The sequence below is a fragment of the Devosia sp. Root105 genome (genome assembly GCF_001424865.1).
In the GTDB taxonomy this organism is placed as follows: Bacteria; Pseudomonadota; Alphaproteobacteria; order Rhizobiales; family Devosiaceae; genus Devosia_A.
Genome location: NZ_LMCR01000016.1, coordinates 55712 through 113382, shown reverse-complemented (window position 1 = coordinate 113382; position 57671 = coordinate 55712). Strand labels below are relative to the sequence as shown.

Annotated in this window: 51 protein-coding genes (2 of these 51 running past the window's edge); 24 read left to right on the top strand and 27 right to left on the bottom strand. The window is 66.6% G+C overall.

The genetic code is table 11. The features are described 5' to 3' along the window. Together lpxI and ASC68_RS16525 are read left to right on the top strand one after the other, a co-directional pair. Positions 1-706: the 3' portion of a UDP-2,3-diacylglucosamine diphosphatase LpxI gene (gene lpxI, locus ASC68_RS16530; protein ID WP_082528227.1), read on the top strand. The gene continues 116 nt to the left of window position 1, outside the view; only the last 706 of its 822 coding nucleotides appear in the window; its start codon lies off the left edge, out of view; the stop codon is at positions 704-706. Further along, a complete protein-coding gene (locus tag ASC68_RS16525; protein WP_055881555.1) occupies positions 699-1844 on the top strand; it encodes a hypothetical protein in 1146 nt (381 codons plus the stop codon). The genes lpxI and ASC68_RS16525 overlap by 8 nt, the downstream gene beginning before the upstream one ends. On the opposite strand, the gene ASC68_RS16520 is transcribed toward ASC68_RS16525, so the two are convergent. Continuing rightward, positions 1820-3112 carry a citrate synthase gene (locus ASC68_RS16520; RefSeq protein ID WP_055881552.1) on the bottom strand — a complete coding sequence of 431 codons (1293 nt, stop codon included), beginning with the start codon at positions 3110-3112 and terminating at the stop codon, positions 1820-1822. The genes ASC68_RS16525 and ASC68_RS16520 overlap by 25 nt on opposite strands. Before the next feature lie 157 nt (positions 3113-3269). Continuing rightward, on the bottom strand, positions 3270-4685 hold the full coding sequence (gltX, locus tag ASC68_RS16515; RefSeq protein ID WP_055881550.1) for a glutamate--tRNA ligase: 1416 nt from the start codon (positions 4683-4685) through the stop codon (positions 3270-3272). A 140-nt stretch (positions 4686-4825) separates the two neighbouring features. On the opposite strand from gltX, the gene ASC68_RS16510 reads away from it, so the two are divergent. Continuing rightward, a complete protein-coding gene (locus tag ASC68_RS16510) occupies positions 4826-6961 on the top strand; it encodes a ComEC/Rec2 family competence protein (protein WP_055881548.1) in 2136 nt (711 codons plus the stop codon). Here ASC68_RS16510 and ASC68_RS16505 read toward each other — a convergent pair. From ASC68_RS16505 to ASC68_RS16475, 7 genes are all read right to left on the bottom strand, one after another. Then, positions 6930-8888 (bottom strand): beta-galactosidase, encoded by a 1959-nt coding sequence (locus ASC68_RS16505; RefSeq protein WP_055881545.1) that lies wholly within the window; start codon positions 8886-8888, stop codon positions 6930-6932. The two genes, ASC68_RS16510 and ASC68_RS16505, sit on opposite strands and share 32 nt — an antisense overlap. 7 nt (positions 8889-8895) lie before the next feature. Further along, entirely contained in the window at positions 8896-9768 is an 873-nt protein-coding gene (locus ASC68_RS16500; RefSeq protein ID WP_055881544.1) for an SMP-30/gluconolactonase/LRE family protein, read from the bottom strand. Further along, entirely contained in the window at positions 9765-10376 is a 612-nt protein-coding gene (locus ASC68_RS16495; RefSeq protein WP_055881541.1) for a 2-dehydro-3-deoxy-6-phosphogalactonate aldolase, read from the bottom strand. Before ASC68_RS16495 ends, ASC68_RS16500 begins: the two co-directional genes overlap by 4 nt. A gap of 3 nt (positions 10377-10379) precedes the next feature. Then, a complete protein-coding gene (locus tag ASC68_RS16490) occupies positions 10380-11285 on the bottom strand; it encodes a 2-dehydro-3-deoxygalactonokinase (protein ID WP_055881538.1) in 906 nt (301 codons plus the stop codon). A gap of 270 nt (positions 11286-11555) precedes the next feature. Continuing rightward, on the bottom strand, positions 11556-12278 hold the full coding sequence (gene lexA, locus ASC68_RS16485; protein ID WP_055881535.1) for a transcriptional repressor LexA: 723 nt from the start codon (positions 12276-12278) through the stop codon (positions 11556-11558). A gap of 149 nt (positions 12279-12427) precedes the next feature. Beyond that, entirely contained in the window at positions 12428-15208 is a 2781-nt protein-coding gene (locus ASC68_RS16480; RefSeq protein ID WP_055881532.1) for a winged helix-turn-helix domain-containing protein, read from the bottom strand. 4 nt (positions 15209-15212) lie between these two features. Then, entirely contained in the window at positions 15213-16100 is an 888-nt protein-coding gene (locus tag ASC68_RS16475) for a hypothetical protein (RefSeq protein WP_055881529.1), read from the bottom strand. A 233-nt stretch (positions 16101-16333) separates the two neighbouring features. Between ASC68_RS16475 and ASC68_RS16470 the strand changes: the two genes are divergently transcribed. The 7 genes from ASC68_RS16470 (at position 16334) to ASC68_RS16440 (ending at position 21906) form a co-directional block, all read left to right on the top strand. After that, a complete protein-coding gene (locus tag ASC68_RS16470; RefSeq protein ID WP_197421260.1) occupies positions 16334-17101 on the top strand; it encodes an alpha/beta hydrolase in 768 nt (255 codons plus the stop codon). 121 nt (positions 17102-17222) lie between these two features. Beyond that, a complete protein-coding gene (locus tag ASC68_RS16465; protein WP_055881525.1) occupies positions 17223-18056 on the top strand; it encodes an alpha/beta hydrolase in 834 nt (277 codons plus the stop codon). A gap of 200 nt (positions 18057-18256) precedes the next feature. Further along, positions 18257-18745, top strand: a complete 489-nt coding sequence (locus ASC68_RS16460; protein ID WP_055881523.1) for an AraC family transcriptional regulator — start codon at positions 18257-18259, stop codon at positions 18743-18745. Further along, positions 18738-19448 (top strand): hypothetical protein, encoded by a 711-nt coding sequence (locus ASC68_RS16455; RefSeq protein ID WP_055881521.1) that lies wholly within the window; start codon positions 18738-18740, stop codon positions 19446-19448. The genes ASC68_RS16460 and ASC68_RS16455 overlap by 8 nt, the downstream gene beginning before the upstream one ends. Next, on the top strand, positions 19445-20173 hold the full coding sequence (locus ASC68_RS16450; protein WP_055881517.1) for a glutamine amidotransferase: 729 nt from the start codon (positions 19445-19447) through the stop codon (positions 20171-20173). The genes ASC68_RS16455 and ASC68_RS16450 overlap by 4 nt, the downstream gene beginning before the upstream one ends. Before the next feature lie 34 nt (positions 20174-20207). Then, entirely contained in the window at positions 20208-21026 is an 819-nt protein-coding gene (locus tag ASC68_RS16445) for an alpha/beta hydrolase (RefSeq protein WP_055881515.1), read from the top strand. Between the two features lie 49 nt (positions 21027-21075). Beyond that, positions 21076-21906: an MBL fold metallo-hydrolase gene (locus tag ASC68_RS16440; RefSeq protein WP_055881513.1), complete on the top strand. Its 831-nt coding sequence runs from the start codon at positions 21076-21078 to the stop codon at positions 21904-21906. Here the strand turns inward: ASC68_RS16440 and ASC68_RS16435 are convergent. Together ASC68_RS16435 and ASC68_RS16430 are read right to left on the bottom strand one after the other, a co-directional pair. Then, entirely contained in the window at positions 21903-24683 is a 2781-nt protein-coding gene (locus ASC68_RS16435) for a winged helix-turn-helix domain-containing protein (RefSeq protein ID WP_082528224.1), read from the bottom strand. The genes ASC68_RS16440 and ASC68_RS16435 overlap by 4 nt on opposite strands. A gap of 223 nt (positions 24684-24906) precedes the next feature. Next, positions 24907-26265, bottom strand: coding sequence for an MFS transporter (locus ASC68_RS16430; protein WP_162247917.1), 1359 nt, complete (start codon positions 26263-26265; stop codon positions 24907-24909). A 217-nt stretch (positions 26266-26482) separates the two neighbouring features. On the opposite strand from ASC68_RS16430, the gene ASC68_RS16425 reads away from it, so the two are divergent. Beyond that, a complete protein-coding gene (locus tag ASC68_RS16425) occupies positions 26483-29104 on the top strand; it encodes a winged helix-turn-helix domain-containing protein (RefSeq protein WP_197421258.1) in 2622 nt (873 codons plus the stop codon). On the opposite strand, the gene ASC68_RS16420 is transcribed toward ASC68_RS16425, so the two are convergent. The 6 genes from ASC68_RS16420 to ASC68_RS16395 form a co-directional block, all read right to left on the bottom strand. Further along, complete coding sequence (locus ASC68_RS16420) at positions 29091-30473, bottom strand: winged helix-turn-helix domain-containing protein (RefSeq protein WP_156387356.1); 1383 nt, start codon at positions 30471-30473, stop codon at positions 29091-29093. The genes ASC68_RS16425 and ASC68_RS16420 overlap by 14 nt on opposite strands. Before the next feature lie 114 nt (positions 30474-30587). Further along, complete coding sequence (locus ASC68_RS16415; protein ID WP_082528222.1) at positions 30588-31505, bottom strand: AraC family transcriptional regulator; 918 nt, start codon at positions 31503-31505, stop codon at positions 30588-30590. A gap of 99 nt (positions 31506-31604) precedes the next feature. Then, positions 31605-32765, bottom strand: coding sequence for an MFS transporter (locus ASC68_RS16410; RefSeq protein WP_248310554.1), 1161 nt, complete (start codon positions 32763-32765; stop codon positions 31605-31607). Positions 32766-32790: 25 nt separating this feature from the next. After that, positions 32791-33549, bottom strand: coding sequence for a DeoR/GlpR family DNA-binding transcription regulator (locus ASC68_RS16405; protein WP_055882528.1), 759 nt, complete (start codon positions 33547-33549; stop codon positions 32791-32793). Between the two features lie 61 nt (positions 33550-33610). Beyond that, positions 33611-34984, bottom strand: a complete 1374-nt coding sequence (locus ASC68_RS16400) for a sensor histidine kinase (protein ID WP_055881500.1) — start codon at positions 34982-34984, stop codon at positions 33611-33613. Further along, positions 34984-35655, bottom strand: coding sequence for a response regulator transcription factor (locus ASC68_RS16395; protein WP_055881498.1), 672 nt, complete (start codon positions 35653-35655; stop codon positions 34984-34986). The genes ASC68_RS16400 and ASC68_RS16395 overlap by 1 nt, the downstream gene beginning before the upstream one ends. 190 nt (positions 35656-35845) lie before the next feature. On the opposite strand from ASC68_RS16395, the gene ASC68_RS16390 reads away from it, so the two are divergent. From ASC68_RS16390 to cysW, 8 genes are all read left to right on the top strand, one after another. Continuing rightward, positions 35846-36913, top strand: coding sequence for an ABC transporter substrate-binding protein (locus ASC68_RS16390; RefSeq protein WP_055881497.1), 1068 nt, complete (start codon positions 35846-35848; stop codon positions 36911-36913). 237 nt (positions 36914-37150) lie between these two features. Beyond that, a complete protein-coding gene (locus tag ASC68_RS16385; protein ID WP_055881495.1) occupies positions 37151-38101 on the top strand; it encodes a tripartite tricarboxylate transporter substrate binding protein in 951 nt (316 codons plus the stop codon). Positions 38102-38109: 8 nt separating this feature from the next. Further along, the gene (locus tag ASC68_RS16380) at positions 38110-38643 is read left to right on the top strand and encodes a tripartite tricarboxylate transporter TctB family protein (protein ID WP_055882524.1); all 534 of its coding nucleotides are present in this window, start codon (positions 38110-38112) and stop codon (positions 38641-38643) included. After that, positions 38643-40160, top strand: coding sequence for a tripartite tricarboxylate transporter permease (locus ASC68_RS16375; RefSeq protein WP_055881493.1), 1518 nt, complete (start codon positions 38643-38645; stop codon positions 40158-40160). Before ASC68_RS16380 ends, ASC68_RS16375 begins: the two co-directional genes overlap by 1 nt. A 93-nt stretch (positions 40161-40253) precedes the next feature. Further along, positions 40254-40409 (top strand): hypothetical protein, encoded by a 156-nt coding sequence (locus tag ASC68_RS28995; RefSeq protein WP_197421256.1) that lies wholly within the window; start codon positions 40254-40256, stop codon positions 40407-40409. 184 nt (positions 40410-40593) lie between these two features. Further along, positions 40594-41592, top strand: a complete 999-nt coding sequence (gene cysP / locus ASC68_RS16365) for a thiosulfate ABC transporter substrate-binding protein CysP (RefSeq protein WP_055881489.1) — start codon at positions 40594-40596, stop codon at positions 41590-41592. Positions 41593-41691: 99 nt separating this feature from the next. Beyond that, complete coding sequence (cysT, locus tag ASC68_RS16360) at positions 41692-42504, top strand: sulfate ABC transporter permease subunit CysT (RefSeq protein WP_055882520.1); 813 nt, start codon at positions 41692-41694, stop codon at positions 42502-42504. Continuing rightward, positions 42485-43330 (top strand): sulfate ABC transporter permease subunit CysW, encoded by an 846-nt coding sequence (cysW, locus tag ASC68_RS16355; RefSeq protein WP_055881488.1) that lies wholly within the window; start codon positions 42485-42487, stop codon positions 43328-43330. The genes cysT and cysW overlap by 20 nt, the downstream gene beginning before the upstream one ends. 41 nt (positions 43331-43371) lie before the next feature. Here cysW and ASC68_RS16350 read toward each other — a convergent pair whose 3' ends face one another. From ASC68_RS16350 to ASC68_RS16310, 9 genes are all read right to left on the bottom strand, one after another. Beyond that, positions 43372-44757, bottom strand: coding sequence for an MFS transporter (locus ASC68_RS16350; RefSeq protein WP_055881486.1), 1386 nt, complete (start codon positions 44755-44757; stop codon positions 43372-43374). 88 nt (positions 44758-44845) lie between these two features. Next, a complete protein-coding gene (gene cueR, locus ASC68_RS16345; RefSeq protein ID WP_055881481.1) occupies positions 44846-45292 on the bottom strand; it encodes a Cu(I)-responsive transcriptional regulator in 447 nt (148 codons plus the stop codon). Positions 45293-45355: 63 nt separating this feature from the next. Next, positions 45356-46561, bottom strand: a complete 1206-nt coding sequence (gene glp / locus ASC68_RS16340; RefSeq protein WP_055881477.1) for a gephyrin-like molybdotransferase Glp — start codon at positions 46559-46561, stop codon at positions 45356-45358. Next, positions 46558-47022, bottom strand: coding sequence for a cyclic pyranopterin monophosphate synthase MoaC (gene moaC / locus ASC68_RS16335; protein WP_055881475.1), 465 nt, complete (start codon positions 47020-47022; stop codon positions 46558-46560). The genes glp and moaC overlap by 4 nt, the downstream gene beginning before the upstream one ends. Beyond that, positions 47022-47813 carry an indole-3-glycerol phosphate synthase TrpC gene (gene trpC, locus ASC68_RS16330; protein WP_055881471.1) on the bottom strand — a complete coding sequence of 264 codons (792 nt, stop codon included), beginning with the start codon at positions 47811-47813 and terminating at the stop codon, positions 47022-47024. The genes moaC and trpC overlap by 1 nt, the downstream gene beginning before the upstream one ends. Positions 47814-47816: 3 nt before the next feature. After that, on the bottom strand, positions 47817-48836 hold the full coding sequence (trpD, locus tag ASC68_RS16325) for an anthranilate phosphoribosyltransferase (RefSeq protein WP_055881468.1): 1020 nt from the start codon (positions 48834-48836) through the stop codon (positions 47817-47819). Further along, positions 48833-49429 carry an aminodeoxychorismate/anthranilate synthase component II gene (locus ASC68_RS16320; RefSeq protein WP_055881465.1) on the bottom strand — a complete coding sequence of 199 codons (597 nt, stop codon included), beginning with the start codon at positions 49427-49429 and terminating at the stop codon, positions 48833-48835. The genes trpD and ASC68_RS16320 overlap by 4 nt, the downstream gene beginning before the upstream one ends. Positions 49430-49528: 99 nt before the next feature. Then, positions 49529-51040, bottom strand: a complete 1512-nt coding sequence (gene trpE / locus ASC68_RS16315; protein ID WP_055881462.1) for an anthranilate synthase component I — start codon at positions 51038-51040, stop codon at positions 49529-49531. Next, positions 51037-52911: a peptidylprolyl isomerase gene (locus ASC68_RS16310; RefSeq protein WP_055881460.1), complete on the bottom strand. Its 1875-nt coding sequence runs from the start codon at positions 52909-52911 to the stop codon at positions 51037-51039. Before ASC68_RS16310 ends, trpE begins: the two co-directional genes overlap by 4 nt. Before the next feature lie 133 nt (positions 52912-53044). On the opposite strand from ASC68_RS16310, the gene tpiA reads away from it, so the two are divergent. From tpiA to ASC68_RS16285, 5 genes are all read left to right on the top strand, one after another. Beyond that, positions 53045-53800 (top strand): triose-phosphate isomerase, encoded by a 756-nt coding sequence (tpiA, locus tag ASC68_RS16305; RefSeq protein WP_082528220.1) that lies wholly within the window; start codon positions 53045-53047, stop codon positions 53798-53800. 104 nt (positions 53801-53904) lie between these two features. Continuing rightward, positions 53905-54435, top strand: coding sequence for a preprotein translocase subunit SecG (gene secG / locus ASC68_RS16300; protein ID WP_055881457.1), 531 nt, complete (start codon positions 53905-53907; stop codon positions 54433-54435). Between the two features lie 125 nt (positions 54436-54560). After that, complete coding sequence (locus ASC68_RS16295; RefSeq protein WP_055881456.1) at positions 54561-56189, top strand: CTP synthase; 1629 nt, start codon at positions 54561-54563, stop codon at positions 56187-56189. Continuing rightward, positions 56189-56686 (top strand): GNAT family N-acetyltransferase, encoded by a 498-nt coding sequence (locus tag ASC68_RS16290; protein ID WP_197421254.1) that lies wholly within the window; start codon positions 56189-56191, stop codon positions 56684-56686. Before ASC68_RS16295 ends, ASC68_RS16290 begins: the two co-directional genes overlap by 1 nt. A gap of 25 nt (positions 56687-56711) precedes the next feature. Further along, on the top strand, positions 56712-57215 hold the full coding sequence (locus ASC68_RS16285) for a GNAT family N-acetyltransferase (RefSeq protein WP_055881453.1): 504 nt from the start codon (positions 56712-56714) through the stop codon (positions 57213-57215). Positions 57216-57256: 41 nt separating this feature from the next. Here ASC68_RS16285 and ASC68_RS16280 read toward each other — a convergent pair whose 3' ends face one another. Next, a protein-coding gene (locus ASC68_RS16280; RefSeq protein ID WP_055881452.1) for a glutathione S-transferase family protein crosses the window boundary here: on the bottom strand, positions 57257-57671 show its 3' portion. The gene runs 305 nt beyond the window's last position; the window shows 415 of its 720 coding nt (coding positions 306-720); its start codon lies off the right edge, out of view — the gene reads right to left on this strand; the stop codon is at positions 57257-57259.

Below are 57671 nucleotides of genomic sequence, written 5' to 3'. Positions count from 1 at the left end.
GGAACGCCAGGGGGTACCGCTCGCGGCTGGCAGCCTGACCAACCCGGCCGCCGCCATCGCGGCGATCGTCGCCTTCAAGGCGACTCACGTGGTGCTCGCCGGCGCGCTGATGATTTCGGACCGCGATCGCGAAGCATTGGCCGGCTTCGCCGGCGGCGCGCCCGGCGCGGCTCAGGGTGACGCCGCTCTGTCGTCGGTCACCGCGTCCATCGAGAAGTTCTCCGGCGCCAAGGTGATCGGCGTGCATGAGGTGGCGGCGGGTATTCTGGCGGACGCAGGCCAGATCGCCGGTCGGTTGCCAACGGACGCCGAGCTGGCCGCGGCGCGTCAGGGTCTGGCCGCAGCACGGGAGGTCGGCCGGCTCGACCTTGGACAAGCCGTGGTGGTCGCGGGCCGGCGCGTCGTCGCCGCGGAGGACGTCGGCGGGACTGACGAGCTGCTGGTGCGGGTGGCAGCGCATCGCGCCGCCGGCCGGATTGGCAATGGCACCGGGCCGCTCGTCCTCGCTAAGGCTGCCAAGCCGCAGCAGCCGCTCTATGTCGATCTGCCGGCGATCGGCCCCGACACCATCGCCAATGCGGCCACAGCCGGGATCGAGGTGATTGCCGTCGAAGCGGGCAGGGCACTGGTGCTCGACCGGCCAAGCCTTGTCGCAGCGGCCGAGCGGCACGGCATCGCGGTCATCGGCCTCAGCATCGATGGCTGAGCCGCTGCGCCTGTTTGTCCTCGCCGGAGAAGCCTCGGGCGATCGCATTGGCGCGGACCTGGTCCAACGGCTTCGCCGGCGGACAGAGCTCTCTCTCAACGGCATTGGCGGAACGGAGCTCGAGGCCGAGGGGCTGGCGAGCCTCTTTCCCATGGAGAACCTCTCCGTGATGGGCTGGAGCGACGTGCTGCGTCGATTGCCGCTGCTGCTGTGGCGGGTGCGGCAGACGGCCAGTGCCATCATCAAACAGCGTCCGGATGTGGTCGTCCTCATCGACTCGCAGGTGTTCGTGCAGGCGGTTGCGAAACGTGTGCGCCGCGCCGGGGTGCGTCTGCCGATGCTGCTCTATGTCGCCCCCAGCGTCTGGGCCTGGCGACCGGAACGCGCCGCCGAGCTCAAGCCGCTGTTCGACGAGGTGCTGGCGGTGCTGCCGTTCGAACCCAAGGTGATGGCGGAACTCGGCGGGCCGCCCACCAGCTATGTTGGTCATCCTGCGCTCGCACGCTTCCCGATACGGCCGGCACAACCGGAGCGTGGTCCGCTGCTGCTCTTGCCCGGAAGCCGCGAGGGCGAGCTGCGCCGGCACCTGCCGCTGATGCGCGAAGCGGCGACATTGCTGCAGGCGCACCCGCGGGTTAGCGGCTTCATCATGCCGACCCTGTCGTCGCTGACCGGCCGCCTCAGGGCCGAAGTCGCGACGTGGCCGGTACCGGTCGAGGTGGTTGCCGGCGAAGGCCGTGGCGCCGCCTTTGCAGTCGCCTATGCCGCCTTTGCGGTCAGCGGCACCATCACTTTCGAGCTCGCCATGTCGGGCGTGCCCATGGTCGTCACCTATGTCGCCGATCCGCAGCAGGCCAAGCGCGCCGCGAAGATTGGCCGCCCGGTGCAGATCGCCCTGCCCAACATCGTCCTCGGGCGCGAGGTGGTGCCGGAACTGCAGTTCGTTGATCCCAGGGCAGGGCGCTCACTGGCGCCGCTCGGCGCGCTGCTGGACGATCCAGACGCGATCGCGGCGCAGGTCGCCGCCTTCCATGAGCTTCGCGCCCTGATGCAGAAAGGGGCGCCCGAGGCGCCCCTTGTCGATCCCGCCGAGCGGGTGTTGGCTTGTGCCAATCAACGGCTGCTGATCGGCTCGTAATCGCGAACCGGTGCGCCGTTGTAGAGCTGGCGCGGGCGGCCGATCTTCTTCTGCGGGTCGGCGATCATTTCCTTCCACTGCGCGATCCAGCCGACGGTGCGGCTGAGCGCGAAGATGGCGGTGAACATCGAGGTCGGGAAGCCGATCGCATCGAGGATGATGCCCGAATAGAAGTCGACGTTCGGGTAGAGCTTGCGATCGATGAAGTACTGGTCGGAGAGCGCGATCTTCTCGAGTTCCTTGGCCACCTGCAGGGTCGGCGACAGGTTGTCGGCGCCGAGCTGGGCCAGAACCTCGTTGGCGGCCTGCTGCATCACCTTGGCGCGCGGATCGTAGTTCTTGTAGACGCGGTGGCCAAAACCCATCAGCCGGAAGCCCGAGTTCTTGTCCTTGGCCTTGGCGATGAACTCCGGGATGCGATCCACGGTGCCGATCTGCTTGAGCATGTTGAGCGCCGCTTCGTTGGCGCCGCCGTGTGCGGGGCCCCAGAGGCAGGCCACGCCCGCCGCGATACAGGCGAACGGGTTGGCGTCTGACGAGCCGGCAAGCCGCACGGTCGAGGTCGAGGCGTTCTGCTCGTGGTCGGCGTGCAGCGTGAAGATCAGGTCCATGGCGCGCGCCACGACCGGGTTCACCACAAAATCCTCGGCCGGAACCGAGAAGCACATGCGGAGGAAATTCGAAGCGTAATCGAGGTCGTTGCGCGGGTACACGAAGGGCTGGCCGACCGAGTACTTGTAGGCCATGGCGACGATCGTCGGGATCTTGGCGATCATGCGGATCGAAGCGATCTCGCGCTGCTCGGGATCATTGATGTCGATCGAGTCGTGGTAGAAGGCGGCCATGGCGCCGACCACGCCACAGACGATGGCCATCGGGTGCGCATCGCGACGGAAGCCACGATAGAAATAGTGCATCTGCTCGTGCACCATGGTGTGACGCGTGACGCGCTGCTCGAAATCGGCCATCTGCGCCTTGTTGGGCAGCTCGCCGTAGAGCAGCAGGTAGCAGACCTCGAGGTAGTTCGACTTTTCGGCCAGCTGCTCGATCGGGTAGCCCCGATACATCAGTTCGCCCTTGTCGCCGTCGATGTAGGTGATGGCGCTGTCGGTCGCAGCGGTAGAGGTGAAGCCCGGGTCATAAGTGAACATGCCGGTCTTGGCGTAGAGTGAGCGGATATCGATGACATCCGGCCCAACCGAGCCCGAAAGCACCGGGAACTCGAAAGTCTGATCCCCGATGGTGAGTTTGGCGACGGTATCGCTCATCTTCGCACTCCTTGATGGCCTTCAATGGCCCGCGGAAGGTGGGAGCGGGCAGGCCGTATGGTCGTTTAGAGGCAGGTTCGGCTGGCGTAGCTCATATACCCCAGCACTGCAACAGGTGGGTGAACACCGCTGACCTAATCACTTTTCCCAATATGCATCAGCCGGCCTGATCACCGAGCCGGGCCAGCGTTTCGTCGCGCCCGATCAGCACCATGACCTCGAAAATACCGGGAGAAACCGTGCGTCCGGTGAGCGCGGCGCGCAGCGGCTGCGCCACCTTGCCGAGCTTCAGCCCGCGCGCTTCGGCGAAGGCGCGGGCGGCCGCGTCGATGGCTTCCACCGACCAGTCGTTGAGCCCCTTCAGGATATCGGCGAAGGCCCCGACATTGGCGCGGGCGTCGGGGGTCAGCTGGTCGGCCGCCGAGGCATCGATGGTGAGCGGGCGGACGGCATAGATGAACTGCGCCAGGTCGATCAGCTCGAGCACCGTCTTGGCGCGCGGCTGCAGCTCGGGCAGGGCGGCGAGCACCGTCTCACTGTTGGCCGCAAGGCCATCCATGTCGAACACCCGGTTCAGCTCGGTCGCCGTCTCCAGCATCACCCCATAGAGCCGCTCGGGCGTCGCCTGGCGGATGTAGTGGCCGTTGATGTTCTCGAGCTTGACGAAATCGAAACGCGCCGCGCCCTTGTTGAGCGCCTCGAGGGTGAACCACTCGACCATCTGCGCGGTCGAAAACAGTTCTTCGTCGCCATGGCTCCAGCCGAGGCGGGCGAGATAGTTGCGCAGTGCCTCAGGCAGATAGCCCAGCTGCCGGTAGGCCTCGACGCCCAGCGCACCGTGGCGCTTGGAGAGTTTGGCGCCATCCGGGCCGTGGATCAGCGGGATGTGGGACATCTCCGGCACCGACCAGCCCATGCCGTTGTAGATGACGATCTGGCGCGCGGCGTTGGTCAGGTGGTCGTCGCCGCGGATGATGTGGGTGACACCCATATCGTGGTCGTCGACCACCACGGCCAGCATGTAGGTCGGGGTGCCGTCGGAACGCAGGATGATGAAATCGTCAAGGTTCTCGGCCTTGAACACCACCTCGCCCTGGACGTGATCCTGCACGCGGATCTCGCCGGACTGCGGCGCCTTGATGCGGATGACGGGCGCAACGCCGGCCGGCGCCTCGGACGGATCGCGGTCGCGCCAGTAACCGTTGTAGCGCGGCGGCAGGCCGTTGGCCCGCGCGGTCTCGCGCATCTCGGCCAACTCCTCGGGCGAGCAGTAGCAATAATAGGCCTGGCCACGCGCCAGCAGTTCGTTGGCGATCTCGGCGTGCCGGGCGGCCCGGGAGAACTGCATGAACGGCTCGCCGTCCCAATCCAGCCCCAGCCATCTCAGCCCCTCGAAGATCGCCTTGACGGCGCCCTCGGTCGAACGTTCGCGATCGGTATCCTCGATGCGCAGCAGCATCTTGCCGCCGGTGTGGCGCGCAAAGGCCCAGTTGAACAGGGCAGTGCGGGCCCCACCGATATGAAGATAGCCGGTGGGCGAGGGAGCAAAGCGGGTGACGACTGGGGTAGCCATGGGTCGGTGAAACATCCCGGAGAATTGGCGTTTGGCGGTGTGTAAGCACCCCGGGGCCGAAGCGCAAGCGCGGCAGTTGGCATGGCGGCACCACCCGGTTAGCATTACTGCCGCGATCGGGCGGAGCGGGGGCTCGGCGGATGACCGTGACTGTCGGAAAGGCGGTGGCCGAGCGGCTGGTTCCGACGCGTGTCGAACCGGCGTTGCCGCCACAGCTGCCCGCCAGCCTGCGGCCTCGCCTGACGCCCTGGCAGGGCTTCCGCACCAGCGTTGCGACCGCCCTCGAGCACCGACGGCTGTTTCTGCTCTGGCCCTATGCCATCATCGCTGGGCTCATGGTTTCGCTGGTGACGCCGACCGAGCCCGAGCCCTGGGTACTTGGGCTCGTTGGTGCGGCCATCGCAATCGGGCTGCTTTTCTCTCGTGGCCACACGCTTGTCTTTCGCACCCTGACCCTCGCCGGTGCGTTCTGGGTTGGCGCCTCGTTGCTCTCCATCCACGCGGCCATGTTCGGCACGACAATGCTGGCCCGGCCGGCCTACGGCACCTATGAGATGCGCGTCGACGAGATCGTCTCAGAGCTCGAGAGCGGGACGCGGGCCATCGTTTCGGCGATCACCCCGACCGGGACATCGCGTAACGTGCCGATGCGGCGCGCCCGGATCGTCATCGCCGAGGGGCCATCGCTCGCGCCCGGTGACATCATACGTGCGCCAGTGCGGTTCTACGCGGTGCCCGGTCCGGTGGTCCCGAATGGCTTCGATAGCCAGTTCCACGCCTTCTTCGATGGGGTCGGCGCCTATGGCAACGCCACGGGGCCGGTCGAGCGGGTATCGACCGGCAGCAACTCGGCGCCGGAACGGGTGATCGACGGCATACGCCGCGGCATCGCGGCGCGTATCGACCTCGACCTCAGGCAGCCGACCGCCGGCATCGCACGCGCCCTGATCACCGGCGACCAGAGCGCGGTGCCCGACGAGGCGCGCGAGACCATGGCCGCGGCTGGGCTGGCGCATGTGCTGTCGGTTTCCGGGCTGCACCTGACGATCGTCGCGGGACTGGTGCTGGTGACGCTGCGAGGCGGCCTGGCGCTGGTGAGCGGCATCCACCGGTTCGCTTCGGTCAAACGGGTGGCTGCGGCGGGCGCCGTGGTCGCAGCGCTCGCCTATTTCGCCATTTCGGGTGGCAATGTTGCGGCGCTGCGCTCGACGATCATGCTGGTGCTGGTGCTCGGCGCTATCGTGTTCGGCCGGCGCGCGCTCACTATGCGCAATGTCGCCATCGCGGCGCTGATCGTCATTGCCACTGATCCCGCCAGCGTGTTCCGGCCGAGCTTCCAGCTGTCGTTCGCGGCAGTCGTGGCACTGATCGGCGCATGGGAGTTGATGCGGCCGCCGGAGGGACGAGAGAAATCCCTGCTGGCGCGTACCGGCGGATATCTGTGGGGCATCGTGCTGACCAGCCTGATCGCCGGAGCGGCGACGCTGCTGTTCTCCGTCTACCACTTCCAGCAGACCTCGCCGCTCGGCGTGCTGGGCAACCTGTTCACGCTGCCGCTGGTCGGCTTCGTGATGATGCCCTTCGCTGTGCTGGCAACGCTTGCCATGCCGTTCGGCTGGGAGGCTCCTTTCCTTGCCGTGATGGGGTGGTCGATCGACCGGATGCTCGAGCTTGGCGGGCTGGTGGCCAGCTGGAGTTCGGGCCTCGATGCCAGCCCATTGCTGGCGCCCGTTGCCCTGCTGCTGGGGCTCACAGCGCTTGCCTGGTTCACGTTCCTCTCGACCTGGCACCGGCTGATCGCTCCCGTGCTGCTGGTGCCGGCTGTTCTGCTGTTCGCCGTTGATCGTCCGCCTGATGTCCTTATCGCGGACACCACGCAGGCGGTGGCTTTACGGGGCGACGCGGGCCTGCAACTGGTGGCGGGCAAAGCCGACAGCTTTGCCGTCGGCGTGTGGCGCGAGACCTATGGCGAGGCCATTGAACCCGGCGCGCTGCTCAGCTGCGACAGTATCGGCTGCTTTGGCGCCAGCAGCCGGGGCTTCACCGTATCGATCGTGCGGGACCCGGCCGGCTTCTACGAGGATTGCGGCATGGCCGATCTCCTGATCGCCCGCCGGGCCATCCCAGCCAACTGCGCGGCCGATACGGTGATCGACGCAGCTGCGCTGGCCCGCGGCGGGGTGCAGTGGCTACGCTGGGATGAAGCGCGGGGCGGTTTCGAAATCCGCCCCGCTATTCCGCAACTCAGCCGGCCGTGGCGAGCAACGCTACCGTAACCCCGGCCGCTTCGATCTGGGCGCCGCCCAGCACATAGCCCTGCTCGTCGGGCGCCGCAGTCAGGTTTGCCACAGTGTCGCCGTAGTTAAAGTAAACGCGCCATTTACCTCTGCTGCGGCAGCGCACGCCGGCGGGGAGGTTGAGCGTCGGAACATCGGCTTCGGTGAGCAGGTGGTCGACGATCCGCTGCATCAGGGCGCGATCGCCGCTGGCTGCCAGGTAATTGAGCTTTCCCTGCGCTACCAGCACCGGGAAATCCTCTTCGTCCTCGATGACGATCTCAGCCCGGGTGTCGAGCCGCTCACGCCAATGGCCGACGGCGCCGCCACCCTTGACCGAAACCGTGCGGCGGGGATCGGTGCTGTCGACGCGCGCTACCTTTGCGTCGAGGAGGTTCTGCGGCAGGTCTGGACCAAGGCCGGTGGGGATGGAGAAGTTCTCGGTCTTCGAGCCGGTGCGCGGACCGATCAGCAGGTGGCCGTCAAAATTCTCGATGGCGGTGCGGAGCTGGTCGTTCCAGGCGAACAGCGCCGGGATCACCACCAGGTCATAACCAGAGAAATCGGTGGTCGAAGGCGGCAGGATATCGACGTCGACGCCGCGCTTGCGCAGCGGCACATAGACGTTGCGGACATGCTGGTGGTGCGAGAACCCCTTGGCCTGCGGTTGGATCCGCCATGCCCATTCGCTCTGGTAATCGTAGACGATGGCGACGCGGCCCTTGTTGGCCACCCCATCGATGCCGAGCCGCTTGAGTTCCTCTGCGACTTGCTTGGCCTCATGGTAGGCCGGGGCCGGCTGGCTGTCGGGACGCAAGAGGCCCGCATGCATCTGCTCCTGCGCGAACGGCGCCTGCCGCCAGCGGAAGTACGACACCACCTCGGCGCCGTGCGCGAAGGCTTCCCAGGCCCATAGGCGAGCCATGCCGGGCAGGGGATCGGGGTTGTACTCGGCCCAGTTCACCGGACCGGGTTGCTGCTCCATGATCCACCAGCGGCCATGGCCGACGGCACGGTAGATGTCGTGCTGCAGGCCCTGCGCGTCCGGTTCGCCCTGGCGGAAATACGCAGCCTTCACTTCGTCGGATTCATTGGAAACCGCGAGATGGCCGATCGGGTAGGAGTCCCAGCTCGCCACATCGAGGGTCTCGGCCACTTCGTAGTGATCGAACTCGGTGAAGCGGCCCATGAAGTTGTGGATCACCGGCAGATCTGGACGTGCGGCCTTCATCAGGTCGTACTGCGTCTTGTTGAACGCAGCGACCTGCGCGGAGGAGTAGCGGCGGAAATCGAGACAGGCTGCCGGCGCGGCCTCGGTCACCGTCAGGTTCGGCGGGTCGATTTGCTCGAAGTTGTTGTACTCCATCGACCAGAACACGTTGCCCCAGGCGGTGTTCAGCGCATCGATGGACTTGTACTTGTCTTTCAGCCAGAGCCGGAAACCAAGCGCGGCGGCTTTGGAGTAGGAGTGCACGGTGTCGTGGCAGCCATACTCGTTGTCGGTCTGCCAGCCGGCGAGCGCCTGGTGCTGGCCGACCTGGTCGATCAGCAGCCGGGTAATGCGGGCGCATTCACGCCGATAGCCCAGATGCGAGAAGTCGTAGTGTCGCCGCGAACCAAAGCCGCGCGGCCGGCCATCACGGTCGACCGCCAGCATGTCGGGCATCTTGTCGAGCAGCCAGCGCGGCGGCGTGGCCGTGGGCGTGCCGACGATGACCTTCAGGCCATGCTTGCCGAGCACATCCATGGCAGCCACCAGCCAGCCGAAGTCCATCTCGTTCGGCCTGGGCTCGAGCCGCGACCAGGCGAACTCGCCGATGCGGACATACTGGATGCCGATTTCCGCCATGCGGCGCGCGTCATCCTCCCACCATTCGACGGGCCAGTGTTCGGGGTAGTAGCAGACGCCGACAGCGGGAAAAGACACGTGAAACTCAGAGCTTGAGGAAGGGTTCGGCGATGCCGGGCACGTCGAGCGCCACGGCGAAAACGCTGCCCGCATGCGGCTCGCGTTCGATCTCTGCGGGCGTCATGTGTTCGCGCGCCGTGGTGATGTAGAGGGTCTTGAGGTCGCTGCCGCCAAAGGCCGGGCAGCTCACCTGGCTGACGCCGGGCACCTCGACCACCTTGTCGAGCTTGCCGTCGGGCGAGATGCGGATGACCTTGCCGCCGCCCCAGCGGGCATTCCACAGATAGCCCTCGGAGTCGACCACCGAGCCATCGGCGCCGCCAGGGCCGTCCATGGTGAAGAAGTCTTCCCACGGCCCGGCCGGCAGGCCGGTCTCCGGGTCGGTGGCGCATTTGACGATCATCTTGCCGGCGTCCGTGAAGTAGGCGGTGCGGCCGTCGGGCGAAAAGCAGATCGAGTTGGGGATGCGGATGTTCTCGATCACCTTGGTGGTCTGCCCGGCACGGTACTGGTAGACGCCGCCGACACCCGCTTCGGCTTTGCGGCCCATGGTGCCGATCCAGAAGCCACCGGTGCGGTCGACGCGGCTGTCATTGGTGCGGTTGGTCGGAACGTCGCCGTCGATCTCGGCGATCACCGAGGTCGTGTCGGTCAGGAAGTCGTAGCGGAGCAGGGCGCCCGACTGGGCGATTGCAAGGCTCTGCTTGTCGATCACCGCGCCGGCGCTGACGGTGTCCTTGAAGGTGATGCGGTCGACGATGTGGCCATCGGTTCCGGCGCTCAGCATGGTCTGGTTGAGGATATCGAACCAGAACAGGCGCTCGAGCAGCGGGTGCCAGAACGGGCCTTCGCCCAGCTCGCAGCGGCTATCGACAAAGAGCTCGGCCTTGGTGTTCATCGCGGTTTTCCCTGGTCATAGGCAGCGACGGCCGCGGTGGCGCGCAATGCCACATCCGCGGCGGACATGCCGGGCTTGAAAATGTAGGTGCCGAGACCGAAGCCGGCGCAGCCGGCGGCGAAGTACTCGGTGAAATTATCGGGATTGGCGCCCCCGACGGCGTAAAGCGGAATGTCGGATGGCAGTACGGCCTTCATCGCCTTGATGCCCTTGGGGCCCAGCACTTCGGCCGGAAAGAACTTGAGGCCCGTGGCGCCCGAGCGGATGGCGGTGAAGGCGTCGGTGGGCGAGAAGACGCCCGGATACGAGGTCATGCCGCGCTCGATGGTGGCGCCGATCACCGAGGGATTGGTGTCGGGGGAGACGACGAACTGGCCGCCGGCATCAGCAACGGCATCGACGTCGGCGCGGCTCAGCACGGTGCCGGCGCCGATCAGCGCCCGGCCCTCGAACACCTTGGCGGCATCCTCGATGGAGCGCAGCGCCTCCGGCGAGTTCAGCGGCACCTCGATCATGGTGATGCCGGCGAGCACCAGGGCGTCGCAGACTTCGAGGGTTTCAGGAGGGGTGATGCCGCGAAGGATCGCGATGATGTGTCGGTGGGTCATGGTCTATGCCTGTCTTGCAGCCTTGAGGCCAGCGAGGGTGGCGTCGGTGGCGTCGATGATGCGGGTGCTGGCGCCCAGCCGGGCGAAGGCCATCTGGTAGAGCCCGCAAAGGCCGACGCTGCCGACCAAGGGGATCTCGGCTGCGCCGATCCAATCGCGCTGGCCGCCGATTTCAGCGCCGATGAGCAGACCCGACAGGAAACCGGCGCACCATGGTGCGCTGCGTCCCGAGAGGAGCGAACCGGCGCGAACCTTGAACAGCGTGGCAGTCAGCCGTTCGGGACGTTCCAGCCCCTGATCGAGGCCTGCTTCGAAGCCGCGCTCCCGATCTTCGCCTTCGAGTTCGCCACCCAGCGAGTGACGCAGCACCGAGTGGGTGCGCAGCAGTTCGAAGATCTCGCCGGTCATGGCGCTCGAGAAGCGCTCGAGCCTGGTGCCAGAGAGGAGCGCCCATTTGCTGTGGGTGCCGGGCATCACCGCCAGACCGGAGAAGCCCGGGAGCAACGATGACAGGCCCAGCAACTGGGTTTCCTCGCCGCGCATCACGTCCTCGGCGCCGACATCACGCAGGCAGACGCCGGGAAGAATGCGGGGGTTGAGCGGACCGGGCATGTCGGGCGCCACCGCGCCTTGAACGAGGCGACCAAGCTCGGCCGGCGCGTCGAGATAGGGGGCCTCGATCCAGCCCTGGCGGGCGCCGGCCATGCCGCAGATCAGCACGTCTTCGACATCCTCGGCGACACCGCTGAGCAGCGAGGTCAGCACATCGGGGTATTGTTCGCGGCTGAGGCGACCCATGCCATCCGGCGACGAGCGCGCGAAGGCGATCTCGCCGGCGGCGTCGATGCCCCATGCGCGCAGATTGGAAGTGCCCCAATCAACGGCGACCCATTCGACCTCTGCTGCCAAAACCTTCTCCCTGGCGCTGCACGTTTGCTGCGCACCGCCATGCCGCTAAAGCGCGATCGGGAAGGTTGTCCACTCTCCTGGTACGATCGCGACGGCCATTTGCATGGAGGCGCTGCCCGAGGATGCCTGAAGCCTCCCTTGGCGGCGCGGACCGTAACGTCTTTGCCGGCCCGGCCCTAGTGCAAATATCGGCGGGGAGGTTCGGTTTCATAAGAAAAAGGGCCGGCAAGGCTGCCGGCCCAAGGACCCGATTGGCGGTGGGTCTGGAGGTCAGTATTTGCGCAAGAGGCCAACCAGCCGGCCCTGCACCTTCACCCGGTCAGGCGGGAAGATGCGGGTCTCGTAGGCCGGGTTGGCCGCTTCGAGCGCAACGGAGTTGCCGCGGCGGCGAAGCCGCTTCAGCGTCGCTTCCTCGTCATCGACGAGGGCGACCACGATCTCGCCGGTCGAGGCCGCGTCCTGCTTCTTGATCAGCACGGTGTCGCCATCGAAGATGCCGGCGTCGATCATCGAATCGCCGCGGACTTCCAGTGCATAGTGCTCACCAGGCCCCAGCATTTCAGGCGGCACCATGATGGAGTGGCTGTGGGTCTGGATCGCTTCGATCGGCGTGCCTGCCGCGATGCGGCCCATTACCGGGATCGTCACCGCCCGATAGGAGTCGGCATTGACCACCGGTGCCGAGGGGCGGGCCGGAGGCGCCGACACCTTGCCGAGGTTACCCTCGATGACCGAGGGCTCGAAGCGGGCCTTGCGACCACCGAGCGAGGGGTTCATCGAATCCGGCAGCTTGATCACCTCGAGCGCGCGGGCCCGGTTGGGCAGGCGCCGGATGAAGCCACGCTCTTCCAGCGCGGTGATCAACCGATGGATGCCGGACTTGCTCCTCAGGTCGAGCGCGTCCTTCATCTCGTCGAACGAGGGTGGGATGCCGGACTCTTTCATCCGCTCGTGGATGAACATCAGCAGTTCGTGTTGCTTGCGCGTAAGCATGGGCGGCTCCGTGAGCAGAATCGGAACAAAGACTGAACGTGTTATACGTGTTCCAGTTATGTTCTGCAATCGAGCGGTGAATATTGCGTTACGATTGGGGGCGCAGCGAGCGGAATGAGCAGGTGTCGGGTCCAGGAACGCCGCTGCTGTCACCCATTGGCGAGGCGGCGGAGGAGGGCCGTGGCGGCAAGGAGGTCCGAGGTAGCCTTGCCTTCGGTGAAGGCGTGGTGAGTGCCGGCAAGGAGCTCGTAGGCGGCAGTCCGCCGGTCCCTCGACCACAGGCGTGCGAGGCTCATCGTGGCCCTCAGTTCCCAGGCGAGCGCTCCCTGGGTTCGAGCGAGATCGATGGCCTCCCGCAGCAGCCGCGTGCCGGCCTCGATATCGCCATCGGCGACCCTCGCGAGGGCGAAGGCCCGCAGGATCTCGGGTCGGCACCAGCCGCTGCTGTGTTCGGGGGAGAGCTTCAGCCCGCGCAGCGAGCCGGTGAGCGTCACCCAGGTCTCGGCCTGCAGGAAGCTCGCCGGCTGCAACAGGATGGCGCTTTCGCTGCGACGGCCTTCGCGGACGGCGATGTGGATCATCACCTTGCGGTAGAGATCGGCCCATGAGGTCCAGAGCGGCAGCCCGGCATGCTCGGCCGCGCGCTCCAGTTGCGTGATGTAGCCAACGGCTCGGTCATCCTCGCCGTACCACAGCAGCAAAGGGCAGGCGCCCAGGCCAATCGCTTCGCAGAGGGCCCAGGGACCTTGCTCGGCCGCGAAGTTCAGCGCCTCGAACAGCAGGTGGCGGGATTGGTCGGGCTTGCCCAGCAGCCACAGCCGGCGCGCCTCCAGGACGCGCAGGGCGCCCCTCGGCGGGGAGGTCAGAATGGCGAGCGGCGCCGGCAATTGCCAGTCGGGGCCAGCGATCATGGCGTTGGCGAGGCGGGCCGAGGCGGCATGGTCGCCGGCATAGTGCAGCGCCTCAGCCTGCAACCGGTCCGCGGTTTGCGCCAGATCGCGACGTCCGGCAGCGCGGGCATTGGCAAGAGCCGCCTGCGACAGCCCGGCGGAGCGCTGGAGGTGACCGGTGCGCAGCGCCAGGGCCGAGCGGACCAGCAGAAGTTCCGCATCGGCCCATGCGGCGGCCATGGTGCGGCCAAGGCGGGCCGCCTCGAGCAAGTGCCGGCCTTCGATGCGCAGCGGACCGGCGCGATCTTCCGTCAGCGTCGCCAGTTGCAGATGCAGCCGGAACCGCAGTTTGGCTGGCAGAAGCGCTCCGGCCCGTAGAGCTGTCACGGCGCGGCTACGCATCTCGTCATAGTGGCCACCCCGCAGCAGCAGGGGGCTCGCATGGGCCGCGAGGAGGGCGCCGGCGTCCAGGTCGCCATGCGGCGAAAGGCACCGGTCGAGTGCCTCGCGGACCTCCTCGACCAGGTCGCCATGCCGTTCCAGCCACTCGGCACGTGACAGCTTCTGCCACGCCTCGAGGGCATTGATGACATGCGACAGGGCGAGGTCGGCATGACGCCGTGCCGTCCGAGGCAAATCCTCTGACGCGGCGAGCCGTTCGGCGGCGTAGGCGCGCAAGGGGCGGGAGAGACGGTATCGCACTGCATGTCCACCCCGAGCGGTGAGCACCTGCGACTTTGCCACGAGGCCGCCCAGCGCGGCGATGACGCGCCGATCATCGAGGTCGCCGTCGGTGGTCACGGCAGAGGCATCAGCCAGGTCGAACGCGCCGGCGAAGATCGACAGCCGCCGCAGCACGATGCGTTCGTCGCCGGAGAGCGCGCCATGGTTGAGCTCATAGAGCCCGCGCATCGAACGGTGGCGCGGCGCAACGGTGCGGCGGCCATCGGACAGAAACTCGATACCGCGCTCGAGTTGGGTGCGCACTTCCTGCAGCCCGAACACCTGGATACGAGCGGCGGCCATATCGATGGCGAGCGGCAAGCCGTCGAGTTTGCGGCTGATGGCCACGAGGTGCCGGACGTCGCGGTCGCTGCCGCGCAGGGTTTCGTTGCCGGCCTGGACGCGCTCGATCAGCATGCGCACCGCGGCGTGGGTCATGGCCTCGTCCAGCCCGATATCGTCGCGTTCCGGCAGGTCGAGCGGCGCCAGGCGATAGACGTGCTCTCCGGCAGCTCGCAGCGGCTCGCTGCTGGTGGCGAGGACGTGGAGGCGCGGCAGCAGGCGCAGCACGGCTTCGATCGCGATGGCGGCGTCCTCGATCAGCGCGTCACAGCTGTCGATCAGCAGCAGTTTGTGAACATCCACCGGCCGGTCCCCGCTGCCCGCTGCGAGCGCCCGCAGCAACTCCGGCTCGACCCTGCGCCCGCCGGTCAGCGTGGAGAGGTCGACATAGGCGCCCCCGTCGGCGAAGCGACCGGCCAGCCGCTGCGCCGCCACGGCAGCGAGCGAACTCTTGCCGATGCCGCCCGGGCCCACGACGCTCACCAGCCGGCGCGCCGTGACCATGTCGGCAACGGCGCGCAGCGCCTCGTCACGGCCGATCAACTGGACCAGGCTACCTGGCAGTGTTGCGGGTGGGCCGTCGGCAGCGCGAGCAACCGGCGTTCTGCCGCCGACCGGCGCGATAAAGCGATAGCCGCGGCCCGAAACGTTGGCGATGTAAACCGGCCTGGTGGAGGAATCGTGCAGCGCACGTCGAATGGCGGCGAGGTGCACGCGCAGGTTCACCTCCTCGACGAAGGTCTCGGGCCACGCCACCCGGACCAGCTCCTCCTTGGTGACGAGGGCGCCGGGTCGCTCCAGCAGTGCGAGAAGAATGGCCATGGCGCGGCTGCCCAGACGCACCGGCTTGTCGTCCTCGAACAGCAGGTGGCGGGAGGCGTCGACGCTGAAGCCACCAAAATGCAGTAACTGGTCTTCGGACGCCCCGGCGGCATCCGGCGAGCGCAGCTTCAGCTCATTTGGCGGGCCATTCATCGGGTCAGGGGCCGAGGGTAGGGTGGTGCGGGGGCAGGAAACGGCCGCTGTGCAGCGCCGCCGTCTCGTCGATGCGCTTCACCCAGGCGATTGCGCCTTGCTCGAGGGCGGTAGCGCGGGCCTCTGCAAGAAGGCGCCGGGCGGCCGCGGGGTCGAACCAGATGGCCGTGCTTGCCTGGGTGCGCAGCACCTCGGGTTTGGTCCAGCCGACGGTGCCTTCGGCGACACGGCGCAGCGCCAGTTCGGAAATGGCGCGGCCGTCTACCGTTGCCAGGTGGTCGGCTTCGATCGCATCGAGGTTGTCGACCTCGAGCGGCTCCTCGTTGACCTCATCGGGATTAAAGCGGAGATCGATGGCCCGGAGCAGGCGGCGGCCCCAGTTGCGCCAGTAGTTGAGCCCGTCGCCGCCAGCTTCCTCCATCAGCTCGAACGCATAGGAGCGGGCGGCCTGTTCGTCATCGGTCCAGATGGCGATGGGAGCACAGGCCAGCGCAATGGCGTGACAGTTGGCGATGAGGTTGTCGCGGCGCGATCGCGCCAGGGTGTCGGCAGCGATCTCGACGGCCCCCTGGCCGTCGCCGGTAAGGCAGGCGATACGGGCGAGGACGATGCCCATCGAAACATAGGGGTGCACAGAGGTGCAGGGGATGAACCCCTTGGCCTCGCGTCGGACCCGTTCGGCTACCCGCTTCGCCTCGGCATGTTCGCCGAGAAAGTGCAGCGACTGGGCGATCGATTTGTAGGCGAACATTGGCTCGTCGAGCCGCTCGCGCGTCGCCTGCTCGACCATGTCGTAGGCGATTTGTCGGCAGCGCGGATAGTCCGCCTCGGTGAAGGTGGCGCACCACTGCATGGCCATTTCGGTGTGCGTGTCGGCCGCTGAGATCGTCATCGGCGCTGCCTCCGGATCGGTTGCGGAGACAATGCTGTCGCGGCGGACGGCAGCATGCCCCAGCAGAGACCCTAGCGAGTCGGCCAACCCGCGGCGTGTGAAGAGTTGCTAAGAAGCATGAATCGCTCGGCGCGCCGTTACGATACTTCACAGCGATTAACTGGCAGCATGACCGCCGCCGGATCAGCTTTGGACCACCGAGACAGAACTCGGTCTCACCAAGGAGAGATCCAATGCTTTCAACAAAGATGATCGCGCTCAGCCTCGCGACAGCGCTGCCGATGCTGCTCGCGGCCATGCCGCAGGCGCTCGCCGCCGAGATCAAGAATGTCGTGATGGTCCACGGCGCGTGGGCCGATGGCTCGGGCTGGCGGCCGATCTACGAGATCCTGAAGAAGGAGGGCTATAACGTCCGCATGGTGCAGAACCCGCTGACCTCGATCGAGGCAGACGTCGCTGCCACCGATCGGGTGCTGGACCGCATGGATGGCCCGGTCATTCTCGTTGGCCATTCCTATGGCGGCGCGGTGATCACCGAGGCGGGCGACCACGAGAAGGTGGCGGGCCTCGTCTACGTCGAGGCTTTCGTGCCGGATGTCGGGGAATCGCCGTTCGGCCTGATCCCGCAGGATCCGAACCATCCGCCGCCGTTCGATATCGGCGAGGATGGCTTCGTGTTCTTCAACGAGGCCGCCTATGTTCCCGGTTTCGCCGATGCACTGCCGCAGGCCGACGCCGAATTCCTGCGTGACTCGCAGGTGCCGATCTCGCTGCAGGGCGCGAGCACGCCGCTCACCGTTGCCGCCTGGAAGGACAAGCCGTCCTGGTACCAGTTGGCCGACGCCGATCACGTGATCCCGCCCGAGGCGCAAAAGCAGATGGCCGGCCGCGCCAAGGCAACCGTGGTGACGGTCAGCGGCGGGCACCTGGCGTTCATTGCCCATGCCGAGGACACCGCGAAGCTGATCATGGACGCTGCCAAGGCCGTGTCGGCGCAGTAGCCCACGCTCTCCCGCGAGCGCAGACGCCCCAAATCCTGCGCTCGTGGCCCTCGCGTGCCGCCCGCCCTCCCATGCCCCTCGCGTGGCGGCACGCGTCTTTCCCTTACCCAGGAGATTGCCCATGGCCCACTTCACCACCAAGGACGGCACCGAGATCTACTTCAACGACTGGGGAACCGGACAGCCGATCGTCTTCTCGCATGGCTGGCCGTTGAGCGCCGACGCGTTCGAGGACCAGATGTTCTATTTCGCCGAGCGCGGCTACCGGGTGATCGCGCATGACCGGCGCGGACATGGTCGTTCGAGCCAGCCCCTCGGCGGCAACGATATGGACAACTATGCCGACGACCTCGCGGCTCTGGTCAGCCATCTCGGCCTTGCCGATGCCATTCATGTCGGCCATTCGACCGGCGGTGGTGAGGTGGCTCGCTATATCGGCCGGCATGGCACGGCGCGTGTCGCCGCAGCTGTGCTGATTGGCGCCGTGCCGCCGCTGATGCTGAAGACTGCCGCCAATCCGGCCGGGCTGCCGATCGAGGTGTTCGATGGCATCCGCGCCGGGGTGCAAGCGGACCGGTCGCAATTCTTCATCGACCTGTCGATGCCGTTCTACGGCTACAACCGACCCGGCGCGAGGATCAGCCAGGGCGTCCGCGACAGCTTCTGGCGCCAGGGCATGGCAGCGGGCATGCCGGCCAGCCACTACTGCATCAAGGCGTTCTCGGAGACCGACCTCACCGAGGACCTGAAGCGCTTCGACAAGCCGACATTGATCCTCCACGGCGACGACGATCAGATCGTGCCGATCATCGCATCGGCAGCGCAGTCGTCAAAGATCGTCGCCGGCAACGAGCTGCGTGTCTATGCCGGCGGCGACCATGGCATCTGCACCACGCAGAAGGACCGGGTGAATGCCGACCTCTGGCAGTTCGTCTCCGGGCTGGCCGCGCCATGACCAGGCGAAAACCGGCAGGGGATCGCCCGCCACCGCTCGCGCCCGAGCTTGGCGCCGTCCGCGATGCCGGCCCGGCGGCGATGCGCCGCCCGGCGCGGGATTGGGATCTGGTGGATGAGGAATCCGACGAGTCCTTCCCCGCCAGCGATCCGCCTTCGCATGCACCGGCTCGGTCTGGCTGACCAGCCTCGGAGGACGACATGAACATGCTCGACATGCGCGCGAACGAGGTTGAAACGCAGCTGGTCGACGCCGTAGCGGCGGCGCTCAAAAGCCGGCTGGCTCGGCCGATCCCGGCCTATCTGCGGCGCGATCGGCGGGGCAGCGGCGGGCTTGCAGCCTGGCAGGAGATCCGGGTGGCGCGTCACATCGTCGACAACGCCGATCGTCCGCTGCGGGTCAGCAAGCTGGCCGACCTCGCCGGTCTGAGCTCCAGCCACTTCTCCCGTGCCTTCCGGGCGAGCTTTGGCCTGTCGCCACACAAAATGCTGGCGCACCACCGCATCACGCAAGCCAAGCACCTGCTGCTCAGCACCGACCTGCCGCTGTCTGAGATCGCCAGCGCCTGCGGCTATGTCGACCAGTCGCATTTCTCGCGCCAGTTCCACCGCCACACCTCCACCAGTCCCGGCCGCTGGCGCCGGGACCACCAATGTCCACCCATCAGCAAAGGACAAACCCATGCGTAGTTCATCACTCGTGGCGCTCGCCGTCGCGGCCGCACTCGTTCCGCCGGCCGGCGCCCACGAGATCGCCAGTGCCAGCGATCCGGCGGTGCATGCCGCGTTCGACATCGTCGATACGCGGGTTACCACTGAGAGCGGCGATGTGGTGTTCGCCGTCAAGGTTCGTGATGGGGCCGGCACCAGCAAGCCCGATCCGAAGGGCGAGTTCGCCGGATCCGAGGTCTATGCCTATGTCTGGCCTACTTCGATCGACAGCGGCGATATCGGCTTTGATGTCGGCCAGGGGATCGTCGCCATGGCGGTTACCTTCCACCCGGATTTCGACGACGCGGCCTATGGCGGCAAAAACCGTCACATCTGGCACCCCCATTGGGTGGTGCTGGTCAAGGACGAAGCCTGCGGCGGTGGACTGACGGTCAAAGACATTCCCGAGGGGACGACGGTCAAGACCCCGCCGACCTGGCCAGGGGTGCCGATCCTCATCGACAGCCCGGCGTTTCCGCTCGATTTCACTTCGGACACGGTGGAGGTCCGCGTGCCGTTGAGTGCGGTCACCCCGCTCGCCGGCGCCAGTTTCGACGGTGTCACCGCCGGCCTCAAGGTCAACGCCAACATCCACGCCCCACTGCTCTGCGTCGATGATGTCTTCAAGATCGCCTCGGGCGACCTCAGCCTGCCGGGCAAAGTGGCGCCGGCGCCGCAATGAACGGCAGCGCCCCCAGGACCTGTGTCGCCCTCCGGCATGTCGAGTTCGAGCACCTCGGCACGCTGGAGCTGCTGCTGCGACAATCGGGTTTCGACATTCGCCTGGTCGATGCGGGCAGGGACGCGCTGCCGGTCGCCGACGCGCTGGAAGACGACCTGCTGGTGGTGCTCGGCGGGCCGATCGGCGCCTATGACGAGCAGCACTACCCGTTCCTCACCGAGGAGATCCGCCTGATCGAGGCGCGGCTCAGGCGCGGGCGACCGACGCTGGGCATATGCCTGGGCGCACAGCTCATGGCGCGGGCACTGGGAGCCTCGGTTGATCTGTGCCCGGTCAAGGAGATTGGCTGGAGCGAGCTGGTGCTCACCGACCGCGGCCTGCAATCGCCCTTGGCGGCTCTGCAGGACGTAGAGGTGCTGCATTGGCATGGCGATGTGTTCAATCTACCGGATGGGGCGAGCCTGCTCGCCGCTACACAGGCCTGCCCGCATCAGGCGTTTGCCCTGGGGCACTACGCCCTTGGCCTGCAGTTCCACGCCGAAGTCGACGCCGACGAAATCGAGAGCTGGCTGATCGGCCATGCCGTCGAGCTGGCGATGGCCGGCAAGTCGCCCGAGCAGCTTCGTCAACAATCGCTCCACCATGGCGCCGCGCTCAAGCGGGCGTCGCGCCACCTGTTTGCCGAGTGGCTGGCCGACCTGCTGGTCGAGACTGTCCAAGCCTGAACAACCCGAGCCTGAACAATCAAGGAGACGACGAATGAGCAACACCATCGTTCTGGTCCACGGCGCCTGGCTCAATGCCAAGAGCTGGGAGAAATGGGTCGCCCACTACGAAGCCAAGGGCTACCGCGTCGTGGCGCCCAACTGGCCCTACGACGATCGCGATCCGGCTGAACTGCGGGCGCATTCACACCCCGAACTCCGGACGGTCGGCTTCCTCAAGATCCTCGAACATCTCGACCGCACCATTCGCAGCCTGCCGGAAGAGCCGATCCTGATGGGACACTCGGCCGGCGGCGTGATGGTGCAGAGCCTGCTCAATCGCGGCCTCGGCGTTGCCGGCGTCGCCATCGACCCGGCGCCGACCACCGGCGTTCCGCTCGGGCCGCATTCGATCGTCTCGGCTTTCCCCGTGCTCGGTTCGTTCGGCAGCTGGGGGCGGGTGATGCATATGTCGCGCAAGTTCTTCGCGACCCGCTTCGCCCAGACCATCCCCGCCGGCCAGTCGGATGCGCTCTATGATCGCTACATCGTGCCGACCCCCGGCAAGCTCTACTGGGACGGCATCCTGACGCAGACCGGCAAGATCCAGTGGGATAACCCGCAGCGGGCGCCGCTGCTGATGATCGGCGGCGGCAAGGACCTGGTGGCCGATGCGAGCATGACGCGGGCCAATTACGAGCGGCAGAAGCGCGCACCGTCCAAGACCGAGCTTCGTATCTTCCCCGATCGGTCGCACTGGACCTGTATGGATCCCGGCTGGGAGGAGGTCGCCGACCTGGCGCTCGACTGGGCGAGCCGCAACGCCCGTTCCGGCCGCAGCAATGTCGCCGCTCTCAAACGCTCCGTGGCATGACATAGTGACGGGCCGGTCCAAGGGCCGGCCTGCCTTGGGGCGAGGTTCGATGCGTATCCACCACCTGAATTGCGGAAGCCATTGCCCGGTCGGCGGTCGCTTCTACGACAGCGCCGCGACCGGCCTCAGCGCCAATATCTGTACCCATTGCCTGCTGATCGAGCTGGCTGACAGCCTCGTGCTGGTCGACACCGGCTATGGCCTCGAGGATGTCCGCAGCGTGCCGCAGCGGCGCTTGAGCCATCTCTGGCCACTGGTGCTCAACCCTCGGCTTTGCGAAGCGGATACGGCCCTCCGCCAAGTCGAGGCGCTGGGCTACTCGGCCCGCGATGTGCGGAACATCGTGTTGACCCACCTCGATTTCGACCACGCCGGCGGGCTCGAGGACTTTCCGGGCGCCAAGGTGCATCTGCTTACAGCCGAGCACGACGCGGCGCGGCAACTGCCACGCAGCTTCGTCGGCAACCAGCGCTACCGGCCGCTACAGTGGGATTTGGTCCGCGACTGGCAGGGCTACAAACCTGATGGCGAGTCCTGGTTCGGCTTCGAGGCGGTGCGCCAGCTGGAAGGCCTGCCGCCCGAAATCCTGCTCATCCCGTTGCGCGGCCATACCCTGGGCCACGCCGGCGTTGCCGTTGCGACCGGCGATGGCTGGTTGCTGAATGCCGGCGACGCCTACCTGCACCACAGCGAGCTGTTGGCGAAAGGTGGCATGCCGCCGGGTCTCGCGCTCTACGAGCGGATCATGACCACCGATCTGCCGGCGGCGCGGCACAACCTGCAGCGGCTGCGCGAGCTCGAGGCAACGCACGGCAGCGAGATCGATATCTTCTGCAGCCACGACACCGGCGAGCTTACCGCGCTCAAGCAGCGCGGCTAGGCCAGCTCGGCCAGCAGCGCCCGGGCGGCGATCGGGTCGGCAGTGCCATGCCCCTCGGGCAGTTGCTCGAGAGTGCCGCTGAGCAGGTCCATGGCCTCCATCCGCCGACGTGTGCTTGCCCAGAGACGCCCAAGGCTCATCGCGCAACGGAGCTCCCAGGCGCGCGCCCCATGCTGCCGGGCGAGCTGCAGCGCGTCGGTCAGGTCTGCTTCACTGCTGTCACGCTCACCGCGCAGCCGGAGCAGCTCGGGCGCCGACCAGTCGGCGAGGTTGATGGTCGTCGGCAGCGGGGCGGCGAGGCCGACGATGGTCGACAGCGTCTGCACCTGCAGGTCGCCTGTCGCCGGGGAGACGGGGCTGCCCGTCATGTGCCAGCCGATTGCTGCATCGAACAGTTCGCCCCACATCGCCCAGTGCTTGAACGAGTAGCGCGCGGCGTGCTCGAACAGCATTGCGGTCAGTTCGCGCGCGCGTTCGAAATCGCCGCACCACAGGTAGACCGGGATGACGGCCATGCCCAGCAACTGCGCCAGAGCGACCGGGCCCGCATCGGGGGCGATGGCGATGCCCTCTTCGGCCACGCGCCGGGCCTCGTCGGCACGGCCGCTCATCCAGAGCGACCTGGTCAGCACCCAGCGCATGGTGATCCGACGGTCGGTGTGCATGAAGCCGTAGGTGTAGGGAATGTTGCGCACCGGGTGACGCAGCACGGCGGTTGCCAGCTCGGTGGCGCGCTGGTGCTGGCCGGCGTAGTGCGCGGCCTGCGCCATGGCGCGGCTGGCAGAGAGAACGGCGTATTCGTCACCGCTTCGTTGCGCCAGCTCCAGTGCACGTTCGCCGATGACAGCGGCGGTTTCGTACTGAGCCGTACTGATATGCGTTGAGCTGATCGTAACCAGCGGCTCCATCCGATGGCGGTCTTTTCCCGTCAGCTCGGCGAGATGCCGGGCGCGGGGCAGGGACACATCCACCTGCTGACCGATATTGTAGGTCAGGTGGTTCCGCGCCACCTGCAGCCGCAGCTCGGGCACCAGCAGCGGCTGCGGGAGTTGCTGGGCGTTCTGGATAGCCAGCAGCATCCGTTCGCGGAATTCATCGTGCAGCCCGAGCAGCATGCCGAGCGGCAGGCTGAGGCTGGTCAACACGATGCCGCCTGCAGGGTCGCCATCCGGCCCGAAGGACCAGCTCAGGGCCGTGCGGATATCGTCGATGTAGCGCTTGTAGGTGTCGGTCCAGGCCGGCACCGGCGTCATGTTCCAATCCGCTTCGGCTTCGCGCAGCACATCGCAGAGATAGTGCACGTGCAGTTCGCGAACCCGCTTCACCTCGCCTGCAGTGGCGAGCTTGTCCTGCGCATAGATCCGCGTGCTGTCGAGCATGCGGAAGCTGGATGCGCCATCCCTTGTGCTCTGCATCAGCAGCGACTTGCGCGCGAGGCTCATGACCGCGTCGGTCGCGCTGCTCTGGTTGACCCGTTCATCGCCCGCCACCAGCGCGGCGGCGTCGATGGAAAACTCGCCGGCGAATACCGACAGCCGCCGCAGCACGACGCGATCGCGCTCGCCGAGGTTGTCGTGGCTCCAATCCAGCATATTGCTCAAGGTCTGGTGCCGCGTCGCAGCGGTGCGCCGTCCGCCGGTGAGGATACCGAAGCGGTCATCGAGCCGGGCAGCCAGTTCGGCGATGCCGAACGTGCCGACGCGCGAGGCGGCGATCTCGATCGCCAGCGGCAATCCGTCCAGCCGACGGCAGATTTCGACGATGAACGGCACATCGGCATCGCCGATGGTCAGCGCGTCGTCGTTGGCCAGCATGTGCGAGACGAAGAGCTCGACGGCGGGGAGGAGCAGGGCCTCGCGCAGCGGCAGCGCATCCGCGCCCGGAGGCAGTTCGAACGGCGCCAGCCGGAACACCCGCTCGCCCTCCATCCGCAACGGCTCGTGGCTGGTGGCGACGATCCGAATGCCTGGGCAACCCCTGAGGATGGCCTCGGTCACATGCGCGGCGGTATCGATCACGTGCTCGCAGTTGTCGAACACCAGCAAGGCCTCGTCGCGCGTGAGGTGGGCAACCAGGCTCTGCGCCGGCCGCTCGGTGTCGATGGCGATCCGAAGCGCCGAAGCGACGGCGAATGGAAGGTTGTCTGCGGACGAGACTGCTGCCAGATCAATGAAGTAGGCGCCACTACGAAACTGATGCTTTAACCTGTGGGCCAGGGCGACGGCGACCGTGGTCTTGCCGATGCCACCCGGTCCGGCGATCGTCACTTCGCGCGATTGCTCCAGCAGCGTTGCCAGCACATCGAGGACGTCGGCCCGTCCGATGACATTGGCGACCTGCGCCGGCAGGTTGTCACGGATCGCCGGGGTGAGGCCCTCCAGTGGCGCGGGGCCGCTCATCTCCCGTGATACCGGGCCCACGAACTTGTAGCCGCGGCCGGCGACATTGAGGATGTATTTGGGCAGTTCGCTGGAATCGCCGAGCGCGCGGCGGAGGGCGGCGATGTGCACGCGGAGATTGCCTTCCTCGACATGCGTGTCGGGCCAGGCGCTCGCCAGGAGGTCGTTCTTACTCACCAGTTCGCCCGGCCGTTGCAGCAGCGCCGAAAGGATCATGATGGCGCGACTGCCAAGCCGGACCGGCTGCCCGTTCAAGGTGAGCAACTGGCGCGCCGCCGACAGCTCGAACGGGCCAAAAGCATAGGATGGAGCGCCGGAGCCGTGGCCAGACACCACTGCACCGGGGTCGTCAGCCGAAGGATCTCCAGCTTCGTCCATCACGTTGCACCGCTCTCGGCCAGCTCAGGGGAAGCGCCCCGCACCGGACGGTAGGGTAGGCCGCGAGGGTTGCGCAAGCCTCGCCGCCGCGAGGCTGCCCGGCACAGGTTGCGGTAGCGTGCTGCGTCCACAGCGCCGCGCATGAAACGTCCCCATTCAATAAACCTGCTTGGCCGCCGACACAGATCGCGCCGGCGGCCGCTGCAGCAAAAACCAATACCTGTCAGTCGACGGCGCGCCCGGCCTTGCCGTTGGGCGCCACGAAAACTATTGCGATGCCGACCGCGAGGATCGCGATCATCACCGAGAACATGGGCCAGATTCCATGCGTCTTCAAAAGCGGTAGCAGCACCAGCGGCGCCACTGCCGAAGCGAGGCGGTTGATCGACCATGCCGCCGTTGAGGTGCGTGCCCGCCATGCCGTGGGGAACAATTCCGCCGCGTAGATGGTCATGGTCGGGACCTGCATCATCGCCAGCAGCTGGAAGGCGATGCCGGCAGCCATCAGCCAAAGCGGGTTGAGGCTGGCGGCAAAGGCGATGGCGGAAACGATCATTCCGAGGCCAAAGGCAACGAGGCCGATCCGGCGCTCGAACTTGTCGACGAACAGCGATCCGATGATCGTGCCGATCGCCGGTCCGAACATCGAGACGCCGACATAGAACAGGCTGTCGGAGAGCGCGAAGCCCTTCTCGATCAGCACTGCGCCCATCAGCAGCGGGAAGGCTACGGTGCCCCAGGGCGAGGCAAAATAGATGGCTGCGACCAGGACGAAGTGCCAGCGGTTCGGTTTGGCATCGGCGGCATCGACCGGATGTGCCACCGGCGGCGGAACCGGCGCAGCGCCAGGGGGATTTGGAATGGCGACGCGCGAGCGTTCGAACCCTTCGAGCGCCAGTTCAGCCTCCCGGATGCGGCCGCGGGCAACCAGCCAGCGCGGCGATTCCGGCACGAAGCGGAAGCAGATCGCCACCACCAGCGCACCCACAGCGCCAAGAATGAAAGCCCAGCGCCAGGCTTCGACGCCGAACGGCTGAATGGGCGTCAGCCAGCGCACGAGGAAGATCATCAGCACCGGCCCGAGCGACGCGATGCCGGCCGTCATCATGATCACCGTGCCGCGGCGGCGCGGCGGCATGAAGTCGGTGAAGAACGAGAACAGCAGCGGCGGATAGGCGCCGAGCGCCAGGCCCGACAGGATGCGCGAGACGATCAGCGTATTGACGTCAGGGCTCGCCGCGGCGGCGATGGAGGTGACGCACAGCACCAGCAGCACTGCGAGCATCACTTGCTTCCGGCCATAGCGATCCGCCAGCCACCCGGCGATGAGCGCACCGGGAATGGCGCCGACATACATGGCGGCGAGCAACCACGAGAGCTGCACTGCCTCGACGGCGTAGGGCGGGGCGCTGAACACCGCCGACAGCACGTTGCCGAGCGACACCTCCATGAGATCGAAGGTGAAGCCGAATGCGCCGATCGCAACGATCCCCAGATGCATCCAGGTGAGCGGCAGGCGATCCATGCGCTCGACAATTGACGCCGCCGAGGCCCTCGGCGCCGTGTCGTTCGTCAAATCCATTCCGATGTGACCGGTTGCGATCGACATGGCCCGTCCCGCCTGTTTGTATCGTTCCACAGAGGCTATGCGGGGGCGTCCTCGGCGCGGCGTTAAATCTTGTTAAGTCCCGCAATCGCAGGCCTTTGCTGCATTCGCTTAACATCGTTTCGCTCGTGGCTGGATGTTCGCCCGGCTAGCTTCGGGACGTGGCAATGGCGCCACGTCGGACTTACTCGCCTTGGCCCAGACCGCAGCAGATTTGGTGAGCTTTGGTCCCTTCGTGCTCGACCTGACCGAGCGCCGGCTCACTGACCGCGACAGCGAATTGCGGCTGGGCGGCCGAGCCCTGGACCTGCTGATCGCGCTGATCGAGCGGTCGGGGGAGGTGGTCAGCCACAACGAGCTGCTGCAGCGGGTCTGGCCTGGCATGCAGGTGGATGAATCGAGCCTCAGGGTGCACATGAGCGCCTTGCGCAAAGCGCTTGGCGATGGCCAGTCGGGCACGCGCTTCATCGTCAACGAGCATGGTCGCGGCTATCGTTTCGTCGGCCGGATCGGCCACGGGCCGGCGCTCGCTTCCGTGCCGGCTTCTCCTGGCATGGCGCTTGGGCTGCCGGCTCAGATCGTGCGGATGCTGGGACGCGAGGATGCGATGCGTTCGCTGTCCTCGGCCCTGCAGCGCTCTCGTCTCGTCAGCGTGGCGGGGCCGGGTGGCATCGGCAAGAGCACCTTGGCGATCGCCTGGGCCGAGCGGAACGCCGAGCGTTTTGCCGGTGGGGTCCGGTTCGTCGACCTGTCACCGGTGACCTCAATCGAGGAGGCGGGAACCTGGCTCGCCGCCTCGCTGGGAGTTGATACGTCCGAACGCGACAGCTTCCGGCAGATCGCCAGCAGCCTTGCCGGCGCCGAGTTGCTGGTGGTGCTCGACAACTGCGAGCACTTGATCGACCTGGCGGCGCAACTCGTCGAAGCGCTGCTGGCGCATGCCCCCAATGTCAGCATTTTGGCCACCAGCCGGGAGGCCCTGAGGGCAAGCGGCGAAACGCTGTTCCGCCTGCCTGGGCTCGCCGTTCCCGAGGAGACCCTCGAGACAGTGGGGGAGGCGGCGCTCTACCCGGCGGTCGAGTTATTCCTCGAGCGTGCCGCGGCAAACTCTCCCGCCATGCAGATCACCGACGCCGAGGTCGGCGCCATTGCGGAACTGTGTCGACGGCTCGACGGAATCCCCCTCGCCATCGAGCTCGCGGCCAGCCTGATCGACGTCATCAGCATCCGCGAACTGGCGGCACAGCTCGATGGTCGGTTCCTCTCGATGGCCGAGGGCCGGCGAACCGCCAATCCACGCCACCGCAGCCTCGAGGCGACGCTCGGCTGGAGCTACGCCGCGCTCGATGACCAGGCGCGCCTGGTGCTCAACCGCCTCGCGGTGTTCCAGTCCAGTTTCACCCTGCAAAGCGCCATCGGCATCGCGGCGGGTGGCGAACTCGATGACAGCGGTACGCTGCGCGCCATCGCTACACTGGCTCGCAAATCGCTGCTGCAGGTCGATATCTCCGGCGATGTCGTGCGCTATCGGCTGCTGGAGACCACCCGAACCTACGCACTTGAGCGGCTCCTCGAGGCAACCGACGTCAATGAGGTACGCCGTCGGCATGCGCTGGATTGCTGCGACCTGCTTGCCGGAGCGGAGGAGGCTATCCTCACTGTCGGCTGGAGTGACTGGATGGCGCGCTATGGCGGGCTCGTCGGCGATGCCCGGGCGGCGCTGGCCTGGGCGTTCTCACCCGAGGGGGACCGCATGATCGGCAAGCGGCTGACCCTGCTCTCACTCCAGTTCGGCCAGCAGTTTCCGTTGACCGGCGAGTACGTACAGCACATCGAGGCCGCGCTTGAGTCCGTGGACCTGCCGGATGCGCCGCTCCGGCGTGACGCGTTGCGGCTTTCCCTGGTCCACGCCATGCTGATTTCCAGCATATCGGGAGATACCGGTGCGTTTGCCGCCCTCGCGAACCGTGCGCGAAGGATCGAAGCCGAGACGGGAGACGTCGTGCCGGAAGGCGTTATGGCCCGTTTCGGGGCGGCCATCACCACAGGCGACTATCCCGAGACGCTGCTCGCAGCGACCGACATGGACGCGGCGGCCGACAGGCTGCACTCGCCCGAGATCAAGCTGACGGCGATGCGGATGCGCTCCCAGGCCGAACACTTCCTGGGGCGACATCTGCTGGCCGAAGACCTTGCCGAGCAGGTCCTGGCCTGTCCCTACGAGTTCCTGCCGCTTTCTAACGTGAGCCATCGAGTATCGGCGCGGATCATCCTGGCGCGTATCGCCTTCCTCAAGGGCGAGATCGGGCGGAGCCACCTGCTTGTACAGCGTGCCATCGAGCACGCCGGCGCCAATCCGGGAGCGCTGTGCCAGACCATGGCACTGGCCGCGGTGCCGCTTGGACTGTGGACCGCGGACTACGACTTCGTGGACCAATCTCTCGCCAGTTTCCGCGAGACCGCGGTACGGATCGGAACCACATTCTGGAACGACTGGATCGTTGGCTTCGAGGCTGCGCGCTCCATGGGTCGCTCGGGTCGCATCGGCCCGTTGCCGGAGCTGCCCCGCAAAGTCGTCGATATGCTGCCGACCTTCGATCCAGCCTTCCTGACGCCGCTGGCCAGTCAACGCGTCGCCGCCGGCACCGTTGGCTGGAATGCGCCCGAGGTGCTGCGTGCGGAGGCTTTGACCTGCGCCGACAGGCAGGAGGCCAAAGACCGTGCCGTTGCCGCGATGGCCTGCGCCCAAGCGCAAGGCGCACTCGCCTGGCGAGGTCGGGCCGAAGTGACGATCGAGGCGCTTACACCTCGTTGAGGTGTTGGTTCGCGTAGAGGCGTGTGCTGGCGAGCATCCGGTACAGCAAGCGACCGTCTTGCCTGACCGGAACGAGCAGGCTGCGCCGGATCAACCTGGCGATGATGTCGGCGCCGGCTGCCTGCTCCAGCCTTTGCAGGTCGAACGGCTCGGCGAGTTGAGCCAGTCTCCGCAACGCCAGGTGTTCGGGGCCGCTCAGACGGCGTGTCGTCCAGTCGAGCATGGCGCGCATGGTCTGGTGCCGAGCCGCCGCTGTCCGTCTGTTGCCGAGGTCCAGGCCGCGGCCGGAACTCAACTGCCCAAGCAGTTCGGCGAGCGAAAGCACATCCAGATTCGCCGCGGCGATCTCGATGGCCAGCGGCAGTCCGTCCAGCCGGTCGCACAGCGCGCGGATAGTGGCGGCGTCCGCGTCACCGAGTTTCCGCGTCGGCTGCATAGCGAGGGCGCGACACACCAGCAGCTCGCAGGCCGGGAAGCGCAGCACACCCTCCAGCGTCGCCGTCGCCTCCGGCACTGCGAGTGGCGTAACCCGAATGACCCGTTCAAGCGCCAGCCCCAGCGCCTCGTGGCTCGTCGCGATGACGCTGATATCGGGGCAGGTATGGAGGATGGCCTGCGACAAGGCCGCCACGGCAGGCAACAGATGCTCACAGCTATCGAAAACGAGGGTCAAGGCGCGGGCTCGCGCGAATTCGAGCAGCGCAGGGAGCGCGGCCTCTGCGTCGACCTCCAGCCCAAGCGCCGCCGCCGCGGCTGCCGGTACGAGTTCTGGCGCCTCCAGCGCGGCAAAGTCCACCTGGCAGATGTCCATCATGTGCTGGTCGTGCAGCCGCTGAGCGGCAGCAGCGGCAATGGTGGTCTTGCCGACGCCGCCGGGCCCCGTCAGCGTTACCAGCCGCGATCGCCGGGTTGCCCGGACGAGTGCGGCAACCTCTCGATCGCGGCCGACTATGGCGGTGATCTGGTGCCGTGGCAGGGCTGCCCCAGGTGCTGCCGGTTCATGCCAGTCGCCCTGTTCGACGGGGACGCCGATACGGTAGCCGTAGCCGGCGACGTTGATGAGGTAGGTTGCCGACTGGCCATCATCGTTGAGGGCCCGCCGCACCGCCGAGATCTGCACGCGCAGGTTCGAGGCCTCAACGAAGGTCTCTGGCCAGGCCCGCTCGATCAGCTGGCGTCGCGGCACCAGCTCGCCGCGCGCTGCCACCAGTGCCGCCAGCATGCTCATGGCACGGCTGCCGAGCCGAATGTGACGCCCATTCTCGGTGAGAATCGAGCGCGCCACGTCCAGCACGAAGGGGCCGAAGCGATACTGCCCCGGCTGCAGCGCTTGCGGCGTATCCCCTTCACGTGAGCAACAGGTTTGCACGCGGCCACGTCCCGATTAGTCCCTCCCGCAAGGACTAGTCGGTGATCGCCGGCTGCCATTGAACGCACCTGCTGGCTTTGGACAAAGCTGCGCCAAATTCGGCGGCGAGCTGAACTATTCGGCTCGCTGCTGCCGCCACCTGCCGGGACTGACCCCGACGGTTCGGCTGAACACCCGGGTCAGGTGGCTCTGGTCGGCAAAGCCGCACGCGGCGGCGATCTCGCCGAGCGATTGATCGGTGTGCACCAGCAGTTCCATGGCCCGGCCGACGCGCTTACCGAGCAGGAAGCGATGCGGCGGCATGCCCATGGTGGCGCGGAAGGCATGGGCAAAATGGCTCGACGATTGCCGGCAGATCGCGGCGAGCTCGCTGACCGTGATGTCGGTGTCGAGATGCGCCGCCAGGTACTCCAGCACCCGGGCCTGCTGCCAGGGAGCAAGCCGGCCGTTGCGGCGATTGACCAGGCGCACCGAACCATAGGCCGAGGTGAAATGCGCGGCCGCGGCGGAGATCACGTGATCGGCAAACAGCCGGCTGACCTCCTGCGGTCGTGCCAGGCCGGGCAACAGGGATCGCGCCAGATGCAGCAACGTCTGGTCGGTGCGTTCAGCGTCGAAGGTGCGGGCTGCGATCTCGATCCGCGAGTCCGGCTGATCATCGAGCACTACGGCGCGCAGCAGGGTCTGCGGAAAGCTGAAATGCACACAGTCGAAGGCGTCGATGAGTTCGGAGGTCCAGTTGTACCTCAGATCGTGCACGTGGAGGCTGCCTTCGGTCATTTCCGAAGTCGGCAAGTGCCGCCCGTCCCACCAGGTGTGACCGGGGTCCATGTGCTTGAGGTGCACCGTGCAGAGAATGGCGTCCTGGATACCGAAGGTCTCGGCGGTATGGCTGTTGTCGCGCATCGGCCGTCGCTCGGCCTGAAATGTCCGCGCCACCACCAGATCGCCGTGCGCCAGCGTCTGCCTCAGGAACCCGGCACTGTAATACGACGCTCCCTCAGGTGGCGTCGCGCGCGTTTGCAGCGGCATACTGGGTACTTCGAGAGATTGCTTGGCGGCAGGATAACGTTTTCCGCCGCCGGCAGTCAAAAGCCGGCGGCGGTACAATACACACAGACGTGCGATCCGCTATTTCGCGACCTTGTAGCTTGCCGCCACCATCAACATGGCGGCCGAGAGCAGCACGAAGGCGAAGGGCAGGGTGGCAAGGTGCGCTACGAACCCGATCAGTGCGGGCCCGGCGAGCAGGCCGAGATAGCCCAGCGTGCTGACGGCGGTGATCGCGAGGCCGGGCGACATGTCCCGGGTACGGCCCGCAGCCGAGAACAGCACCGGTACGAGGTTGGAGGCGCCGATGCCGACGAGGAAATAGCCGACGAGCCCGGCATGAGCCGAGGGAACCAGCAGCACCACGGCGAAGCCGATCGCGCCGATCAGGCCACCAAACACGATGACGCGCCGCTCGCCCAACGCCATCCGGATACGATCACCGGCGAGCCGTCCGCCGGTCATCGCCACGGCGAAGGCGGCATAGCCAAGCCCGGCAAGGCCGATATCGGCGCCGCGTACCGAGGTGAGGAACACGGCACTCCAATCGAGCACCGAGCCCTCGGCGAGGAAGGTCAGGAGGCACAGGATGCCGAGCAGCAGCACGCCGCCCTTGGGCAGAACAAACAGCGGCGACTTCTCCTGCCCGTTGTCGCCGTAGGGCAGCAGCCCACCAAGCGACAAGCCAACCAGCAGCAGCGACACGACGCTGACGACGATAGCCGCCACCAGCGGCGACAGACCGCCCAGCGCCAGCAAGGCGCTAATGCCACCGGCCCCGGCGATGCCGCCGAGGCTGAACAGGCCGTGGAAGCCTGACATCATCGGTCGGCCGCTGTCGCGCTCGACCATCACCGCCTGAATGTTCATCGCCACGTCAACCGTGCCCAGGGAGGCGCCGAAGACGGCGATGGCAACGGCCATGCTGAGCCAGCTGTCAGCTATGGCGAGGAACGGGAAGGCACCGATCATGATCACCGAGGCGACGGCGATCACGGCGCGGCAGCCCCACCTGGCAGTCAGGATGCCGGTGATCGGCATGGCAAAAATCGAGCCGAGACCCAGGCACAGCAGCAACAGGCCGAGCGCGCCTTCATCGAGGCCGAGGCGGAGTTTGGCCAAGGGCACCAGCGGCGCAAAGCCGGCCATGACGATGCCGACCACGAGGAAGATCACCCGGGTGGCGAGCTGTTCCCGCCGGCCGGAGGGGATACGGTCAGTGGCGAATGCGAGAGTGGTCACGGCGGAGATCCAGTGCGGCTTAAAGTCAGGTGGCGCGGTGGACGGTGGTGCCTTGGGCGGCGAAATCTCCGAGCAGGCCGGGATCAGCATCGCCTTCGACCACGAGGCGGGTCAGCGCTTCAGGCCTCGCGACCCGGAATGGCGCAGCGAGGCCAAGCTTGTCGGCAGTCGCGGCGACCACCAGGGCGCGGCTCTGCATCACCATGGCGCGCTTCACTTCGGCTTCGACGGCATCAAGGGCGGAGACGCCGAACGTCAGGTCGATGGCGCAGGTGCCGAGAAAAACCAGATCGGCATAGATGGCCTCGACCGCCTCGACGGTGGTGTTGCCGCTGACGCTGCCGAGTTCGCCGTTGTAGACGCCGCCCAGCATGATGATGGTGACCTGCCGGTGGTCGGCGAGCGCCGCGGCGATGGCGGGAGCGTTGGTGACCACCGTCAGCTCCATGTTGCGCGGTATGGCACGGGCGATGGCATAATTGGTGCTGCCGGCATCGATGAACACGGTGTGCCGCGGCTGCAGCAGTTTTACCGCCTCGGCCGCCAGGCGGGTCTTGGCATCGGCGTCTTTCTCCACCCGGGCCGAAATCGGCAGCGCCACCGGCGCCGGGGCAAGGGCGCCGCCATGGACGCGCCGGCAGTAGCCGGCCTTGGCTAGTTCGCGCAGGTCGCGCCGGACGGTGTCCTCCGACACGCCGAACCGCGCTGCGAGTTCGTTGGCGACGACGCGCCCATCGCTCAGCAGCAGGGCGCGGATCACGTCGTGGCGTTCATCGGTGAGCATGTGCGACTCCATGCGTGGTTATGCACGATATTGCACGAAGACGCACGAATGACAACTGTCGCTAGGGCTGGTCCGCAATCGGGAGGCGGAGCTGCACGCGGAAACCGCCGCCTGGCGGTGAGGCGACGCTCAGCTCACCGCCGAGCAGTTGAGCAATTTCCTCGACGATGGGCAGGCCGAGGCCGGCGCCAGGTTTGTCGCTGTCACCCCGGCTGAAGCGCTTCTGCACTGCGGCCAGCTGCTCGGGCGCAACGCCTTTGCCGGTATCGGCAATCTCGAGCAGCACATCCTCCGCGGCGGCGACGCGAACCGTTGCCTCGGCACCCGGGCCGGCATAGGCGATAGCGTTCTCGATCAGGTTGCTGAGCAGTTCGCCCAGCAGCATCGGGTCGCCGCGGACCAGGGCAGGGCCGTTACCGTCAAAGCCGAGGTCGATCTCGGCGGCATGGGCGCGGACGACGTAGTCGCCCGTGCGATCTCGTGCAAGTTCGTGCAGATCGATGACTGGGAACTGCAGCCGATCGGAGGCGGCCTCGTCGATGCGGGCGAGCAGCAGCAGCTGCGCCAGCACGCGCTCGGCGTGCACCACCGCGGCATCGGCGGTTCGCGCCGCCTCGCGCGCTGCGGCCGGCGTATCGGCGCGAAGCGCCAGCGCCAGCTGTGTGCGGATGATGGTGAGCGGGGTGCGGAGCTGGTGGCTGGCATTACCGGTGAAGTGTCGAAGCGCCTCGAGCGCTGCCGACAGCCGGGTCATGAAGGAGTTGATGGTGTCGACCAGCCCCTGCACCTCACGTGGCACCTGCTGCTCGATCGGGCTGAGGTCATCGAGGGCGCGGCGCGAGATGGCGTCGCGCAAGCGGTAGAGCGGAGCGAGGGAGAACCCCACAGCGAGCCAGAGGATCACCGCCGCGGCGAGAATCAACAGGGCCAGGCGGATGGCGGAGCGCACCAGCAGCGTCTGGGTCAGCTGCGTGCGGGCGATGGTGGTTTCGGCCACCGTGACGGTGAAGGGGATAGCACTGACGCCTGACGACGCCGCCCGCCGCAGCACCGCAACCCGGATCGGCTCACCGCGAAAGCTGGCGTCGGAATAGGCGATGTCGGCCGTCGCGACGTCGGAGGTCGGCAGCGTCTGGTAGCCGGTGATGAAGCCTTCTGGGCCGTCGACGCGGTAGAACACCCGGTCCTGCGCCGCTGAGGTCAGCATTTCCAGCGCCACATAGGGCACGTCGACCTCGAGCGCCCCGTCCTCGGTGACGATCACCCGCTCAGCGATCGCCAGTACCGAGCCGGCGAGCACCCGATCTGACAGCGAGGTGGCGGTGTCGCGGGCCTCGCGCCAGGTGTCGACCACCGCCAATGCCGCGACGGCGAGCAGCGCCACCATCAGCCAGAGCAGCAGGCGCCGGCGCAGCGAGTAGGGCCGCGTCATCATCAGTCGGCGATCCGGTCGAGATAATAGCCAAGCCCGCGCGCCACCCGCACGGTGAGGGCGTAAGGCGCGAGCCGGCGGCGGAGGCGCGAGATGTACTGCTCGACCGCGTTCTCGCTGAGGTCGTCGTCGAAGGCGGCGAGCGATTCGATGATCGATTGCTTGGCCACCACCTTGCCGGCCTTGTGCAGCAGCGTTTCGAGCACGCTCAGCTCGCGCGCCGGGATGTCGAGCGTCTGGCCGAAGGCCGACAGGGTGCGCGATACGGTATCGAGCTCGATGCTGCCAAAGGCGATACTCGAATTGTGCAGCCCGGCCTGGCGGCGCAGCAGCACGCGGATGCGGGCCTCCAGTTCCGACACTTCGAATGGCTTGGTCATATAGTCATCGGCGCCGAGGTCGAGGCCGCGCACCCGTTCGTCGAGCGCCCCGCGGGCGGTGAGGACCAGCACCGAAGAGGGGTTGCGGCGGCCCCGCATGCGCCGGAGCACGTCGAGCCCATCCATTTCAGGCAGGCTCAGGTCGAGCACCACCAGATCGAAGGTTTCGGTCGTGAGCACCGCGTCGGCCGAAACACCGTCATGCACCACATCGACCGCATAGCCGGCGACGCGCAGCACCGCGGCGAGGCCATCGGCCAAGGTCCGGTTGTCTTCCACCACCAAGATACGCATCACTCGCTCCCCGCGCCCACGGTAGAGCGAGATCAGGAAAAGTTGCAGACTTTTCCGGTTCGATCGCGCGACCAATACAAAAGACCCTGAGCAAGAGCGCGGTCGGAGAACGCGATCTTGCTCAGGTTTGAGCGTGGCGCGTTGCCCATAGCCCTTGTGGAGCGGGCAGGGGAGCGGGCATGGTCGCGCCATGCTGCGTCTGTTTGCCATCCTCCTGCTGCTCGTCACGTCTCCGACCCTGGCCCAGGGGATGAAGGTGTTTCCGGCGCTCGGTGGAGCGGCCGAGGCGCGGACGGTGACGGTGTATTCGTCGCTCGACGAGCCGCTGGCGCGCCCGATGATCGCAGCGTTCCAGGCCGCTAATCCCGATATCGCCGTGGCCTACGAAGACCTGCAGACCGTCGATATCTACGACCGGGTCGTTGCCGAATCCGATGCCGGGGCCCCGACCGCCGATTTCGCCTTTTCCTCGTCGATGGACCTGCAGGTGAAGCTGGCCAATGATGGCTATGCGCAGGAGAGCAGCGTGCCGCTATCGGCGAGCTGGCCGCGTTGGGCCAACTGGCGCAACACCGCCTATGCGCTGACCTACGAGCCCGCGGTGTTCATCTACCACAAGCCGAGCTTTGCCGGGTCGAAGCCGCCGTCGACGCGGGCCGAGCTGATCCAGTACCTCGAGGCCAATGCCGATGCGATCCATGGCCGGATCGGCACCTACGACATCGAGCGCTCCGGCGTCGGCTTCATGTTCTTCTCGCGCGACCAGGAGCAGTATTCGGACCTCTGGACGCTGGTCGGCGCCATGGGCGCGGCGGGGGTCAAGCTCTACTCGACCACCTCGGCGATCGTCGACCGCGTCGCCGACGGCCGGTTCGTCTTCGGCTACAACATCCTTGGCTCCTATGCCGCCGAGGCGGCGGCGCGGAACCCCGATCTCGGCATCGTCCTGCCGGCCGATTACACCATCGTCACCTCGCGCATCGGGCTGGTGCCGAAGGCCGCGGCCAACCCGGACCTGGGCCGTCGCTACCTCGCCTTCTTCATGTCGGCCGAGGGTCAGACGATCATGGCGCAACAGCTGCAGATCGCGGCGCTCAACCCCAGCGTTACCGGCGACAACACCGCCAACGCCATGCAACTGGCGCTCGGCAACCAGCTCCGGCCGGTGCCGGTCAGCCCCGGGCTGATGGTCTATCTCGATCAGGTAAAGCGAGCCCGGCTGATCCGGCGCTGGAACGACGCGCTGAGCATCCAGTAGGTAGGGCGCACCCGTCGTCTGGGAGAGGGCGCGTCAGCTTCACGACAGCTTGCTGTGCTCTGGTCCAGCCTGGCCGAGGCGCAACAGCGTCCGGTCGAGGAGTCTGGGAGGACCCCCGCAGTTTTGATCAGCGTTGCCGCAACCCCGCGGCAGCCCGCGCTGTTTCATCGCGGGGTATTCCCCCTGGATCGAAATAACGACGGTCGGCGTTGCGTCGGCCGCATTGGAGGACAAGCAATGAAGCATCTCGTCGCGACTGCCTTGCTGGCGGGCGCCTTGGCGCTGCCCACCGCGGCCTTTGCCGCCGACTATTCGATCATGGCGCCTGCCGCGCCCGGTGGCGGCTGGGACCAGACCGCCCGCTCGATGCAGGAGGCGCTCACCGCCGAGGGCATTTCCGGCAATGTGCAGGTTACCAATGTGCCGGGCGCCGGCGGCACCATCGGCCTCGCGCAGTTCGTGCAGGAGGCCAATGGCAACCCGTCCAAGCTGATCGTCGGCGGCTACGTGATGGTCGGCGCGATCCTCACCAACAAGGCGCCGGTGACCCTCGACGCGGTGACGCCGATTGCCCGGCTCACCGGCGAGTACGAAGTGATCGTCGTGCCGGCGGCTTCCGACATCCAGGACCTCGCCGGTCTCGTCGCCAAACTGAAGGCCGATCCCGGCTCGGTGTCGTGGGCTGGCGGCTCAGCTGGCGGTACCGACCACATCACCGCCGGCCTCTTTGCCAAGGCCGTCGGCGTCGACCCGAAGCTCGTCAACTACGTGGCCTTCTCGGGTGGCGGCGAAGCGCTCGCCGCCGTGCTCGGCAGCCAGGTGACGGTGGGTATTTCAGGCTATGGCGAATTCCAGTCGCAGGTGGAAGCCGGTGCGCTACGCGTCATCGGGGTTTCGTCGCCCGAGAAGGTGGCCATCATCAACGGGCCGACCTTCAAGGAAGGCGGCGTTGACCTGGTGGTGCAGAACTGGCGCGGCGTGTGGGCCGGTCCTGGCCTCAGCGCCGAGCAGACCGCCGCGATCGGCGCCGATATCGAAAAGTTGGTGAACTCGGCTTCGTGGACGAAGATCCTCGAGACCAAGGGCTGGAACAACACCTACCTGGCCGGTGACGCGTTCAAGACCCAATTGGCCACCGAGATCACCTCCACCGAGGCAATTCTCAAGGACGTCGGTCTCGTGCAATGATCGAGCCCATGGCTCAGGCAAACAAGCAGCGCCGCCCTGACTGGGCGGCGCTGGTCATCGCTGCGGGTCTGTTGGCTCTCGCGCTGCTGGTTGCGTGGGACGCCTCGCGGCTGGGCGCCGGTGGCGCCTATGCCCGGATCGGACCGCAGACCATTCCCTATGCGATCGCCATCTGCCTTGGCGGCCTCGCCATCTGGACCGCAATTGCCGCCTATCGGCACGATTTTCCCGAGCGCGAGCAGCAGGATTTTCCGCCTGTACTGTGGATCGTCGGCGGACTTGTCGCGCAGATGGCGCTGATCAAGTTCACCGGCTTTTCGATCGCGACCGGCATCCTGTTCGCCATGACGGCGCGGGGCCTGGGCAAGGTTTCACTGCCGCTGGCGCTGCTGAGCGGCATCCTCATTTCGGGCTTCGTCTGGTTCGTGTTCGCCCGCCTGCTGCAGCTGACGCTGCCCGCCGGTCCGCCCGAGCAGCTGTTGATCCAGGGTTTTGACCTCATCACCGCGCCGTTCAAGGCCGCTCCGGGGAGCGCCAGCTGATGGATACCTTCGCCCTGCTGCTGCAGGGGCTTTCGGTTGCGATCCAGCCGATCAACCTGTTGTACGCCCTGGTCGGCGTGACGCTCGGCACCGCCGTCGGCGTGCTGCCCGGCATCGGGCCGGCGACCACCGTGGCACTGTTGCTGCCGGTCACCTACAAGCTCGATCCCGCCGGGTCACTGATCATGTTCGCTGGGATCTACTATGGCGGCATGTATGGCGGCTCGACCACTTCGATCCTGCTCAACACGCCCGGCGAAAGCGCCTCGATCGTCACGGCGCTCGAGGGTAACAAGATGGCCAAGGCGGGCAGGGGTGGTCCAGCCCTCGCCACCGCGGCCATCGGCTCGTTCGTTGCCGGCCTGATCGCCACCATCGCGCTCGCCTTCCTCGCCCCGTGGGTGGTGAAGTTCGCGCTTGCCTTCGGGCCGCGCGAGTATTTCGCGCTGATGGTGCTGGCTTTCGTCACGGTCTCGGCGGCGTTCGGCGATTCCGCCCTGCGCGGGCTGACCTCGCTGTTCATCGGCCTGACGCTGGGGATCATCGGCATTGACCTGCAGACCGGGCAGGCGCGGCTGAGTTTCGGCATTCCCGACTTGCTCGACGGGGTGGAGGTCACGACGCTGGCCGTCGCCATGTTCGCTATCGGCGAGACGCTGTTCGTCGCGGCACAGGGCAAGCGCGCGCCCGAAACGGTGGAGCCGGTGCGCGGCTCCTTATGGATGAGCGCCAAGGACTGGGCCCGGTCGTGGAAGCCGTGGCTGCGCGGCACCGTTATCGGCTTTCCGATCGGCGCCATGCCGGCCGGCGGCGCCGAGATCGGCACGTTCTTCTCTTATGCGGCGGAAAAGAAACTCTCCAAGCACCCAGAGGAGTTCGGCCATGGCGCCATCGAAGGTGTCGCCGGACCGGAGGCCGCCAACAACGCTTCGGCTGCCGGTACCCTGGTGCCGCTGCTGACGCTGGGGCTGCCGACCTCGGCGACCGCGGCGATCATGCTGGCCGGCTTCCAGCAATACGGCCTGCAACCCGGGCCGCTGCTGTTCACCTCGAACCCGCAGCTGGTCTGGGGCCTGATCGCCAGCCTGTTGATCGCCAACCTGATGCTGATTGTCCTCAACCTGCCGCTGATCGGGCTGTGGGTGAAGCTGCTCACCATCCCGAAACCCTGGCTCTATGCCGGCATCCTGCTGTTCGCGACGCTCGGCACTATCGGCGCCAACCCGTCGGTGTTCGAGCTCGGCATGCTGCTGGCCTTCGGCCTGCTGGGTTATGGCTTGCGGCTGTTCCATTTCCCGATCGCTCCCGTAGTGGTGGGGCTGATCCTCGGCCCGATGGCCGAGCAGCAGTTGCGGCGGGCGCTGGCCATCTCGCAGGGCGATGTGATGGTGCTGTTCACCTCGCCGATCTCGGCGACGCTGCTGGCGCTGGCGGCGCTGGCGCTGATCGTGCCCCTGATCCTCAGGGCGCGCGGCAAGGGCGAAGTGCTGGCGGCGGTTGCTGCCGACAACGACTGACGCCTGCAACGCACGCATGGCTTGCCTGCCTTCCCGCCCACTGCCGGAGGCAGGCAAGCCTTCCCATTTATGGGGGGACGAAAGGACCTCCAGATGACCCGCAAGCCCAGCCTTCTCCGTGACGTCTTCAGCATTTTCGGCGCTGCCAACGCGGCCGCTGCCGCGACGCAGGCCGGCCGCGTTCCGACCGCCCGCGACCTGCGTACCTTGGGCATCGAGCCCAAACAGTTCCGCGCCATCGGTCGCTGACCGGCCAAGGCGCTGGAAATGACGTTGCGCGCGGCACCGGTCCCGCGCAACGCGATGCTCTTTGCCTCGCCCGAGGGGAATAAGTCCTCCGGATCAACGCACTAGGCTTTGACGCGGGCTGCCGGTTTCGTGTTTCTCGCCTCACCGAATCCTCGGTTCATTCCGATTTTTCCGCTGGGGCATAATGAACAAGCTTTTCACCGCGGCCGTTGCCGCCATTCTCCTGGGGACCGCGCCGGTGCTGGCGCAGACCACCGAGATCCTCAACGTCTCCTATGACATTTCGCGCGAGCTGTTCGATGCGGTGAACGCCAAGTTCGTCCCGTCCTACAAGGCCTCGGCCAACGCCGACGTGAAGGTCAACCAGTCGCATGCCGGCTCGTCCAAGCAGGCCGGCCTGATCCTCGAGGGGCTGGAAGCCGATGTGGTCACCTTCAACCAGGTGATCGACGTCGATACGCTGGCCAAGGGCGAGTTCGTCACCGCGGACTGGAAGTCGAAGTTCGCCAATAACGCATCGCCGTTCTACTCGCTGCCGGCCTTCCTCGTGCGTGAGGGCAACCCCAAGGGCGTCAAGGACTGGGCCGATCTCGCTCGCGACGACGTCAAGATCATCTTCCCGAACCCCAAGACCTCGGGCAATGGCCGCTATACCTATCTCGCCGCCCGCGCCTGGGCGACCGAGGCGTTTGCCGGCGACGAGGCCAAGATCGAGGAATACCTGAAGAAGGTGTTCTCGAACGTTCCGGTGTTCGAGACCGGCGGCCGCGCCGCCACCACGACTTTCGTCGAGAACAAGATCGGCGACGTGCTGATCACCTTCGAGGCCGAAGTGCTCGGCACCATCAAGCAGCTCGGCGACGACCAGTATGACGCAGTGATCCCGTCGGTCAGCCTGCTGGCCGAATTCCCGATCGCCGTGGTCGACAAGGTGGTCGATAAGCGCGGCACCCGCGAGATCGCCACTGCCTACCTCAACTACCTCTATTCGCCCGAGGGCCAGGACATTGCCGGCGCGCTGTTCCACCGCGTCCACGAGGCCGCGGCCGTCGAGAAGTACAAGGCGCAGTTCCCTGAGGTGCGCCTCGTGACCGTCGAGGACGTGTTCGGCGGCTGGGACAAGATCAAGGCCGACCACTTCGCCGAAGGCGGCCTGCTCGACAAGGTGTTCGTCAACCAGTAGGGCCGGGCTTTGACCAGCCTCGATACGGCGCGGGAGGCACCCCGCGCCGTTGCCTTTGGAACGCGCCTGCCGAAGGCGCGAAAGCCCGGTCGCAGGTATCTGCTGCCGGGCTTCGGGCTGACCTTCGGCATCACGGCGCTCTACCTCGTCCTGATCGTGGCGCTGCCGCTGGCGGCAATGCTGCTCAAGACCTTCAGCCTCGGCTGGCCGGAGTTCTGGCGCATCGTCTCGTCGCCACGGGCGATTTCGGCCTACTGGATCACCTTCTCCTCCGCCGCTGCCGCAGCGGTGTTCAACGGCTTTTTCGGCCTGCTGCTAGCCTGGGTGCTGGTGCGCTACGAATTCCCCGGCAAGCGCATCATCGACGGGCTGGTCGACCTGCCATTCGCGTTACCGACCGCTGTCGCCGGCCTCGCGCTGGTGACGCTGTTCGGTCCGGCCGGCTGGTATGGGCAAATCCTCGTGCCGCTCGGGGTCACTGTCACCCACGCGCAGCTTGGCATCATCGTCGCCATGGCCTTCACCTCGCTGCCCTTCGTGGTGCGTACGGTGCAGCCGGTGCTGGAGGACATTCCCGAGGACGTGCAGGAGGCAGCCCGGCTGCTCGGCGCGACGCCGTTCCAGGTGTTCTCGCGGGTGATCCTGCCGCTGATCCTGCCGGCTTTCACCACCGGTGTGGTGCTCTGCTTTGCCCGCGCCATCGGCGAGTTCGGCGCCGTGGTGTTCATTGCCGGGAACCTGCCGGGGATGACCGAAATCGTCTCGCTGCTGATCTTCATCCGGCTCGACGAGCACAATTACCCGGCCGCCGCCGCGCTCGCGACCGTGCTGCTAGCGACCGCGTTCGTCACCCTGTTCCTCACCAACCTGCTTCAGGCCTGGCAGCTCCGCTATGCAGACAAATCCCGCTGAAGCGTCGCTCCCGGCCGATCCGCGCCGCCCGCAATCCGCGGTGGCGTGGGGGCTGATCGGGCTCGCCTACCTGATGGCCGGCGCCGTGCTGCTGGTGCCGTTGCTGCTGATCGTCGTCACCGGCTTTCGCGAAGGCGTCGGCGTCTATCTCGCCAACATCGTCGAGCCCGAAACGCTGCACGCGATCTTTCTCACCGTGCTGGCGGCGATCGTCGTGGTGCCGATCAATGTCGGGTTCGGCATCGCCGCCGCCTGGCTGGTCACGCGCTACGAATTCCGCGGCAAACGGCTCCTCATCACCTTCATCGAGATCCCGTTCTCGGTGAGCCCGATCGTGGCCGGTGTCATCTACCTGTTCCTCTATGGCGGGCAGGGGCTGCTTGGCCCGCTGCTGGCGCAGTTCGACCTCAAGCTGATGTTCACGGTGTGGGCGATCTTCCTCGTCTCGCTGTTCGTCACCTCGCCGTTCGTGGCGCGCGAGCTGATCCCGCTGATGCAGCAGCAGGGCGGCGAAGACGAGGAGGCGGCGCTGTCGCTCGGCGCCAACGGCCGGCAGATCTTCTGGCACGTAACGTTGCCCAACATCCGCTGGGCGCTGCTCTATGGCGCGGTGCTGTGCAATGCCCGGGTGATCGGCGAGTTCGGCGCGGTGTCGGTGGTTTCGGGCGCCATCCGCGGCCAGACCAACACGCTGCCGCTGCAGATCGAGCTCTTGTTCAACGATTTCAACGTCACCGGCGCCTTCGCCGCCGCCTCGACGCTGGCGCTGCTGGCCGTGCTCACCATCATCCTCAAGTCGGCGCTCGAGCGGAAGACCGGGCACTAGCGGTGGATTGAGGCCCGGCGCTGACGCCGGGCCCGTTCTCGCTACTCCGCGGCTGCCGCCTGCGTGGCAGGGGTGCCGCTGATGAACAGCAGCGCGGCCAGCGCGGCGACCGCCGCGACGATCATCGCCCCGAAGAATGCCGCCTGGAAGCCGGCCAGCAGGTCTGAGCCGCTTCCCGCCGCCACCGCCACCATGGCGGCGAGGCCGATGGCCGAGCCGACCTGATAGGTGGTGCTGATCAGGCCAGAAGCGAGCCCGGTCTGCTCGGGGCGTGCGCTGGACATGCCGGCCATGGTGGCCGGGATGTAGGCCAGCGCCATGCCCAGCGCGGCCAGCAGCGAGGCTGGCAGCACGTCGACCCAGAAGTCACCGTCGGCGGGCACGCGGGTGAAGAGGAACAGCGCAACTGCCATGGCGAGCAGGCCGGCCACGAGGTTGGCCTTGATGCCGAAGCGGCCGACCAGCCGGCCCGACAGCCAGACCATCAGCACCATGATGGTGATGGTCATCGGCACCAGCGCCAGGCCGCTATAGAGCGCCGACAGCCCCAGCACCTGCTGCAGGTAGAGGTTGAGGTAGAACCACAGCGGAATCCACGCCGCGCCGAGCAGCGCCATCAGCAGGTTCGCAGCCGCGAGGTTCGGGGTCGCGAAGATCGAAAGCGGTAGCAAGGGCTGCCGGCCCATGGCCTGCAGCACGACAAAGCCGACGAACAGCAGCGCCGCCACACCGAGCAGGGTCAGCGTCGTGGGCGATGACCATTGTCCCGGACCGGTGGTGACGATGGCATAGACCGCCAGCGACAGCGCACCGGTGATGGTGATGGCGCCGAGCCAGTCGATCCGGCCGGTGCCGCCATGCACCCGCGGCAACAGGGCAGGGGTCAGCAGCAGCACCAGCGCGCCGAGCGGGACGTTGACGAGGAAGGTCCAGGGCCAGCTCAGCCACTCGGTGATGACGCCGCCGAGGAACACCCCAGCGGTGCCACCGGCAGCGGCGGCGGCGCCCCAGACACCGAACGCCTTGCCGAGCTCGCGACCATCATGCGCGAACAGCTGCATCAGCAGCACCAGCGCCGACGGCGCAATCAGCGCTGCGCCAACACCCTGGATGGCGCGGCCGGCGATCAGCATGGCCTGAGAGCTCGCGACACCAGCCAGAATCGAGGCCGCGGTCAGGATGACGAAGCCGAGCGCGAACATGCGGCGCGCCCCGAACACGTCGCTCAGCTTGCCGCCGAGCAGCAACAGGCCACCAAAGGCGACGACATAGGCGTTGAAGATCCAGCTGAGGTTCTCGGGCGAGAAACCGAGCTGGGTCTGGATCGCCGGCAGGGCGACGCCGACGATCGAGGTATCGAGAATGACGATGAACTGGGCGGCGCTCAGCAGCGCGAGGCCCCACCACCGCCGTGGATCGGGTTGCATTGGAAAGGTCCTTTCGACTGGTCCGGCGCGGGAGTCGCGCGGCATCGATCGAGGTGCCTAAGGGTTCCAATGTTTGGAGGGTCAAGCCTCAGTGCAACTGCGCGATGCCGAAGCGCGGGCGGTTTGCCGGACGGCCCGAAGACGGCACGGCAGCGGCGATCTTCTCGATGATCGGGCAGCTCGGCCGGTCATCGCCGTGGCAGGTTTCAGCCAGGTGCTGCAGCGTCTCGCTCATCGCGGCGAGGGCGCGCGCCTTCTCGGCCAGTACCGCGATATGCGCGCGGGCGATCGCCTTGACGTCGGCGCTGGCCCGGTCGCGATCGCGCCACAGCGTCAGCAGGTCGCGCATCTGCTCGACCGAGAAGCCGAGGTCACGAGCCCGATTGATGAAGCGCAGCGCATGCAGATCGTCGTCGAGATAGACCCGGTAGCCGGACTCGGTCCGGTGCGGGGCGGCGACCAGCCCGATCGATTCGTAGTAGCGGATCATCTTGGTGGAGATGCCGGTGGCCTTCGCGGCCTGTCCGATGTTCATCCAATGCCTCCTTGTCAGCAGGAGGCGGATACACCTTCCCATGATGGGAAGGTCAAGTCCGGGTCAGCCCCAGCTGAGCGGGATCACGTCGACGATCTCGCCCGGCGGCACGCCCGGCGAATCCTCAGGCACGACGATCAGTGCGTCGGCCAGCGCCAGCGAGGTCGAGTGGCTCGAGTCGGTTTCGAAGATCGGCTCGACCTGCAGGAAGCCGATGTCGTTGCGGCTGAGTGTCGCCCGCATGAAGTGCCGGCGCGGCCCATTCGGCGGCAGGCCGAGCAGGGTGGGGACGCCAATGCGCGGCCAGAACGGATCGATGTGGCCGGTGAGCGCTCTGAGCGCCGGCTTCAGGATCACGGTGGCCGTTACCAGCGCCGAGACTGGGTTGCCCGGCAGGCCGAACACCAGCGTCTTGCCGCGGGTGCCGAACATCAGAGGCTTGCCCGGTCGCATCCTGAGCTTCCAGAAATCCACCTCGACGCCCAGGTCGCGCAGCACTTCCTGGACGTAATCGCGCTCGCCAACGCTGGCACCGCCAGTGGTGACCAGCATGTCGACGCCCTGGTCGAAGGCGCCGAGCAGCGCCGCCTCGAGCTTATCCTTGTCGTCAGCGACGATGCCGAGGTCGATCACCTGTTCGGCCCAGGGCGCCAGCAGCGGGATCAGCCCGTAGGTGTTCGAGGCAATGATCTGGTCCGGCCCGAGCGGCGTGCCCGGCGCTACCAGTTCGTCGCCGGTCGCCAGCACGGCTATCCGGGGTCGGCGCGTCACGGTCAAGGTCGGGTGGTTGGCCGAAGCGGCGAGGTTCAGCATTGCCGGGGTCAGCGCCACACCCGCCGGCAGCAGCTCGGCGCCGCGCTTGAAGTCAAAGCCCTGCTTGCGGACGCTCTGGCCGGGCTTGGGCACCTTCTCGAAGCTGATCTGGTTGCCCTTGGCCGTCGCTTCTTCCTGCATGATCACCGCATCGGCGCCGATCGGCAACGGCGCGCCGGTGAAGATGCGGACGCACTGGCCATGCTCCATCATGCCGACGAAGCGGGCACCGGCCTGCGAGGTGCCGGCCAGCTTCAGCGGCTGGCCCGGCACCACCTCGGCGGCGCGTACGGCGTAGCCGTCCATGGCGCTGGCATCGAACGGCGGCTGGCTGTGCCGCGCCACCAGTGGCTGGGCGAGCACGCGGCGATGCGCGCGGACCAGTGGCAGCGCCTCGCTGCCGAGCTTGGGCAGCTTCCTGAAGATCCGCTCGATGGCTTCGTCGACCGGCATCATCGGTGGAAATCACCCGACTTGCCGCCCGATTTTTCCTCGAGCTGGATGGAGGTCACCCGCATGGCGCGATCATGCGACTTGGCCATGTCGTAGAGGGTCAGCGCGGCGACTGAAGCCGCCGTCATCGCCTCCATCTCGACTCCGGTCTGCGCTGTGGTCTCGGCGGTCGCCGTCACCAGCAGGGCAGGGCCGTCGCCTTCGATCTCAACGCTCACCTTGGTCAGCGGAATCGGATGGCAGAGCGGGATCAGCTCGGAGGTTTTCTTGGCCGCCATGATGCCGGCGACGCGGGCTACGGCCAGGGCATCGCCCTTCTTCAGTTCGCCGCCAAGGATCAGCGCCACTGTCTCGGGCTTGGCTTCCAGCCGCGCTGTTGCCACCGCCCGGCGGCGAGTCGTGGCCTTGTCGCCGATATCGACGATATGCGCTTCCCCCCGCTGGTTGAGGTGGGTGAGCGCCATCAGCCGTGCAGCAGCTTGATGGTTGCGGCGGTGACGTCGTCCTGGCGCATCAGGCTCTCGCCGACGAGGAAGGTGCCGATGCCGGCATGCTCGAGCTTCACCAGGTCGGCATGGGTGTTGACGCCGCTTTCCGACACCAGGTGCACCCCCTGCGGCACGCCGCCGGCGAGGGTCACCGAGGTGTTGAGCGTCGTCTCGAAGGTGCGCAGGTTCCGGTTGTTGATGCCGATGAACTCGGCATTCAGGCCCAGCGCCCGATCGAGCTCGATCTGGTCGTGCACTTCCACCAGCGCATCCATCCGCCATTCCTCGGCGGCGTCGAGCAGGTAGCGCGCGGTGTCGTCGTTGACCGCGGCGAGGATGATCAGGATGCAGTCGGCGCCCCAGGCGCGGCTCTCGGCCACCTGGTAGGTCTCGAACAGGAAATCCTTGCGCAGCACCGGGAGCTTGGTGGCGTTGCGCGCCTCGATCAGGTAGCCCGGCGCGCCCTGAAAGCTCGGGCGATCGGTGAGCACGGATAGACAGGAGGCGCCACCCAGTTCATAGGCCCGGGCGATCTCGGCTGGGTTGAAGTCGGGACGGATCAGGCCCTTGGAGGGGCTCGCCTTCTTCACTTCGGCGATCAGCGCGAACTGGTTGTCAGCCCGCTTCTTTTTCAGCGCCGAGAGGAACCGCCGCACCGGAGGCGCGTCATGCGCTTCGGCGACCACCTCGTTCCAGGGGCGGAGGGTCTTCGCCGCGGCGATTTCCTCGCGTTTGTAGATTTCGATCTGGGAGAGGATGTCGGACATGGGTCAGCTGTTCGATACGGAAATGAGTTTGTCGAGCGTCAATTTGGCGCGGCCGGAGTCAATCTCGCGGGCCGCAAGGTCGGCGCCGAGCTTCAGCGTGTCGGCGCGGCCGGCGACGATGAACGCGGCGGCGGCGTTGAGCAGCACGATATCGCGATAGGGGTCTTTCACCCCATCCAGCAGCCCGCGCAGCCGCGAGGCGTTGTAGGCCGGGTCAGCGCCCTTGAGGTCGGCCATGGTGGCGCGCGGCAGGCCGGCATCCTCCGGGGTGATCTCGAAACTGCGCAGGTCCCCGCCCTTAATCGAGGCGACGAAGCTCGGGCCGGTGGTCGAGAGCTCATCGATGCCATCGGCGCCATGCACGACCCAGGCCGAAATGGCGCGGTTGGCAAGCAGCGCCGCGGCGACCGGTTCGACCCATTTCTTGTCGTAGACACCCAGCATGTAGCGGCGGGCGCCGGCCGGGTTCGACTGCGGCCCCAGGAGGTTGAACATGGTGCGGGTGCCCATCTCCATGCGGGTGGGGCCGACATGCTTCATCGCTGGGTGATGCGCGGGCGCAAACATGAAGCCGATGCTGGCCTCGCGGATGCACTGGCTGATCTTGTCGGGCCCGATATCGGTTTTGATGCCAAGCGCCTGCAGCACATCGGAGGCGCCCGACCTGGAACTGAGCGCGCGGTTGCCGTGCTTGGCCACTGGAACGCCGGCGCCCGCCACGACGATCGACGTCGCGGTCGAAATGTTCAGCGTCTCCGCCCCGTCGCCACCGGTGCCGACGATATCGATGATGCTGTCCGGGGCGTCGACCGCCACCGGCACCATCTTGTCCCGAAGGATCGACACGGCCGCGGCGATCTCGCCGACCGTCTCGCCCTTCACCCGCATGCCCATCAGGAACGCGCCGATCTGGCTCGGCGTCGCTTCGCCATCCATGATCGTGGTCATCACGGCGCGCATTTCTTCGCCGGTCAGATCCTGGCGCGATGCGATCTTGTTGAGAGCTCCCTTGATATCCATCACGCGGCCTTCCTGAGGTTGAAGTCGCGGGCGAGGTTGAGGAAGTTCTGCAGGATCGCGTGCCCGTTTTCCGACGCGATGCTCTCGGGGTGGAACTGCACGCCGTGGCTCGGGTAGTTCCGGTGCTGCATGCCCATGATCAGCCCGTCATCGGTGGAGGCGGTCACCTCCAGCACATCCGGCAGGCTCTGCGGTCTGACGATCAGCGAGTGGTAGCGCGTCGCCTCGAAGCCGGAATTCAGCCCGCGGAACAGGCCCTTGCCGCTGTGATTGATCTTGCTGGTCTTGCCGTGCATCAGCTGCGGCGCGCGGATCACCTCGCCGCCCATCGCCTGGCCGAGCGCCTGGTGCCCAAGGCACACTCCAAGGATCGGCGTTGTCGGCGCGAAGCGCTCGATCAGGCTGAGGCAGATGCCGGCCGTATCGGGGGTCGCCGGGCCCGGCGACAGTACAATGGCTTCCGGCGCGATCGCCGCGACCTGATCGAGGGTGATCTTGTCGTTGCGCCACACCTCGGACTCGCCGCCCAGTTCGCCCAGAAAGTGGACGAGGTTGTAGGTGAAGCTGTCGTAGTTATCGATGACGAGGAGGCGCATGTCTCAGGTTCCAGGCTCGGACGTTATGTAAAACACCGGGTCATTCCCGCGAAAGCGGAAATCACAGAATCAGAGCTGCCCCCCGCCATCGTAGAGTGCTCATTGGCCAACCCGCGCTTCGCCGGCATAGCGGAGCGCCTCTTCTGCGGCGCTGAACAGGGCGCGCGCCTTGTTCTCGCATTCGAGCTGCTCGAGCTCGGCCTTGCTGTCGGCGACGATGCCGGCGCCCGACTGCACGTAGATCTTGCCCTTGGCGACGATCGCGGTGCGCAGCACGATGCAGGTATCCATCGTGCCGTCAGCGCCGAAATAGCCGACGCAGCCGCCATAGATGCCGCGGCGCGATTTCTCGAGTTCGTCGATGATCTCCATCGCCCGGACTTTTGGCGCGCCCGAGACCGTGCCGGCAGGGAAGCCGGCGGCCAGTGCATCGACAAAATCGTATTTCGGGTCGAGGTCGCCCACGACGTTCGAGACGATGTGCATGACGTGCGAGTAGTACTCGAGGAAGAACTTGTCGGTAACCTCGACGCTACCGATCTTGGCCACCCGGCCGACGTCGTTGCGGCCGAGGTCGAGCAGCATCAAGTGCTCGGCCAGTTCCTTGGGGTCGCTCAGCAGCTCGTCCGCCAGTTCCTTGTCGCGCGTCGGCGTGGCGCCACGTTTGCGGGTGCCGGCGATGGGGCGGATGTTGACCTTGCCGTCCTGCACCTTGACCAGGATTTCCGGGCTTGAGCCCGCGACGGCGAAATCGCCGAAATCCAGCATGTACATGTAGGGCGAGGGGTTGGTGCGGCGCAGCGCGCGATAGAGCGCGGTCGGCGGCAGCGTGAACTCGGCCTCGAAGCGCTGGCTCAGCACCACCTGGAAGATGTCGCCGGCCCGGATGTATTCCTTGGCGTCCTCGACCATGCGGGCATACTGCTCGACGCTGGTGTTGGACTTGACCGCGATGGCGTCGATATCGGGCGGGGTCGAGGTGTAGGGCAGGGTGCGCCCCATGCGGCCAACGGCATCATCGATGCGGCTCTGCGCACCTTCCCAGGCCTGCCGGGCGGTCACGCCCGGGCGGATGTAGACCGGCGCAGTGAGATAGAGTTCGTCCTTCAGCGTATCGAACACAGCGAGCACGGTGGGCCGCATCAGGATCGCCTCGGGGAAACCCAGCGGATCCTCGTGGCGGTCGGGCAGCACCTCCATCAGGCGCACCATGTCGTAGCCGAGATAGCCGTAGATGCCGGCCGCAGTCGAGGGAAGACCGGGCGGCACTTCGGCCTGGCTCTCCGCCACCAGGGCGCGCAGCACATCGAGCGGCGGCTCGCTGACCGGGGTGAAGGCGTCGGGCGTCAGGCCGGCATTGCGATTGATGCTTGCCTGGCCTTTCTCGACCTTGAGGATGATGTCCGGATCGAAGCCGATCATCGAGTAGCGCCCGACCGTGGCGCCATCCTGCACGCTTTCGAGCAGGAAGGTGTTCTTCCGCCCCTCGGCGAGCTTCAGGTAGGCGCCGATCGGCGTTTCCAGATCGGCGACGACGCGCCGGAAGACGATCTGGGCGCGGCCGGCGTCGTAGCCCGCCGCGAAGGCGCCGTACTGGTCGTCAGCGGTCATTGCAGGGCGCCGGTATCGGTAAGTTGCTTCAGGACCTGCTCGTTGATCCTGAGGCCGGCTTCCGACTTCAGCCCGGTCAGCAGATCGCTGTAGAGCGCATCACGGCTCGACTCTTCGACGAACTTCTTGATCTCGGCCGTCTGGTCGGAGGTGCCCTGGTTCACTTCGACCACCTGGAACACCACGTGGTCGCCGTCGCCGTTCACCGCCGAGCCGAAATGCGTCGGGCCGCCGTTGAAGATCTCATTGGCTACCGCCTGGTTCAGCACGGTCGTGCCGTCGCCAGCGCGCTTCAGCGGCTGGCTGAGGATCGGGAACTGGCCGATGCTGCTGGCAACGTCGGCAAATGCGGTGCCGGCCTTCACCTGCTCGAGCAGCTTGGCTGCTTCGGCGGTGACGGCTTCGTCGGTCTTGGCATTGGTCCAGGCAGTGATCACCGCGTCGCGGACCTCGTCGAGCGTCTGGTCTCGCGCGTCCTCGACCTGCTTGAGGTCGAACCAGAGGTTGCGGGTCGAGCTCAGCTGGATTGTCGGAGCGAGGTTGCCCTGCTCGGCCTTGAACACCGCGGTGGCGATGCGCTGCGCATCCTCGGGGCCGACGTCCGGGCTGTTGGCGAGCTCCGCACCGGTTTCGGTCAGCGGGACGGTCACGGTGTGGAGGCCAAAGCGCTCGGCGATCTCCGGCAGCGGCTTGAACGCGGCCCGCAGTTCCTCGATCTGGTCGAGCACGTCGGTGTATTCGTTGCGGGCCTGGGTGAGCGCCAACTGCTTGGCGATATCGGCCTTGGCGTCCTCGAGGCTGATGACGCCCCCCGGCTCGATCGCCGAAACGGTGACGGCGCGCTTCGAGCCGATGCCCTCGATGATGACGTAGTCGTTCAGCGCCAGCCCGAACGCCGCGTCAGCCAGGCTGCTGTCGGTGATCTCGGTCTTGCTGAGGTTGCCCAGATCCTGGGCGCTCGCGCCGCTGGCGGCGAGCACGTCGGCGAACGGTGTACCGGCGGCCTTGCCGTCGGTGAAGGCCTTCTCGAGCTCAGGCGTGTTGAGCACCACCTGCTTGACGGTGCGCCGCTCGATCTTCACGCGGCTCTGCTTGGTGCGCTCGTATTCGGCCGCGACGTCTTCATCCGAAATGGTCTTGGTGGCGGCGATCGCCTCGGGTGACAGCGCCAGCAGCTCGATCGTACGGGTCGCCTTGGTGCGGAAATTGGCCTGGTTGTCCTTGAGGTAGGTCGCCAGCTCTTCTTCCGTCGGTTCGGCAACCGGGGGCAGGGCCTGGGCGTTCAGGATGAAGTAGTCGACAGTCCGCGTGTCACCCGAAAAGCGGCTCAACAGCTCGGTAGCGGTCGTAGGCGCCGGCGCACCGGAGAGCAGGCCGCTCACCAGTTGCTGGCGGCGCGCCGCCTTGGTCTGGAGGTCGAAATACTCAGCTTCGGTGAAACCGTTCTGCTGCAGCACGCGCAGGAAATTGCTGCGATCGAACGCACCAAGCGCGCTCGAAAAGCTCGGGTCCTCGCGCAGCATCTTGCCGAGGCGGTCCTCGGAGACGCCGAGGCCGAGGTCCTCGCCGAGCTTGTTGACGGCGGCCTCACCAGCGAGCCGGTCGAGCACCGCGCCCGGCACGCCGAAGACATTGGCTTCCTCGACGGTCGGCACGCGCCCGATCTGCTGGGCGACAGCATTGATCTGGGTATTGTAGGCGCGCTGATAGTCGCGCACCGAAATATCCTGTCCGGCGACGGTGGCCACGGTGTTCGTGCCGAAGCCGGTGATGACGTTCGAAATACCGAACCCCGCCAGGCCGACAATCAGAAAGGCGCCGAGAATCTTGCCGAACCAGGTCTTGGTCAGGTGGCGAAAGCTATCGAGCATCGAGACAAATCCAACAACAGCCGCCTCCCCGGCGGGCGGCGGATACTAGACAGGGTCGAGTTTGTGCCGCAAGGCACATCGGGACGGGGGTTATGGGAAACTCCCACAATAGGCAAGTAGAAGGAGCATCAAGGTGACGGCAGAGATAACGCCGCTGATCGCGGGCAACTGGAAGATGAACGGCACCACGGCCTCCCTGGGGGAGGTGCAGAAGCTCGCGGCGCTGCTCGCCAATGGCGGCGGCCCGCGGGGAACGGTGGTGATCTGTCCGCCTGCCACGCTGCTCGAGCGGCTCAACGAACTGGCGGCTCCCGCCGGCATCGTCACCGGTGGACAAGACTGTCATCCGGCCGCCAGCGGCGCCCATACCGGCGATATCAGCGCGCAGATGCTGGCCGATGCCGGGGCGCAGTTCGTGATCGTCGGCCATTCGGAACGCCGCACCAACCATGGTGAAACCGATGTGCTGGTGCAGCAGAAGGCGCTCGCGGCGCACGCCTCCGGGCTCGTGCCGATCATCTGCGTGGGCGAGATCGAGGCCGAGCGTGACGCCGGCAATGCCGTCGCCGTGGTTATCGGGCAACTCGAACGCTCGGTGCCGGATGACTGGTCGGGTCACGACATCGTCATCGCCTACGAGCCCGTGTGGGCCATCGGCACCGGCCGTACTCCCACTTCGAGCGACATCGCTGAGATGCATAATGCCATCCGCGACCAGCTGAAATCCCGCTTCGGCGAGCCCGGCGCGGCAGTGCGCATCCTCTATGGCGGCTCGATGAAGCCGTCCAACGCCAGCGAGATCCTGCGCATCGCCAACGTCAATGGCGGGCTGGTCGGGGGCGCAAGCCTCTTGGCAAACGACTTCCACGCCATTATCTCCGCCCTCTAGAAGACGCATCCGGCGCCGAGCGAAAGGCGGCGGATGGCGCTGGCATTTGTGTTGGCGCGCGTGTAGAAGGCGCGCCAAACCGATATCGAAAGCCTGAAGGTCCAATGGCCAACGTCCTGATCGTCGCCTACCTCCTGATCGTGCTCGCGCTGATTGCAGTGATCCTGCTGCAGCGGTCGGAGGGCGGCGGGCTTGGTATGGGTTCCTCGAATGCCAACGGGCTGATTTCGGTCCGTGGTTCGGCGAACCTTCTGACCCGCACCACGGCAATCCTCGCGGCCCTGTTCTTTGCCTCGGCCATCGGCCTGACGATTCTCTCCTCGGTTGATCGCGGTACGAGCTCCATCCTCGATCGCGCCGCCCAGGGTGGCGACGCGGCGCCGACGACCGTGCTCGACGCGCTGCAGCAGCTGCAGCAGCAGAGCGCCGGTGATTTGCCGGTTCCGACTGACACGACCACCGCGCCGGCGCCGGCCACGACGACCACTCCGTCGACCACCACCGAAGCTCCGGCGACCACCACCGAAGCTCCGGCGACCGGTTCCGACCTGCCGGTGCCCACCGAAACGGCGCCCGCTACCGAAGCTCCGGCGGCGCCGGCGACGACAGAACAACCAGCGGCGCCCGCCAACTGAGGCCGCCGCGACAGCGAACCGGGGAAGGGGATGGCAACATCCCCTTCTTCTTTTTGTGTGGGGTGCCGTTCGTGATCGGCGGCGCTCTTGAGAATCAGAACTTCGACCGAATAGGATAAAGGCCCATGGCTCGGTACGTTTTCATCACCGGTGGCGTGGTTTCCTCATTGGGCAAAGGCCTTGCGTCCGCCGCTCTCGGCGCGGTGCTGCAGGCTCGTGGCTACAAGGTCCGCCTCCGCAAGCTCGACCCCTACCTCAATGTCGATCCGGGCACGATGTCGCCCACCCAGCACGGCGAGGTGTTCGTCACCGACGACGGTGCGGAAACGGACCTCGATCTAGGTCATTACGAGCGCTTCACCGGGCGTCACGCCAATAAGCGCGACAACATCACGACCGGCCGCATCTATTCCGACATCATCGCCAAGGAGCGCCGCGGCGACTACCTCGGCGCCACCGTGCAGGTGATCCCGCACGTCACCGACGCCATCAAGGACTTCATCCGCGAGGGCAACGAGGATTTCGACTTCGTGCTCGTCGAGGTCGGCGGCACCGTCGGCGATATCGAAGGGCTGCCGTTCTTCGAGGCGATCCGTCAGTTCGGCAACGACCTGCCGCGCGGCCACGCGATCTATGTCCACCTGACGCTGATGCCGTTCATTCCCTCGGCCGGTGAACTCAAAACCAAGCCGACTCAGCACTCGGTGGCGACGCTGCGTTCGATCGGTATCGCGCCGGACATTCTGCTCATCCGCTGCGACCGGCCGATTCCGCAATCCGAGCGCAAGAAGCTGGCGCTGTTCTGCAACGTGCGCGAGAGCGCGGTGATCCAGGGCCTCGACGTTGCTTCGATCTACGACGTGCCGCTCGCCTACCACAAGGAAGGCCTCGACCGCGAAGTGCTCGCCGCCTTCGGCATCGACGACGCACCGGCGCCGGACCTCCAGGCGTGGGAAGATGTGTCCTCCCGCCTCCACAACCCGGAAGGCGAGGTCAACATTGCCATTGTCGGCAAGTATACCGGCCTCAAGGACGCCTACAAATCGCTCAGCGAAGCCCTGGTGCATGGCGGCATCGCCAACCGGGTGAAGGTCAACCTCAACTGGATCGACTCCGAGATCTTCGAGCACGAGGATCCGGCCCCGTATCTCGAGCACATCCACGGCATCCTGGTGCCTGGCGGCTTCGGCGAGCGTGGTTCGGCCGGCAAGATCCAGGCGGCCCGCTTCGCGCGGCTGAAGGACGTGCCGTATTTCGGCATCTGCTTCGGCATGCAGATGGCCTGCATCGAGGCGGCGCGGAACACCGCGGGCATCAAGAACGCCAATTCCACCGAGTTCGGCCCGACCAAGGAACCGATCGTCGGCATCATGACCGAGTGGACCAAGGGTAACGAGCAGGTTACGCGCAGTTCCGAAACCGATCTCGGCGGCACCATGCGTCTCGGCTCCTACCCGGCGCAGCTCGCCAAGGGGTCTCGCGTGGCCGATATCTACGGCTCCACCCGGATCACCGAGCGGCACCGCCACCGCTACGAAGTGAACATGAACTACCGCAAGGTGCTCGAGGCCAATGGCCTGCTGTTCTCTGGCGTCTCGCCTGACGGCAAGCTGCCCGAGATCGTCGAACGCACCGACCACCCGTGGTTTATCGGTGTGCAGTTCCACCCGGAGCTGAAGTCGAAGCCGTTCGAGCCGCACCCGCTCTTTGCCAGCTTCATCGAAGCGGCGAAGGAACAGAGCCGGCTGGTCTGATGGAAATCCGTACGGCGCGGCTGCTGCTGCGCCGCCCACGTGCTGACGACCTGGACGCGTTCTTTGCGATCATGTCGGACGCGCGAGGGATGCGCTACTGGTCGACGCTGCCGCACGCCGACCGTGACGTGACCCGCGCCTGGCTCGACCAGAAGATCGAGCGTACGGCAGCGGGTGGCGAGGATTTCGCGATCGAGTTCGAGGGCCGGTTGGTCGGCGATGTCGGCGCGGGACGCCTGCCGGATTTCGGTTTCATGATCCACCCCGACTATTGGGGGCGGGGGATTGCTTCCGAGGCGGCGGCGGCTTTCATCGACTACGCCTTCTCACGCCAGCTCACCGACCAGCTGCTGGCCGATGTCGACCCGCGAAACCTCGCATCGCTGCGGGTGCTGGAGAAGCTCGGTTTTGCCAGGACCGGCGAAGCGAAGAATACGTTCCTGCTCGGCGACGAATGGTGCGACAGCATCTATCTCGCGCTGCCCGGCCCGCGATAGGCTCCAGGGATTTCAGGAGTTCCAGTTGTCCGAGCTTCGAACGGCGCGCCTGGTGCTGCGCCGCGCCATTCCTGCCGACATCCTGGCGATGCACGCCATCCTCAGCTCGCCTGAGGCCATGCGCTATTGGGCGACGCTGCCGCACGTATCGGTGGCAGAGACAGAAACGTGGTTCGAGGCGCAGTTCTTCAGCGGTGACCCGGCGCGCGACGAATGGGTCATCGTTCAGGATGGGCAGGTGATCGGCAATATCGGCATCTGGAAGATGCCCGAAATGGGCTTCATCCTGCATCCTAGCGCATGGGGCAAAGGCCTCGCGACGGAAGCGGCCTCGGCGTTTCTCACCTATGCCTTCGCGACCTATCCGATCGACGCGGTGACTGCCGACGTCGACCCGCGCAATGCGGCCTCGCTGAAGCTGCTGCAGCGCCTCGGCTTTGCTGTCACCGGCGCTGTCGAGAACACGTTCCTCGTCGGCGATGAGTGGTGCCACAGCGTCTATCTGGCGCTGCCGCGCCCCACCGCGTAGGGCGCGTCCAGGAAAACACTGCAGTGTTTCAAAGCGTGAGCCTAGGCGGCAACACGCTGCTCGGCCTTGGCCTCCGCTACCCGCTGCAGGTAGCCCATCAGCTTCGAGCGGCTCTTGATGCTGTCGGCAACTGGGGTTCGCATTGGCCAGGCAGCCATCGGCCCCAGCAGTCCGTAGGCCGTCACATCCGCCATCGAAGGACGGCTGCCCACGAGGAACGGCTTGTCGCCGAGGATCGCCTCGATGGCGTCGAGGTCCGACTTGCCTTTTGCGGCAATCGTCTCGGCGCTGTGTCGCGCCATCCCGCGAGCGCCCAACTGGTTTCGGAAGTGGCGGCAGATCATGGTGGCGACGGGGCCGGCCATGATACCCGGCACCATTCGGGCCGCCATGGCGCGCACCGCTTCGATGCCCGCAGGGTGAACAAACAGCTCCCATTCGAACACCATGTGGAAG

What these genes read in the sequence shown, in the direction of transcription:
- ASC68_RS16450 (WP_055881517.1), top strand. Translation starts at nt 19,445, where the DNA reads ATGAACGGCAGCGCCCCCAGGACCTGTGTCGCCCTCCGGCATGTCGAG.
- ASC68_RS16375 (WP_055881493.1), top strand. Translation starts at nt 38,643, where the DNA reads ATGGATACCTTCGCCCTGCTGCTGCAGGGGCTTTCGGTTGCGATCCAG.
- ASC68_RS16510 (WP_055881548.1), top strand. Translation starts at nt 4,826, where the DNA reads ATGACCGTGACTGTCGGAAAGGCGGTGGCCGAGCGGCTGGTTCCGACG.
- ASC68_RS16495 (WP_055881541.1), bottom strand. Translation starts at nt 10,376, where the DNA reads ATGACCCACCGACACATCATCGCGATCCTTCGCGGCATCACCCCTCCT.
- cueR (WP_055881481.1), bottom strand. Translation starts at nt 45,292, where the DNA reads ATGAACATCGGACAGGCCGCGAAGGCCACCGGCATCTCCACCAAGATG.
- ASC68_RS16445 (WP_055881515.1), top strand. Translation starts at nt 20,208, where the DNA reads ATGAGCAACACCATCGTTCTGGTCCACGGCGCCTGGCTCAATGCCAAG.
- ASC68_RS16290 (WP_197421254.1), top strand. Translation starts at nt 56,189, where the DNA reads ATGGAAATCCGTACGGCGCGGCTGCTGCTGCGCCGCCCACGTGCTGAC.
- cysW (WP_055881488.1), top strand. Translation starts at nt 42,485, where the DNA reads ATGCAGACAAATCCCGCTGAAGCGTCGCTCCCGGCCGATCCGCGCCGC.
- ASC68_RS16475 (WP_055881529.1), bottom strand. Translation starts at nt 16,100, where the DNA reads ATGACGATCTCAGCGGCCGACACGCACACCGAAATGGCCATGCAGTGG.
- gltX (WP_055881550.1), bottom strand. Translation starts at nt 4,685, where the DNA reads ATGGCTACCCCAGTCGTCACCCGCTTTGCTCCCTCGCCCACCGGCTAT.
- ASC68_RS16430 (WP_162247917.1), bottom strand. Translation starts at nt 26,265, where the DNA reads ATGGATTTGACGAACGACACGGCGCCGAGGGCCTCGGCGGCGTCAATT.
- ASC68_RS28995 (WP_197421256.1), top strand. Translation starts at nt 40,254, where the DNA reads ATGACCCGCAAGCCCAGCCTTCTCCGTGACGTCTTCAGCATTTTCGGC.
- ASC68_RS16395 (WP_055881498.1), bottom strand. Translation starts at nt 35,655, where the DNA reads ATGCGTATCTTGGTGGTGGAAGACAACCGGACCTTGGCCGATGGCCTC.
- ASC68_RS16465 (WP_055881525.1), top strand. Translation starts at nt 17,223, where the DNA reads ATGGCCCACTTCACCACCAAGGACGGCACCGAGATCTACTTCAACGAC.
- cysP (WP_055881489.1), top strand. Translation starts at nt 40,594, where the DNA reads ATGAACAAGCTTTTCACCGCGGCCGTTGCCGCCATTCTCCTGGGGACC.
- ASC68_RS16380 (WP_055882524.1), top strand. Translation starts at nt 38,110, where the DNA reads ATGGCTCAGGCAAACAAGCAGCGCCGCCCTGACTGGGCGGCGCTGGTC.
- trpC (WP_055881471.1), bottom strand. Translation starts at nt 47,813, where the DNA reads ATGTCCGACATCCTCTCCCAGATCGAAATCTACAAACGCGAGGAAATC.
- ASC68_RS16415 (WP_082528222.1), bottom strand. Translation starts at nt 31,505, where the DNA reads ATGCCGCTGCAAACGCGCGCGACGCCACCTGAGGGAGCGTCGTATTAC.
- lexA (WP_055881535.1), bottom strand. Translation starts at nt 12,278, where the DNA reads ATGCTTACGCGCAAGCAACACGAACTGCTGATGTTCATCCACGAGCGG.
- moaC (WP_055881475.1), bottom strand. Translation starts at nt 47,022, where the DNA reads ATGGCGCTCACCCACCTCAACCAGCGGGGGGAAGCGCATATCGTCGAT.
- ASC68_RS16400 (WP_055881500.1), bottom strand. Translation starts at nt 34,984, where the DNA reads ATGATGACGCGGCCCTACTCGCTGCGCCGGCGCCTGCTGCTCTGGCTG.
- ASC68_RS16500 (WP_055881544.1), bottom strand. Translation starts at nt 9,768, where the DNA reads ATGAACACCAAGGCCGAGCTCTTTGTCGATAGCCGCTGCGAGCTGGGC.
- ASC68_RS16440 (WP_055881513.1), top strand. Translation starts at nt 21,076, where the DNA reads ATGCGTATCCACCACCTGAATTGCGGAAGCCATTGCCCGGTCGGCGGT.
- glp (WP_055881477.1), bottom strand. Translation starts at nt 46,561, where the DNA reads ATGATGCCGGTCGACGAAGCCATCGAGCGGATCTTCAGGAAGCTGCCC.
- ASC68_RS16350 (WP_055881486.1), bottom strand. Translation starts at nt 44,757, where the DNA reads ATGCAACCCGATCCACGGCGGTGGTGGGGCCTCGCGCTGCTGAGCGCC.
- ASC68_RS16480 (WP_055881532.1), bottom strand. Translation starts at nt 15,208, where the DNA reads ATGAATGGCCCGCCAAATGAGCTGAAGCTGCGCTCGCCGGATGCCGCC.
- ASC68_RS16405 (WP_055882528.1), bottom strand. Translation starts at nt 33,549, where the DNA reads ATGCTCACCGATGAACGCCACGACGTGATCCGCGCCCTGCTGCTGAGC.
- ASC68_RS16525 (WP_055881555.1), top strand. Translation starts at nt 699, where the DNA reads ATGGCTGAGCCGCTGCGCCTGTTTGTCCTCGCCGGAGAAGCCTCGGGC.
- ASC68_RS16470 (WP_197421260.1), top strand. Translation starts at nt 16,334, where the DNA reads ATGCTTTCAACAAAGATGATCGCGCTCAGCCTCGCGACAGCGCTGCCG.
- ASC68_RS16455 (WP_055881521.1), top strand. Translation starts at nt 18,738, where the DNA reads ATGCGTAGTTCATCACTCGTGGCGCTCGCCGTCGCGGCCGCACTCGTT.
- ASC68_RS16295 (WP_055881456.1), top strand. Translation starts at nt 54,561, where the DNA reads ATGGCTCGGTACGTTTTCATCACCGGTGGCGTGGTTTCCTCATTGGGC.
- ASC68_RS16390 (WP_055881497.1), top strand. Translation starts at nt 35,846, where the DNA reads ATGCTGCGTCTGTTTGCCATCCTCCTGCTGCTCGTCACGTCTCCGACC.
- trpE (WP_055881462.1), bottom strand. Translation starts at nt 51,040, where the DNA reads ATGACCGCTGACGACCAGTACGGCGCCTTCGCGGCGGGCTACGACGCC.
- ASC68_RS16385 (WP_055881495.1), top strand. Translation starts at nt 37,151, where the DNA reads ATGAAGCATCTCGTCGCGACTGCCTTGCTGGCGGGCGCCTTGGCGCTG.
- ASC68_RS16320 (WP_055881465.1), bottom strand. Translation starts at nt 49,429, where the DNA reads ATGCGCCTCCTCGTCATCGATAACTACGACAGCTTCACCTACAACCTC.
- ASC68_RS16435 (WP_082528224.1), bottom strand. Translation starts at nt 24,683, where the DNA reads ATGGACGAAGCTGGAGATCCTTCGGCTGACGACCCCGGTGCAGTGGTG.
- secG (WP_055881457.1), top strand. Translation starts at nt 53,905, where the DNA reads ATGGCCAACGTCCTGATCGTCGCCTACCTCCTGATCGTGCTCGCGCTG.
- ASC68_RS16520 (WP_055881552.1), bottom strand. Translation starts at nt 3,112, where the DNA reads ATGAGCGATACCGTCGCCAAACTCACCATCGGGGATCAGACTTTCGAG.
- ASC68_RS16310 (WP_055881460.1), bottom strand. Translation starts at nt 52,911, where the DNA reads ATGCTCGATAGCTTTCGCCACCTGACCAAGACCTGGTTCGGCAAGATT.
- ASC68_RS16460 (WP_055881523.1), top strand. Translation starts at nt 18,257, where the DNA reads ATGAACATGCTCGACATGCGCGCGAACGAGGTTGAAACGCAGCTGGTC.